The following is a 56729-nucleotide window of genomic DNA, read 5'->3' as shown; positions in this document are numbered from 1 at the left end:
GGCAACCGGCTCTACGCGGGGGAGACCCTCGTCGCCGAGGGCGTCGAGCAGACCCAGGAGACGGTCGACGCGGCGATGGCCGAGGCCCGGGCGGGGCTGTCCACCCAGCTCGAGGCGTTCGCCGCCAACACCATGGAGTACATGAAGCGCGAGCGCGCGCTGCTGCTCGACGGCGTGGGTGTGCCCGACGTCCGCACCCGCATCGAGGGCCGGCACGCCCTCGTCGTCGTCCGCGGGTACGACTACAAGGAGGACCTGGCGGCGCTGCGGTCCTACATCCGCGACTACCGGCCGGTGCTCATCGGGGTCGACGGCGGCGCCGACGCCATCCGCGAGGCCGGCTACCAGCCGGACATGATCATCGGTGACATGGACTCGGTCAGCGACGACGTCCTGCGCTGCGGTGCCGAGGTCGTGGTGCACGCCTACGCCGACGGGCGCGCGCCCGGGCTGCAGCGGGTGCTGGACCTCGGGGTCGAGGCGATCACCTTCCCGGCGTCGGCCACCAGCGAGGACATCGCGATGCTGCTGGCCGACGAGAAGGGTGCCTCGCTCATCGTCGCCGTCGGCACGCACGCCACGCTGGTGGAGTTCCTGGACAAGGGCCGCGGCGGCATGGCCTCCACCTTCCTCACCCGGTTGCGCCTGGGCGGCAAGCTCGTCGACGCGAAGGGGGTGAGCCGGCTCTACCGCAGCCGGATCTCCACCCTCGCCCTCACCCTGCTGGTCCTCGCCGCCCTGGCGTCGATCGCGGCGGCGCTGGCCGTCTCGACGGCCGGTCGGGTGTACCTGGACCTGCTCATCGACCAATGGAACAGCTTCACGTTCTGGCTGGAGAACCTCTTTTCGTGATCGACTTCCGCTACCACCTGGTCTCGCTGATCGCGGTCTTCCTGGCCGTGGCGCTGGGCATCGTCATCGGCACCACCCAGCTCAACGGGCCGGTGCTGACGAACCTGCAGAACCAGGTCAGCCAGCTGCAGGAGGACAAGCGGGCCCTGGAGGACCAGACCCGGGAGCTGCAGGCCCAGCTCGACGAGGACGGCGGCTTCGACGAGGCCGTCGGCCCGGTCCTGGTGGCCGACCGGCTCGCCGGGCGCAGCGTGCTGCTGGTGGCCGCCGACGGCGAGGTCGACCCCGAGGTCGTCGAGGGCGTCACCGCGTTGCTGGGCAGCGCCGGCGCCACGGTCACCGGCACGATCCGGCTCACCGACGCGTACGCCGACCCGGCCACCGCCAGCAGCCTTCAGAGCTACGTCACCGGCCCCGGGCTGCCGGCCGGGGTCGTGCCCGCCGAGACCGGCGACACCGGCGAGCTCGTCGCCTCGGTGCTGGCCCAGGTCCTGATGGTGCCCAGCTCGGGCGCCGAGGGCCCCGGGGAGGCGCCGGACACCGCCGCCACGTCGCAGCTCCTCGCCGGCCTGGAGGAGCTCGACGTGCTCAGCCGGGAGACCAGTTCGGTGAGCCCGGCCGACTACGCGGTGGTCCTCACCTCCGGGGCCGTCGAGGGCGAGGACGCCGAGGCGCGCACCGCCGCGCTGGTGGACCTGGCGACCGCACTGGACGCCCAGGGGTCCGGTGCCGTCGTCGCCGGGGACGCGGCCGCCGCCCAGGACGGTGGGCTGGTCGCCGCCGTCCGGGCCGACGCCGGGGCCAGCGACAACGTCTCCACCGTCGACAACGTCACCGCGCCGGCCGGCCGGATCAGCACCGTGCTCGCCCTGGTCGCCGAGGGCACGGGCACCTCGGGGCAGTACGGGTCCGGCGAGGGCGCCCAGCCGGTGCCGGCGCCGATCTCGTGAGCCCTCGTGGTCGGCACCGCCGGACCCTGGCCCTGACGGCCGCCGGTGCGCTCGCCGCCCGGGCCGGGCTGGCCGGCGCCGCGGCGGTCACCGCCCACCCGGCCGGGGACCGCTGGCGGCGCACCAACTACGCGGGGCGGCCGGTGACGCTGCTCGGCGGCCCGGTGCTGGCCGCCGCGGCGACCGCCACCAGCGCGGCCGGTGCCCCTCCCGGGCAGCGGGCCGCCGCGCTCGTCGTCGGTGCGGCGGCGGGGCTCGTCGGCGGCTACGACGACCTCGCCGGCGCCCGCCCGGAACAGGCGCGGGACAAGGGCCTGACCGGTCACCTCGCGGCGCTGCGCGCCGGCCGGGTCTCGGCGGGTGCGGTGAAGGTCGCCGGGATCGGCGCGGCCGCCGCGGTGGCGGCGGTGCTGACCCGCCGCGGCACCGGCGCCGGTGCCCTCGTCGACGGCGTCCTCACCACCGGTCTGGTCGCCGGGACGGCGAACCTGGTCAACCTGCTCGACCTGCGCCCCGGCCGGGCCGGCAAGGCAGCCGTGCTGCTCGCCTCGGCCACCGCCGGTGGGCCCGCCGGGGGGCTCGTCGCCGGCCCGCTGGGGGCCACCCTCGGGGTGCTGCCGGCCGACCTCGGCGAGCGGGTCATGCTCGGTGACTGCGGCGCCAACGCCGTCGGTGCGCTGCTCGGGCTGCGCCTGGCCGCACTGCCCGGTCGTCCGGCGCGCGCCGGTCTGCTCACCGGGGTCGCCGCGCTGACCCTGGCCAGCGAGCGGATCAGCTTCACCCGCGTCATCGAGGCGACTCCGGGGCTGCGCGAGCTGGACCGGCTCGGCCGCCGGCGGGCGTGAACGCCCGGCGGGTCGCCTCGGGCGTGGCGGGGGCGGCGCTGCTGATCTCGGCGCTGACCCTGCTGGCGCGGATGGCGGGGTTCGGCCGCACCGTGGTGTTCACCAACGCGGTGGGCGCGAACAGCACCGCCGACACCTACGTCGCGGCCAACAACGTGCCGAACATCGTCTTCGAGGTGGTCGCCGGCGGCGCCTTGGCCAGCCTGGTGGTGCCGATGCTGGCCGGTGGCATCGCCGCCGGTGACCGGGAGCAGGTCCGTCGCACCGCCGGGGCGCTGCTGGGCTGGTCGCTGCTGGTGCTCGTGCCGCTGGCCGGCCTGCTCGCCCTGCTGGCCCGGCCCGTCGCGGCGGTGCTGCTGGGCGGGGACGCCGGGGACCCGGCCAAGGTCGACCTGGCCGCCCGCTTCCTGCTGGTCTTCGCCCCCCAGGTGGTGCTGTACGGCGTCGCGGTCGTGCTGACCGGTGTGCTGCAGGCCCATCGTCGGTTCGCCGGGCCGGCGGTCGCCCCGCTGCTGTCCACCCTGGTCGTCGCCTGCACGTACCTGCTGTTCGCCGGACTCGGTGGCAGCCGCACGGTCGAGGGGCTGTCCACGACCGCCGAGCTGGTGCTGGGCGTCGGGACGACGCTGGGTGTCGCCGCGCTGGCCGGGTGCCTGCTGGTGCCCCTGCGCGGACTGGGCCTCCGGCTGCGGCCCTCGTTGCGCTTCCCGGTCGGTGCCGCGCCGCGGGTGCGCCGGCTGGCCCTCGCCGGGGTGCTGACCCTGGCCGGGCAGCAGCTGGTGGCGGTGGTGGCGATCCGGCTGGCCAACGCGGGCGCGCCGGACGGCACCCAGGTGGCCTACTTCGCCGGCATGACCGTCTTCCTGCTGCCGTGGGCCGCGCTGGCCGTGCCGGTGGCCACCTCGGTGTACCCGGGGCTGACCGAGCGGGCCGCGGCCGGTGACGAGGAGGGGTACCGGCGCACGCTGGCTCCGGCGGTCGTGCTGACGGTGGTGGCGAGCGCGGTGGCCGCGGCCGGACTGGTCGCCGTCTCCGGGCCGGTCGCCCGGGTGTTCCTCGCCGTTCCGGACGACGAGGGGACCGCCGCCGCGCTGCAGTCGGCGATCGTCGCCTTCGCCCCGGGCCTGGTCGGCTACGGACTGGTCGCGCTGCTGTCCCGGGCGCTGTACGCCCGTGGCCTCTGGCGTGCGCCGACCGTCTGCGTGGCCGGCGGGTGGCTGGTCGCCGTCGTCGCCGACCTGGTGCTGTCGGCCGCACTGCCGTCGGGTGACCGGGCGCTCGCGCTGGCCGCCGGGCACACCGTCGGGGTGACCGTCGCCGGCCTGGCGCTGCTGGTGGTGATCGGCCGGCTGGCCGGAGCCGGTGCGCTGGAGGGCGTGGTGCACGCCGGAGGAGCCGCCGTCGCCGCCGCCGTCCTGGGCGGCGCGGCGGGTCTGGCGACCGCCCGCCTGCTCGGCGCCGACCCGGTCCCCGACGGCGTCCCCGCGGCCCTCGGCAGCGGCGTGGTCGCCGGTGCGGTCGTGCTGCTGGTCGCGGGTGCGGTCATGATGGGCACCGCCCGGCGGCCGCTGCTCGCGGCCGTGGCCGGGCTGCGCGGACCGGTACGGCAGGAGGTGCCCCATGGCTGACCCGCAGGAGCCCCCGCTGGCCGACCGGCGGATCGCCGAGGTCCTCGCCACCAGCACCGGTGGCGTCGGCACCCACCTGCGCTCCCTGCTGGGCCCGCTGGGGCGGGCCGGTGCCTCCGTGCGGGTGTGCGGCCCGCGGGCCACCGAGGAGCTGTTCGGCTTCACCGCCGCCGGCGCCGACTTCCGCCCGGTCGGCATCTCCGCCGGTCTGGACCCGGCCGCCGACCTGCGCGCGGTGCTGGCGCTGCGGGGCGCGGCCGCCGGCGCAGACCTGGTGCACGCCCACGGCCTGCGGGCCGGCCTGGTCGCCGCGGCGGCCCGCCGGCTGGCCGGGCAGCGGCGTCGCCCGCTCGTGGTCACCCTGCACAACGCCCTGCCCGAGGGGGGTGGGCTCCGCCGGCGGGTGCTCCAGGTCGCCGAGCGGGCGACCATCCGCGGCGCCGACGTCGTGCTGGCCGCCTCCGGCGACCTCGCCGAGAACGCCCGCCGCCTCGGTGCCCGTGACGTCCGGGTCGCCCCGGTGGCCGCGCCGCCGTTGCCACCGCCGCAGCGCCCCCGGCCGGAGGTCCGCCGGGAGGTGGGCCTGGACGACGACAGCCGGCCGCTGGTGGTCGCCGTCGGCCGGCTGCACCCGCAGAAGGGCTACGACGTCCTGCTGGACGCGGTGGCCCGCTGGGTCGCCGACCCGCGGCTGCGGCCGGCCCCCCTGGTGGTCATCGCCGGTGACGGCCCGCTGCACGACGAGCTCGCCGCCCGGATCCGCGCCGAGCAGCTGCCGGTGACCCTGCTGGGCCGCCGCACCGACGTCGCCGACCTGCTGGGCGCCGCGGACGTCTGCGTGCTGCCCTCGGTCTGGGAGGCCCGCTCGCTGACCGCGCAGGAGGCGCTGCGGGCCGGCACCCCGCTGGTCGCCTCCCGCGTGGGCGGCATCCCCGAGCTGGTGGGGAGCGCCGCCGAGCTGGTGCCGGTGGGTGACGCCGGTGCGCTGGCCGAGGCCGTCACCCTCGTGCTGACCGACCCGGCGCGGACCGCCCGGCTGGGCGCCGCGGGCCCACGCCAGGCGGCGACCTGGCCCGACGAGGCGGCGACCGCGGCCCAGCTGGTCGCGCTCTACCGGGAGCTGCTCGGCCCGCCCGCCGGGTTGCGCCGGTGAGCCGGGTGGCCCGGGCGGTTCCCGTCCTGCCGCTGCTGCTCGCGGTGCTGGCGGGTCTGCTCGCCGGCACCACCGGGACGGCGGCCGCCGCGGACGGTCCGGCCGCCGACCAGTGGCGGGCCGACCGGGTCCTGGTGGTCGGGGTGGCCGGCCTGCTGTGGTCCGACCTGGACCCCGAGACGACGCCGCAGCTGTGGTCGCTGGCCGAGGAGTCCGGGATCTCGGCGGTCTCGGTCCGCGCCGCCCGGTCCACCACCTGCCTGCTCGACGGCTGGGCGACCCTGGGCGCGGGCAACCGTGCGCGGTACCCCGGTCCGGTCGAGCCGATCCCGCCGGTGCCGCTGCCCAGTGCCCCGGTGCCCGAGGAGGAGGACGGGGACGGCGTCGAGCCGGGCACCCCGGCGGCCCAGCCGGTCGACACCTCCCTGTCCTTCTGCGGTCTGGAGGAGCAGGTCGCCGAGGTCGGCCTGGAGGAGCCCCGCCGCACCGTCGAGCGGGTCACCCAGGACGCGGCCACGGCCCGCTTCGGTGCCCGGCCCGGGGCCCTGGGTGACGCGGTCGGGTGCAGCACCGCGGTCGGGCGTGCCGCGTCCCTGGCGGTGGCCGGACCCGACAGCCGGTTCACCGTCGTCGACCGGCTGCCCGACGACCCGGCCGAACTGGCCGCGCTGCTCGACGACTGCCCGCTGACGCTGGTGGCCCTGGACAACCTCACCGACGCGGGCAGCTCCAGCCAGCAGGAGACCGAGACCGGCACCCGGGCCGACGCCCGGCCGTGGGCGGTCCGCCAGGCCGACGCCGCCGTCGGCGCCCTGCGCGACGCCGTGGCCGGGCTGCCGGGGGAGACCCTGCTGGTCCTGCAGGGGGTCTCGGAGGTCAACGACGGCCGGCCGCAGCTGCACGTCGGCATCGTCTCCGGGCCCGGGTTCGAGCCCGGCTGGCTCAGCTCGGCGAGCACCGGCCGGGCGCCGTTCACCCAGCTGATCGACGTCGCCCCCACGGTGCTGCGGGCGCTGGGTGCCGAGCGGCCGTCGACGATGAACGGGCAGCCGATGCGGGTGGCCGGTGCGCGCCCGCCGCTGGCCGAGGCGGTCACCGCGCTGGAGCACGCCAACACCCGCGCGGTGGTGCACCACCGCAGCACCAGCACCTTCTTCTGGTCCCTGGTGGCGCTCAACGGCGCGCTGCTGGCGGCCGCGCTGCTGGTGCTGGGGCTGCGCCACCCCCGCCGGGACGTGCGCGGCCGGGCCCGGGGTGCGCTGCGGGTCGCCGCGCTGGTCGTCGCGTCGGTGCCGGTGGCCACCTACCTGGCCGGCGTCGTCCCCTGGGAGCGGACGGCCCAGCCGCGGGTCACCCTCGCGCTGGCCGTCGCCGTCGCCGCGCTCGCCGTGGGCGGGGTCGCGGCCGCCGGGCCGTGGCGGCGCCGGCGCCTGGGACCGCCCGCCGTGGTCCTCGCCGTCACCCTGGTCACGCTGGTCGCCGACGTGCTGGCCGGCTCGCCGCTGGAGCTCAACGGGCTGCTCGGGTACGACGCGATCGTCGCCGGCCGGTTCACCGGGTACGGCAACCTGACCTTCGCCCTGCTGGCGGTCAGCGCCCTGCTGGTCACCGCCTGGGTGGCGGCGTGGTGGGCCGGGCGGGCACCCACGCCGTCCCGGTGGCGGTGGACGCTGCCGGTGCTGGCCGCCGGGGTCGTCTGCGTGGTGCTGGTCGGCGCGCCGGGGCTGGGCCGCGACTTCGGCGGGGTGCTGGCCGCGGTGCCCGGCTTCGTCGTGCTGGGGATGCTGCTGGCACGGATCCGGGTGACCGTCGCCCGGATGGTGCTGGTGATCGCCGCGGCCGTGGTCGTGGTCGGGTCGGTGGCGGTGCTGGACTGGATGGGCCCGCCCGACGACCGCAGCCACCTGGGCCGGTTCGTCGGGCAGCTGATCGAGGGCGAGGCGTGGACGGTGGTCAGCCGCAAGGCCTCGGCCAACCTGGCGATCCTCACCGGCAGCACGCTGTCCTGGATGCTGCTGGTCGCCGCGGCCGCCGCAGGGTGGCTGCTGCGCCCCGGAGGCCTGCTGCGCAGCGCACCCGGACGCCGGCCCGGGGGGCTCTCCGGCGCCCAGCTGCGGGTGCTGCGGGCCGGGCTGACCGCGGTGGCGCTGAGCCTGGCCGTCGGGGCCCTGGCCAACGACAGCGGCGTCGCCATGCCGGCCACCGCGGCCGCCGTTCTGGTGCCGCTGCTGATCTGGCTGGCCGCCGGCACCCCGGTGGCCAGCGGTGCCGACGGCGACCCGGGGGGCGGTTCCCCGGGAGGGGAGCCGGAGGACGGGGACCAGAGTGTTAGCGTGGGCGTCCGTGGGTCGACTGGCTGAGCACGGCAACTCTCCCGACAACCGGCGGGGGCCTCTTCTCCCCAACTCGCAGCCGACGAAGTTCATCTTCGTCACCGGCGGTGTGGTCTCCTCGCTGGGCAAGGGCCTCACGGCCAGCTCGCTGGGTGCACTGCTGTCCGCCCGCGGCCTGCGGGTGACGATGCAGAAGCTGGACCCCTACCTCAACGTGGACCCGGGGACGATGAACCCCTTCCAGCACGGCGAGGTGTTCGTCACCGAGGACGGCGCCGAGACCGACCTGGACATCGGCCACTACGAGCGCTTCCTGGACACCGACCTCACCGGGCGGGCCAACGTGACCACCGGGCAGGTCTACTCCGACGTCATCGCCAAGGAGCGGCGCGGGGAGTACCTGGGCGACACCGTGCAGGTCATCCCGCACATCACCAACGAGATCAAGTCGCGCATCATGGCCGTGGCGGACACCTCCGAGCGGGTAGACGTGGTCATCACCGAGGTCGGGGGCACGGTCGGTGACATCGAGTCGCTGCCCTTCCTCGAGGCCGCCCGCCAGGTGCGGCACGAGATCGGCCGGGACAACTGCTTCTTCCTGCACATCTCCCTGGTGCCCTACATCGCGCCCTCGGGGGAGCAGAAGACCAAGCCCACCCAGCACTCGGTGGCCTCGCTGCGCAGCATCGGCATCCAGCCCGACGCGCTGGTCTGCCGGTCCGACCGGGAGGTCGGGGAGGGCATCAAGCGGAAGATCAGCCTGATGTGCGACGTCGAGGCCGAGGGCGTCATCTCCTGCCCCGACGCCCCGTCCATCTACGACATCCCGAAGGTGCTGCACCGGGAGGGGCTGGACGCCTACGTCGTCCGCCGGCTCGGGCTGCCGTTCCGGGACGTCGACTGGACCGTCTGGGGCGACCTGCTCGACCGCGTGCACCAGCCGAAGCAGACGGTGACGATCGCCCTGGTCGGCAAGTACATCGACCTGCCCGACGCCTACCTGTCGGTCACCGAGGCGTTGCGGGCCGGCGGCTTCGCCCACCGGTCGCGGGTGGAGATCCGCTGGGTGCCCTCCGACGACTGCGAGACCGAGGAGGGCGCGGCGGCGGCGCTCGCCGGCGTCGACGGCGTGTGCATCCCCGGCGGCTTCGGGGTCCGCGGCATCGAGGGCAAGCTCGGCGCCATCCGGCACGCCCGGGTCAACGGCATCCCGACGCTGGGGCTGTGCCTCGGCCTGCAGTGCATGGTGATCGAGACCGCCCGCAACCTGGCCGGGATCACCGGCGCGAACTCCACCGAGTTCGACCCGGGCACCCCCGACCCCGTCATCTCCACGATGGCCACCCAGCTCGACGTCGTCGCCGGGCGCGGGGACATGGGCGGCACGATGCGGCTGGGCAGCTACCCGGCCGCGCTGCAGAAGGGCTCGGTGGTGGCCGCCGCCTACGGGTCGACCGAGATCACCGAGCGGCACCGCCACCGCTACGAGGTGGCCAACGCCTACCGCGACCGGCTGACCGAGGCCGGCCTGGTGTTCTCCGGCACCTCGCCGGACGGGACGCTGGTGGAGTTCGCCGAGCTGCCCGCCGACGTGCACCCCTTCTTCGTCGGCACCCAGGCCCACCCGGAGCTGAAGAGCCGCCCCACCCGCCCGCACCCGCTGTTCGCCGCGTTCGTGCAGGCGTCGGCGAGCTACCAGGACGCCGCCCGGCTGCCGGTGCCCGACGAGGAGCCGGTGGGCATCTGATGGGTGAGCCGCACCAGTACGAGGTGCTCGCCAGCGAGGAGGTCTACGCCGGCCGGGTGATCTCGCTGCGCAAGGACACCGTGGCGATGCCCGGCGGCGGGGACAGCGTCCGCGAGGTCGTCCGGCACCCGGGTGCGGTGGCGGTCGTCGCGGTCGACGACGACGACCGGGTGGTGCTGCTGCGCCAGTACCGGCACCCGGTGGGGCAGCACCTGTGGGAGCTGCCGGCGGGGCTGCGCGACGTCGACGGCGAGCCGCCGGTGGAGACCGCCCGCCGGGAGCTGGCCGAGGAGGTGCAGCTGGCCGCCGAGCGCTGGTCGCTGCTCACCACCCACTTCTCCTCACCGGGCTTCTGCGACGAGCAGGTGGTCGTCTACCTGGCCGAGGGCCTGTCCGAGGTCAACCGGCCCGAGGGCTTCGTCGTCGAGCACGAGGAGGCGGACATGACCGTCGAGCGGGTGCCGCTGACCGAGGCCGTGCAGCAGGTGTTCGACGGGACGATCCGCAACGCGGCCGCCGTCGTCGGCCTGCTGGCCGCGGCGCAGGCCCGGGCGACCCGGCCCCGGCTGCGCCCGCTCGACGGCGCCTGAGGAAGGACCCCCTCCTCCTCACCCCTCGCAGGCTCGGCGCGGTGCCCTGGAGGGCTGCCGACGTGGCGCCCGGGCTTGTCGCCGGGGCGCCTGGCGGGACAGGCTGGAGCCGTGCTGACCTTGGACCAGGCCCTGGAACTGCTCGCCGCCGCCCGGGCGGAGGCCGAGGGCATCGGCGTGCCGATGTCGTTCGCGGTGACCGATCCCGGCGGCCACCTGGTGGCCGTGGCCCGGATGGACGGCGCGCCGTGGATCACCCCGGAGGTGGCGCAGGGCAAGGCCTGGACCTCGGTCGCCTTCCGGGTGCCCAGTGACGTGCAGAAGACCCGGATGCAGACGATGCCGAACTTCGTCTCGGCGCTGACCGCCATGACCGGTGGCCGGTACACCCCGCAGACCGGCGCGGTCCCGGTGCACGCCGACGGCGCCCTGGTCGGCGCGATCGGCGCGGCCGGCGGCAGCGGCGCGCAGGACGAGGCGGTCTGCGCCGCCGCGGTCGCCGCGTGCGGCTACGCGGTGGGCTGATCCACCGGGGGGTCGGCGGGCAGCTGCAGGCCCAGCCGGCGCAGCTCGAGCGCGGCCAGGTCGCGCACCGCGGCCGGGTCACCCGTCCGCCAGCGGGCGCCGGTGCCCACCGGCAGGCGTGCCAGGTCCGGCAGCGGCGCGGTCGCCATCGCGCGGGCGGCGAGCAGCTCCAGGTCGGCCGGCTCCACCCCGCCGGCCGCCAGCAACCGGTCGGCCGCGCCGGCCTCCCGCGCCCAGCGCAGCCGCGCCGGCAGCCGGCGGGCCAGCAGCCAGCCCACCGGGAGCACCACGAGGACCACCGCCAGCACCGCGCCCAGGGTGTGCACGGCGTCGGAGGTGGCCTGTCCGGCGCCGGTCACCGATGCGCCGGCCCGGCCGAGCGCCTCGAACGGCCCGGACAGCTCGTCGCCGACCACCGGGACGTCGTCGGCCGCGCCGGCGGCGGACTCCATCGTCCTGGACAGCTCACGGCCCAGGCCGGCCACCGCCTTCCCCGGCTCGGCCAGGGTCAGCACGGCGCCGTGCACCGTCCGGGCGACCACCACCCACAGCACCGCCCAGAGCAGCAGGCCGAGGTCGCCGACCACCTGGCGGGCCCGGCGGTCGGCGCGGTCGGCGTACAGGCGCATCGGTCAGCTCCGGGGGAGGGGTGCGACGTGGGTCCGGTGGAACGGGGTCCGGTGGAACGTGGGTCCTGGGCATCGTGCGGCACGCGGCTGCGCGCGGCGATCCAGGACCGAGCAAGAACGGTCGGGCCGGCGAGCCCGCCCGCTCGGGAGACTGCGGGCATGACCGAGGACGTGCGGGCCGGGCGTGATCGGCTGCGCGAGCTGCTGGACGCGGTGCTGGACGAGGGCAACCGCACGCTCACCGAGATGGCCGAGGACGCCTTCGCCTCCCCGTGGCACTTCAGCCGCCAGGTGGCCCGGGGTGCCGGGGAGTCGCCGGTGGCGCTGCGCCGGCGGGTGGAGCTGGAGCGGGCGGCCTGGCAGCTGCAGCAGGGGCGGCGGGTCACCGACGTCGCGTTCGCCGCCGGGTACGAGTCGGTGGAGGGGTTCAGCCGCGCGTTCGCCCGGGCCTACGGCCGCTCCCCGGGGCAGCAGGCACCGGCGCCCACCCGCGACCACCACTGGCTCCCCGCGCCCAACGGCATCCACTTCCACCCGCCGACCTCGCTGTGGGTGGCCGGTGAGCCCGGTGCCCGCGGCGGGGACGAGGTCACCGCCCTGCTGGTGCACCACGCCCTGGACGACACCCGGTCGCTGCTGGAGATCGCCCGGGAGCTCACCGACGACGAGTACCGGCGTCCGCGCGCCGCCGATCTGCAGGTGCTGCCCTGGGACGGCCCGGAGGAGTCTCTCGCCGCCGTCCTCGAGCACCTGGTGCGGACGACGGAGGTCTGGCTCGCCTCGGTCGAGGGAGCCGATCACCCGGCCCGCGGCAGCGACGGCCCCGCCGCCCTGCTCGCCCGGCACGACGCCGCCGCGCCCCGCTGGCTGGCCTTCGTGCGCGACGTCTCCCGCCGCGGCGCCTGGGGCGACCGGCTGGTCGACGCGCTCTGCGACCCGCCCGAGACGTTCGTGCTGGGCAGCGTCGTCGCCCACGTGCTGACCTTCGGCGCGCACCGGCGGCTGCTGGCGCGCCACTGGCTCCGCGCGGCCGGTGTGCCGGTCGACGCGGGCGACCCGATCGACTGGCTGAGCAGGAGGGCGACATGAGCAAGGAGGAACGGGTGACCCGCACCGTGTACTACACCGCCACCTCCCTGGACGGCTTCATCGCCACCGCCGACCACTCGCTGGACTGGCTGCTGAGCCGGGAGAGCGACGAGGACGGGCCGATGGGCTACCCCGCGTTCATCGCCGGGGTCGGTGCCCTCGCCATGGGCGCGACGACGTGGGAGTGGGTGCGCCGCCACGACCCCGACTGGCTGCCGGAGCGGCCCGCCTGGGTGTTCACCCACCGCGACCTGGCCGCCCCACCCGGCGCCGACGTGCGGTTCACCGCCGACGACCCGGCGCGGGTGCACGCGGCGATGGTGGCGGCCGCGGCCGGGCGCGACGTGTGGATCGTCGGCGGCGGGGACCTGGCCGGTCAGTTCGCCGACCGAGGCCTGCTCGACGAGGTCGTGGTCTCCATCGCCCCGGTGACCCTGGGCGCCGGGGCGACGCTGCTCCCGCGCCGGGTCGAGCTCGAGGTGCGCGAGTGCGCCCGCAACGGCGAGTTCGTCTGCGTGCGGTACGCGGTGGTCCCGGGCCCGGCCGGGAGCTGACGGACGGGTCCGGGGGCCACGCACGTCGCCGTACCGGCCGGGGCCGGCCGAGGGGTTCCTCCGACGCTGGTGCTCTGCTCACTCGTGGTGAGCAGAGCACCAGCGTCCCGGTGCCGGCCCTCGGACGGCGGTCATCCCCGCCCGGGACGTCCGCTCGTGCCGTGCGGGCCCCGGTCCGGGCGGTCAGCGGCCGATCGCGTCCAGCTCGGCCAGGTTCTGGGCGCCGAGCCGGAGCCCGGCGCCGGTGACGTTCTCCCGCAGGGGCACATGGACGAGGTGCTCGCCGCCCGCGCCGCCTACGACGCGCAGGTCGGCTGAGCCGGGGCGACGGACCCGCCGGGGTGGCGGTCGACACACACCCGGCGCACCGGCCCTGCCTAGACTCCGCCGGGAGGCGCGCCCCGATCGGGCGCCCACGATGCGGTGGCGCCACCGGCACCCCGGGACGCCCGCCGAGACGGGGAGTGGGGACCATGCGGGTCGGAGTCGCCCGAGAGGTCAAGAACCGTGAGTACCGGGTCGCGCTGACGCCGTCGGGCGTCACCGAGCTGGTCGCCGCCGGGCACGAGGTGCTCGTCGAGCACGACGCCGGGGCCGGGTCGTCGATCCCGGACGCCGACTTCACCGCCGCCGGCGCCCGGATCGTGCCCACCGCCGACGACGTCTGGGCCGACGCCGACCTGCTGCTGAAGGTGAAGGAGCCGGTCGCGGAGGAGTACGGCCGGATGCGCGCCGAGCAGACCCTCTTCACCTACCTGCACCTGGCCGCCTCCCGCGCCTGCACCGACGCGCTGCTGGCCGCGGGCACCACCGCCATCGCCTACGAGACGGTGCAGACCGACGGCGGGGCGCTGCCGCTGCTCGCCCCGATGTCGGAGGTCGCCGGCCGGATGGCGCCGCAGGTCGGGGCGCACACGCTGGAGCGCGCGCAGGGCGGGCGCGGGGTGCTCCTGGGCGGCGCGTCCGGGGTGCACGCGGCGAAGGTCGTCGTCCTCGGCGCCGGGGTCTCCGGGATGAACGCGGCCACGATCGCACTCGGCCTGCAGGCCCAGGTCACCGTGCTCGACCGCGACCTGGAGAAGCTCCGCGCCGCCGACCGGCTCTACCGCGGGCACCTGCAGACGGTCGCGTCCAACGCGCTGGAGGTCGAGCGGGCGGTGCTGGAGGCCGACCTCGTCATCGGGGCCGTCCTGGTGCCCGGCGCCAAGGCCCCCACGCTGGTCACCGACGAGCTGGTCGGCCGGATGAAGCCGGGGTCGGTGCTGGTGGACATCGCCGTCGACCAGGGCGGATGCTTCGAGTCGACCCGGCCGACCACGCACGACGACCCGACGTTCGGCGTGGCCGACTCGGTCTTCTACTGCGTGGCCAACATGCCCGGCGCGGTGCCGCACACCTCCACCTACGCCCTGACCAACGTCACGCTGCCCTACGTGCTCGCCCTCGCCTCCCGGGGCACCGACGGCGCGGTGACGGCGGACCCGGCGCTGGCCCGGGGGGTCAACGTCGCCGCCGGCCGGCTGGTGCACGAGGGGGTGGCCGCGGCACACGGGCTGCCGTGGGAGCCGCTGGCGGAGGTGCTGTCCTGACGGCCGCGCGGACCGGAGCCGGCCCCGACGTGCAGCGGGTGGTCACCGGGTACCTCGACCACCTGACGGTCGAGCGCGGCCTGGCCGCCAACACCATCGCCTCCTACCGCCGCGACCTGCGCCGGTACGCCGAGTTCCTGCAGGCCACCGGCGTGCGCGGCCTCGGGGAGGTCGGCGAGTCCGACGTCGCGGCGTTCCTGGTGGCGCTGCGCACCGGCGACGAGGACCACCCGCCGCTGTCGGCGACGTCGGCTGCGCGCGCGGTGGTCGCCGTCCGGGGGCTACACCGCTTCGCGCTGCTCGACGGGCTGGTGCCCGACGACGTCGCGGCGGAGGTGCGTCCGCCGGCCCCGGCCCGCCGGCTGCCCAAGGCGATCCCGGTCGAGGAGATCGAGGCGCTGCTGACCGCCGCCGGGTCCGTGGAGGGCCCCCGAGGGCTGCGCGACCGGGCGCTGCTGGAGCTGCTCTACGGCACCGGCGCCCGCATCTCCGAGGCGGTCGGGCTCGCCGTCGACGACCTCGACCTCGGCTCGGCGGCGGTGCGGCTGGCCGGCAAGGGCGGCAAGGAACGGGTGGTGCCGGTCGGCACCTACGCCGTCCGCGCCGCCGAGGAGTACCTGGTGCGCGCGCGGCCGGCGCTCGCCGAGAAGGGCCGGGCGGGGGTGCGCGGGGGAGCGCTGTTCCTCAACGCCCGCGGCGGGGCGCTGTCCCGGCAGAGCGCCTGGTCGATCCTGCGCGACGCCGCCGAGCGGGCGGGGATCTCCGCCGAGCTGTCCCCGCACACGCTGCGGCACTCCTTCGCCACCCACCTGCTCGACGGCGGCGCCGACGTCCGGGTCGTGCAGGAGCTGCTCGGGCACGCCTCGGTGACCACCACGCAGGTGTACACGCTGGTCACCGTCGACCGGTTGCGCGAGGTCTACGCCACCAGCCACCCCCGCGCGCTGCGCTGACCAGCCGCGCAGCCCGCGGCAGATTTGTCGACAACTCGACCGCCAGCCGGTCACGTCCGCCTCCCGGGCTGCCGAGATCACCGGTGGGAGATCGGTGCGGAGGCTTCCCCCCGCCGTGCCGCGACATCTCCCGGCGCGGCCGCCGTCCGGTGGTCGCGGGTCCGGGGCCGGCGCACGCCGCCGGCCGGCACCAGCGAGGGAAGAGGGCGCACACCATGTCGACACGAGCCGAGGCGGCGGGGCGCGCGGTCGCGCTCCCGTACGGCGGGGCCCCGGCCGGCGATGCCGAGATGGGGGCGCCGGCCAGCCGGATCGACCCGGCGAAGGCGCGGCAGCGCAAGCTGCCAGACCCCAAGCCGCTCACGCAGCACGGGCCCGCACGGATCATCGCGATGTGCAACCAGAAGGGCGGCGTCGGCAAGACGACGTCGACCATCAACCTCGGTGCCGCTCTCACCGAGGCCGGGCGCAAGGTGCTGCTGGTCGACCTGGACCCGCAGGGCGCGCTGTCGGTCGGCCTGGGCATCCCCGCGCAGCAGCTGGACCGCACGATCTACAACGCCCTGATGGAGCCGGCCACGACGCTGGCCGACGTGCGGGTGGCCACCGGCGTGCCGGGCCTGGACCTGGTGCCCAGCAACATCGACCTGTCCGCCGCCGAGGTGCAGCTGGTCAGCGAGGTCGCCCGCGAGCAGACCCTGATGCGGGTGCTCGCCCCCATCCGCGCGGAGTACGACTACGTGCTCATCGACTGCCAGCCCTCGCTGGGCCTGCTGACGGTCAACGCGCTGACCGCCGCGCACGGCGTGATCATCCCGCTGGAGTGCGAGTTCTTCTCCCTGCGCGGCGTCGCCCTGCTGGTCGACACCATCGACAAGGTCAAGGAGCGCCTCAACCCGGCGCTGGAGGTCTCCGGGATCCTCGCCACCATGTACGACACCCGGACGGTGCACTGCCGCGAGGTGTTCAGCCGCGTGGTCGAGGCCTTCGGTGACACCGTGTTCCAGACCGTCATCGGCCGCACCGTCCGGTTCCCGGAGACGACCGTCGCCGGGCAGCCGATCACGACCTGGGCGCCCACGTCCTCCGGCGCCGCCGCCTACCGCGACCTGGCCAAGGAGGTCATCGCACTGTGACGCGCCGTCCTGTGCTGCCCGGAGCCAACGAGCTGTTCCGGCGCACCGACGCACCGGCCGCGCCGTCGGCGCCGGTCACCGAGCTGCCGACCCTCGCCGCCGCGCAGTCGTCCCCGGCCCTGCGCGGCGCCAAGGCCGAGCCCGCCCGGCCGGCCGCCGAGCCGCAGACCGCGCCGCCGCCGCCCGGCGCGGCACCGCTGACCCTGGTGCCCGACGTGGCGGGGGGTGCGCCGCGGATCGTCGTCGACGAGCTCGCCGGCCACCGCGCCGCGCTGCCCGCGCCGGCCCCGAAGGCCGCGAGCCGGCAGCGCGCCGACCGCGGGCGCACCCGGCACGAGGAGAAGATCACCGTCTACTGCTCGGCCGACGAGCTGCTGGCGCTGGAGTCGGCCCGGCTCACGCTGCGCGGCCAGCACGGCGTCGTGGCCGACCGGGGGCGGATCGTCCGTGAGGCGATCGCCGTCCTGCTGTCGGACTACGAGCTGCACGGCGAGGACTCCGTCCTCGTCCGCCGCCTCCGGAAGTGACATGCCCCCTCCTCCCGCGTTGATCATCGGCAGATGGCTGTGCGGCGCGCCGACGCAGGGCGCCGGACGCCGATGATCAACGCGGGTAGGGGGCGCTGGGGCTGGAGTGGCCACGGTGGCCGCGTGGCTGACCAGCGCCTCCGGGCGATCTAGGCTCGGAGCGTGACGACGACGGTGGCGGAGGTGGTCCCCGACGGGCGGTTCACCGTCCGGCTGACCAACTTCGAGGGGCCGTTCGACCTGCTGCTGCAGCTGATCGGCAAGCACAAGCTCGACGTCACCGAGATCGCGCTGTCGAAGGTCACCGACGAGTTCATCGCCCACCTGCGCGCCCTCGGCGACGAGCTGGACCTGGACCAGGCCAGCGAGTTCCTCGTCGTGGCCGCCACCCTGCTGGACCTCAAGGCCGCCCGGCTGCTGCCGGCCGCCGACGTCGAGGACGAGGACGACCTGGAGCTGCTGGAGGCGCGCGACCTGCTGTTCGCCCGGCTGCTGCAGTACCGGGCGTACAAGCAGGCCGCCGAGTTCCTGCGCGAGCGGGAGGCGCAGGCGACCCGACGGTTCCCCCGGGACGCCGCCCTGGAGCCCCGGTTCGCCGACCTGCTGCCCGAGGTGCTGCTGGGGGTGGGCCCGGAGGAGTTCGCCGCGCTCGCCGCGCAGGCGCTGACCCCCAAGCCCCCGCCCACGGTCAGCGTCTCCCACCTGCACGCGCCGGCGGTGAGCCTGACCGAGCAGCTGGTCCTGGTGCGCGCCCGGCTGGCCGAGGCCGGGACGGCGACCTTCCGGGGCCTGAGCCGGGACTGCGCGCACACCCTGGAGGTGGTGGCCCGCTTCCTCGCCCTGCTGGAGCTGTACCGCCAGCAGCTGGTCACCTTCGACCAGGTGGTCCCCCTGGGGGAGCTGCACGTGCGGTGGACCGGACCGCAGCTGGTCGACGGCCGGCTGCCGGGGCTCGACGACGACGCCGACGAGCGGGTGGAGGAGTACGCGTGACCGGGCCCGAACCGCCCGAGGACCAGCAGCCCGGGGACCAGCCGCCCGAGGAGCGCCCCGCCTTCTCCTGGGACGTGCTCGCCGCCGAGTTCGCCGCCGCCGGGCAGGACGACGACGACCCGCCGGTCGCGGCCTGGGACGCCATCGCCGCCGAGCTCGCCGCCGGCCTGGGCGCCCCCGAGGACGCCGACGGCCCGCCGGAGGGCTCCCTCCCGGACAGCGCCCCGGCCGCCGACGGACCCGCCGCGCCCCCGCTCGGGCGCGCTCCGGCCGCCCCGCCGGTGGAGCTGGTCGTCGTCCCCGAGCCGGAGGCGCCGGTGGAGGAACCGGCGGCCGCGGCCGCGGAGGAACCGGACGGCCCGCCGCTGGACGCCGTCGCGCTGCGCGGCGGGCTGGAGGCGCTGCTGTTCGTCGCGGACGCGCCGCTCGACGAGGGGACCATGGCCGCCGCGCTGCGCTGCTCGGTGCTGCGGCTGCGCCAGGAGCTGGCCGACCTGGCCGCCGAGTACGACGCCCGGCGCGCCGGAACGGTGCTGCGGCGGGTGGGGGAGGGCTGGCGGCTCTACACCCGGGACGAGCACGCCCCCGTCGTCGAGCGGCACCTGCTCGGCGGCCAGCGCAGCCGGCTGACCCAGGCGGCGCTGGAGACGCTCGCGGTGATCGCCTACCGCCAGCCGGTCACCCGGGCGCGCGTCTCGGCGATCCGCGGGGTGGGCGTCGACGCCGTCGTCCGGACCCTGGTGACACGGGGGCTGATCCGGGAGGCCGGCTCGGACCCCGACACCGGGGGAGGGCTGTACGTGACGACGCCGCTGTTCCTGGAGCGGCTCGGCCTCACGGGCCTCGACGAGCTGCCGCCGCTGGCGCCGCTGGTGCCGGACACCCGCGCCCTGCTCGACGAGCACCCCGAGCGCTAGCCGGTCGCCGTCGCCCTGGTGAGCCGTTGGGGCAGCCGGCGCGGAGTGGGAGACTGGCGGGGATGAACACGCACGCAGACGACGAGTTCCAGACCGCGGGCGGCGAGGGCTGGTCGGAGGAGATGGAGCTCGCGCCGGCCCACCCGGGTGACCGGGAGACCGCCGAGCCCGACGACGACCGCCCCGGTGAGCGCCTGCAGAAGGTGCTCGCCCGCGCCGGCATCGGCTCCCGCCGGGTGTGCGAGGAGATGATCGACGCCGGCCGGATCAGCGTGAACGGCGCGGTCGTGATGGCCCAGGGCATGCGGATCGACCCCGACACCGCCGTGATCGCGGTCGACGGGCGGCGGATCGACATCCGCAACGACAAGGTCACCTACGCGATGAACAAGCCCGCCGGGATCATCACCTCGATGAGCGATGACCGCGGCCGCCCGACCGTGGGCGACATGATGGGCGACCTGGCCGCGGGCCTGGTGCACGTCGGCCGGCTGGACCAGGACACCGAGGGCCTGCTGCTGCTCACCACCGACGGTGAGCTGGCCCACCGGCTCGCCCACCCCTCGTACGAGGTGAAGAAGACCTACCTGGCACAGGTCAGCGGCTCGGTGCCGCGCGACATGGCCCGCCGGCTGCGCAAGGGCATCGAGCTGGAGGACGGCCCGGTGAAGGTCGACTCCTTCTCCGTCGTCGACACCCACGCCGGCCAGTCCGTGGTCGAGGTGGTGCTGCACGAAGGACGGAAGCACATCGTGCGACGGCTGCTGGCCGAGGTGGGCCTGCCGGTGAACCGGCTCACCCGCACCGCTGTCGGCCCGGTCGACCTGGCCCGGATGCGGGTCGGCACGATCCGGAAGCTGACCCGCCAGGAGGTCGGCGCCCTGCACGAGCTCGTCGGCATGTGAGCAAGGACCCTCCTGACCCCACCGCTCGCACGCTCGCGGCGGGCCCCTGCAGGAGGGCCGCGAGAACGCCAGGAGGGGCGGCCGTCGCACCGACAGCCGCCCCTCCGGCCGTCACAGGGGGCGGATCTCCACCGGCGTGCTCAGCACCCGGTCGGTGCCGACGACGCGGGTCGCGCCGGTCAGCTGCACGGGGAGCTGGAACCGCAGGTCCTCGCTGGAGGCGCCCAGCTGGAACACCAGGTCGCCGGGCTCGACGATCCGCTGCATGTCCCGGCCGGTGAACGACGTCCGGTCCGCGTGCACGGTGAACGTCACCTGCGCGGCGGCGCCGGCGGCGAGCTCGACGCGGGCGAAGCCGACGAGCTGGCGCACCGGGCGCACCACGCTGGCCACCGGGTCGTGCAGGTAGAGCTGCACGATCTCCGCGCCGTCCCGGTCACCGGTGTTGCGCACCGTCACCGACACGGTCACCTCGCCGTCGCTGGGCAGCTCGGCCGCCCCGACCGCGGCGTCGGACCACGCGAAGGACGTGTAGGACAGGCCGTGCCCGAACGGGAAGACCGGGGTGGGGTCCGCGGCGCTGATCCCGCTCTTGGCCCCCAGCGCCGCGTGCAGGTAGGTGTTCGGCGCCCCACCCGGCGTGCTGGACACCTGGACCGGCAGCTTGCCCGAGGGGTTGACCCGGCCGCTGAGCACACCGGCGACCGCGCCGGCGCCCTCCTCGCCGGGGAAGAACGCCTGCACGATGGCGGCGGCCCGGTCGACCACGCCACCGAGGGCGTAGGGCCGGCCGGTGAGCAGCACCACGACGACGGGCTTGCCGGTCTCCAGCAGGGCGTCCAGCAGCTCGCCCTGGGCGCCGGGCAGCCGCAGGTCGTCGGCGTCGCATCCCTCGCCGGAGGTACCGCGGCCGAACAGGCCCGCGACGTCGCCCAGCACGGCCAGCACCACGTCGGCGTCCTCGGCCACCCGGACCGCGTCGGCGATGCCGCTGCGGTCGACCTCCTGCACCGGGCAACCCTGCGCCGTGGTGACCTCGGCGCCGGGGAACTCGGTGCGGACGGCGTCGAGCAGGGTCGGCAGCTCGATGCCCAGGTCCATGTCCGGGTGCTGCACCCCGACGTGGTTGGGGAAGGCGTAGCAGCCCATCAGCGACAGCACCTCGTCCGCGGCGGGGCCGACGACGGCGACCTTGCCCGGGGCGCTGAGCGGCAGCGTGCCGGCCCGGTTGTCCAGCAGCACCACCGAGCGCTCCGCCATGGTGCGGGCCAGCGCCCGCATGTGCGGCGGGTCGAAGTCGATGGTCGTGCCCTGGCGCAGCATCTCCGGCTCGGGGTCCCAGCCGGCGTCGAGCAGGCCGAGCTCGCCCTTCTGCCGGAGGACCCGCTCCAGCGCGGTGTCCACGACCGACATCGGCACCTCACCGGAGCGGATTCGCTCCAGCAGCGGCTCCCCGTAGCAGCGCACGGTGGGCAGCTCGACGTCGATGCCGGCGGTCAGCGCCAGCGCCGCGGCCTCGCCGGGGCCGCCGGCCACGCCCTGGGTGGTCTCCAGGAACGAGACGGCGAAGTAGTCGGCGACCACCACTCCGTCGAAGCCCAGCGTGCCGCGCAGCAGGTCGGTCATCAGCGCGGGGTCGGCCGCCGGCGGCAGGCCGTCGACGGCGGCGTAGGAGTTCATCACCGAGCGGGCGCCGCCCTCGCGCAGGGCGGTCTCGAACGGCGGCAGCACGACGTCGCGGAACTCCCGCTGCCCCATCCGCACCGGGGCGTGGTTGCGGCCGGCACCGGAACCGGAGTAGCCGGCGAAGTGCTTGAGGGTGGAGACGATCCCGGCGTCCTCCAGGCCCCGCACGTAGGCGGTGCCCAGCGCCGCGACCAGGTACGGGTCCTCGCCGATGGTCTCCTCGGTGCGCCCCCACCGGTGGTCGAAGCTCACGTCGAGGACGGGGGAGAGTCCCTGGTGGACGCCGACCGACCGCATCAGGTCACCGATGCCACGGGCCATGGTGTGCACCGACTCGGCGTCGAAGGACGCGCCCCAGGCCAGGGGGATCGGGAACACGGTCGCCTGCCAGGCGGTGAAGCCGGTGAGGCACTCCTCGTGCGCGATCGCCGGGATGCCCAGCCGCGACCCCTCGACGATGCCCCGCTGGGTCTGCGCCAGAACCCGGGCGCCGGTCTCGGGCTCGACCGGCCCGGTGCCGAACATGCGGGTCAGCTGACCGAGGCCGGGCTTGGTCAGCTCCTCCCACGGCGGGAGCGGCTCGGCGAACTCGTGCTGGTTGGGGGCGACCTCCTCGCCCTCGGAGATCGCCGTCCAGACGCCGTACAGCTGCGCGACCTTCTCCTCCAGCGTCATGGCGGCCATGAGCTCGCGCACCCGCTCGTCCAGCGGGCGGGCGGGGTCACGCCACGCGGCGGTGGCCTCCGCGGCGTCCTCGGCGGTGTGCTGGTCGTTCGGGTTCGTCACGGTGGTGCTCCTGGTCGTCAGGGTTCAGCAGGGTGGTCCGGGTTCAGCGGCGGCGAGCTCAGGTCGCCGTGGTCAGGTACGGGGAGGTGCGGTGGAGGCACGGGTGACCAGGTGGGTGGCGAGCTCGACCCGCTGCGTGGCCAGCTCCCCGCCGGTGATCAGGTCGGTCAGCACCCGACCCGCCATCCGGCCCATGTCGGCCAGCGGCTGGCGGACGGTGGTCAGCGGCGGTGAGGACCAGCGCGCCATCGGCAGGTCGTCGAAGCCGACGACGCTCAGGTCGCGGGGCACGGAGAGGCGGGCCTGCCGGGCGGCCTCCATCACGCCGAAGGCCTGCTCGTCGCTGCCGGCGAAGATCGCCGTCGGCGGGTCGGGCAGCTCCAGCAGCCGGCGGGCCTGCTCGTAGCCGCCCTCGTGGTGGAAGGTGCCGTGGCGCAGCAGCTGCGGGTCCATGGCGATGCCGGCCCGGTCCAGGGCGGCCCGATAGCCGTCCAGGCGGGCACGGCTGCACAGGTAGGGCTCCGGCCCGCCGATGGCGGCGATCCGCCGGTGCCCCAGCTCGATGAGGTGCTCGGTCGCGGCCAGCCCACCGGCCCAGTTGGTCGCACCCACGCTCGGCACGTCCTGCCCCGGCGTGTCGACCGGGTCGATGACGACGACGGGCAGCCGGGACCGGCCGAGCCGGCGCTGGTCGGCGGGGGTCAGCCGGGAGGTGACGACGATGGCCCCGCGGCGACCGCCGGCGATCAGCTGCTGGGCCCAGTCGTTGCCGGGGGACTGGCTCAGCGCGTTCACCACGACCTCCAGGCCGCTCTCGGTGATGCCACGCAGGATCTCGATCGCCCAGGGGCTGTCCAGGGCCGTGAAGACGACGTCGACCAGCAGGCTCTCGGGGGCCTTGCGGTTCAGCGGGACGTAGTTGTGCTGCTCGAGCACCTTCTGCACGTGCGCTCGGGTGGCGGGGGCGACGTCCTGCTTGCCGTTGACCACCTTGGAGACGGTCGGCAGCGAGACGCCGGCCGCTGCGGCGATGCTCGCCAGCGTGGGTCGGCCCACCGGTGGGGCAGCCACTGTCGGTCCTCCCGGGTTCGGCATGCGGGCGCCGGCTGCATGCGGAGCCGCGCACGGGCAGGGAGCACCGGCGGGCCGGCGTCGCTGTCGGCGTGGAGTCGGATGCTAGCCACTGCTCGGCAATTATCGAAACTCCCCAGCCGCAGCGGGTCGTCCGAGGGGGTGCAGACTGACCCCGATCGAGGCGAATGTCACGGCTTGGACACCGTTCCGTCGTGCCGCGGCCCCGTCGTTGACACGCATCGTGGCGTGTCTTACGTTCTCGCAACTGCCCGAAACTTTCGGTTTTCAACGACGAAACAGGAAGGTGCGTGGGATGACATCCCGGCGTCTGACCCGTGTGGCCGTCTCGGCCACGTCCCTCGTTCTCATCGGCTCCATGGCCGCCTGCGGGTCCTCCGGCCCCGGCGGCGGTGATGGTGGCGGTGGTGGTGGCACCACCCAGATCTGGGCGCTGCAGGATGCTGCGCTCCAGCCCATCCTCGAGGGCTCCATCGAGCGCTTCAACGAGCAGTCCGAGAGCGGCGAGGCCGACCTCACGACGTTCGGCAACGACCCGTACAAGCAGCGGCTCCGCATCGCGATCGGCAGCCCGACCGCGCCGGACCTCTTCTTCAACTGGGGCGGCGGGAACCTCAAGGAGTACGTCGACGCCGGTGAGGTCGAGGACCTGACCGGGCTGCTCGACGAGAACCCCGACCTGCGCGAGGCCTTCCTGCCCAGCGTCCTCGCCGGCGCGGAGCTGGACGGAGCGAACTACGGCCTGCCGATGCGCGGCATGCAGCCGGTGTTCCTCTACTACAACCAGGCGGTCCTCGACGAGGCCGGCGCCACCGTCCCGACCACCTGGGACGAGATGCTGACCGCGGTCGACCAGCTGAAGGCCGCGGGCAAGACCCCGGTCGCCCTGGCCGGCAACCAGGCGTGGACCGAGCTGATGTGGGCCGAGTACCTGCTCGACCGCGTCGGTGGGCCGGAGGTCTTCCAGAACATCCGCGACGACCAGGCCGGCGGCTGGGAGCAGCCCGAGGTCCTCGAGGCCATGACGCTGCTGCAGGAGTTCATCGAGCGCGGTGCCTTCGGCACCGACTTCGCCTCCGTCGGCTACGACGTCGGCGGCGCCTCGACGATCCTCGCCCAGGGCGACGCGGGCTTCCACCTGATGGGCTCGTGGGAGTACACCAACCAGCTGGACCAGAGCCCGGACTTCGTCGCCGCCGGTGACCTCGGCTGGACGGAGTTCCCGGCGATCGAGGGCGGCGCGGGTGACCCGTCGAACCTGGTCGGCAACGTGTCGAACTTCTACTCGCTGACTTCCAACTCCGACAACAAGGAGACGGCCCGCGAGTACCTCGAGACGCAGCTGACCAGCGACGAGTACATCACCGACCTCATCGAGGCCGGGGACGTCCCGCCGGTCCAGGGCATCCGCGACCAGCTCGAGGCCACCGAGAACGGCGAGCACGCGACGTTCGTGTACGACTCCACCGTCGAGGCGGACAACTTCCAGCTCTCCTGGGACCAGGACCTCACCTCGGACGAGGCGAACGAGATGCTGGAGCAGCTGTCGCGGTTCTTCCTCGGCGAGATCGACGCGCAGGGCTTCGTCGACGCGCTGGCCGGCTGAGAGAACGAACGAGAACGGTAGATCATGAGTTCACGAGGGTCATCGGTGCAGACGGGTCTGCAACGACCGTCTGCCTGGTACGCCACACCGGCACTGCTCTTCTTCGGGCTGTTCGCACTGGTGCCCATGGTGCTGGTCGTGTACCTCAGTTTCACCGACTGGAGGGGCTTCGGCTTTCCGGGCCTGTCCGGGACGGAGAACTGGACGCGGCTGGCGCAGGACGGCGAGGCGCTCGCCTCGCTGCGGCTGACCCTCGTGTTCATGGTCCTGTCCTGGCTCGTCCAGACCCCGATCGCGCTGGTGATCGGGGTCTGGGCGGCCGGCAGGCAGCGGAACCGGGCGGTGCTGAGCACGCTGTTCTTCCTGCCGCTGCTGCTGTCCACCGCCGCCATCGCCCTGCTGTGGCGGTCGGTGCTCGACACCAACTTCGGCGTCACCCAGGCGTTGCCGTTCCTGGACCGGTTCAACTTCCTCGGTGACACCTCGATCGTCGTCTACACCGTGGTGTTCGTGGTGAGCTGGCAGTACATCCCGTTCCACACGCTGCTGTACCAAGCCGCCACCCGCGGTATCCCGGCCAGCCTCTACGAGGCCGCCACGATCGACGGTGCCGGCCGGTTCAAGCAGTTCTTCTCGATCACGCTGCCGCTGCTGCGCTACACCGTCATCACCTCGTCCGTGCTGATGCTGGTGGGCTCGTTCACCACGTTCGACACGATCCTGATCCTGACCGGCGGCGGTCCCGGCACGGCGACCCGCGTGGCGCCGCTGTACATGTACATCACCGGGTTCAGCGCCTACGAGCTCGGTTACGCGAGCGCCATCGCCGTGCTCCTGCTCGTGCTGGGTGGTGTGCTGTCCCTGGTCGTGACCAGGGCGACCGGCTTCCGCAACATGCAGAGCGAGCAGGAAGGCGCGTGACCGTGGCCCAGACCGCCATCGACCCGGAGACCATCAGCGCGGGCTCGTCGGCCTCCCGGCCGCCCCGCCGCAGCGGCAGCGCGGGCGGCCGCCGGGAGAAGCCCAACTACCTCGCCGGCGTCCTGGCCACCCTGTGGCTGGCCATCGTCGCCGTCCCGCTGTACTACCTGGTGGCGGCGAGCTTCCGGACCCGGACGGACTACCTGTCGACCAACCCGCTGAACCCACCGGCGGACCCGACCGCGGAGAACTACTCGACGGTCCTCCAGGGCGGCTTCCCGACCTACCTGGTCAACACCGCCATCGTCACCATCGCCACGGTCGCGATCGTGGTCGGGCTGTGCGTGCCGGCGGCCTACGCCATCGCCCGCAACACCGGACGCCTGGTGCAGCGCGGCTTCTCGCTCATGCTGATCGGCCTGGCCATCCCGGCCCAGGCGACGATCATCCCGGTGTACCTGCTCATCACCCAGATGCAGCTGTACGACACCCTGCTGGCCGTCATCCTGCCGACGGCGGCCTACGCCATGCCGGTGGCGCTGCTGGTGATGACCAACAGCCTGCGGGACATCCCGAAGGAGCTCTACGAGGCGCAGACCCTCGACGGCGCCGGGCCCTTCGCCGTGCTGCGCAGCCTGGTGCTCCCGCTGGCCAAGCCGGCGATCACCACCATCTCGGTGTTCACCGCGCTGAACGCCTGGAACGGCTTCCTGTTCCCCCTGGTGCTCACCCAGTCCAAGGACACCCGCGTGCTCACCCTGGGCCTGTGGGACTTCCAGGGCCAGTTCGGCACGAACGTGCCCGGCCTGCTGGCGGCTGTCACGCTGTCGGTCGTCCCGATCTTCCTGCTGTACCTGTTCGGTCGGCGCTACCTGCTGGGTGGTCTGACGGCCGGCTTCGGCAAGTGACCCGGTACACCTCCTGATCCACCTGCTCTCGAGAGGAACTTCCTGATGACCGACCTGAAGCCCACGCGCGAGGACAAGTTCACCTTCGGTCTCTGGACCGTGGGCTGGCCGGCGGCCGACCCGTTCGGCACCGCGACCCGTGAGCCGGTGGACGTCGTCGAGTCGGTGCACCGCCTGGCCGAGATGGGCGCCTACGGCGTCACCTTCCACGACGACGACGTGATCCCGTTCGGCAGCGACACCGCCGCCCGGGACGCGCACATCAAGCGCTTCCGGGCCGCGATCGACGAGACCGGCCTGGTCGTGCCGATGGTGACGACGAACCTGTTCACCCACCCGGTGTTCAAGGAGGGCGGTCTCACCGCCAACGACCGCGAGGTGCGTCGCTACGCGATGCGCAAGGTCATGCGGAACATGGACCTGGCCGCCGAGCTGGGCGCCCAGACCTACGTGCTGTGGGGTGGCCGCGAGGGCGCCGAGGTCGACGTGGCCAAGGACCTCATCGCCGCGCTGGACCGCTACGCCGAGGCGATCGACACCCTGGCCGCCTACTCCGAGGCCCGCGGCTACGGCCTGCGCTTCGCCCTGGAGCCCAAGCCCAACGAGCCGCGCGGTGACATCTTCCTGCCCACCATCGGGCACGCGCTGGGCTTCATCGCCAAGCTCGAGCACTCGCACCTGGTGGGGCTCAACCCGGAGACCGGGCACGAGCAGATGGCGAACCTGAACTTCACCCACGGGATCGCCGAGGCGCTGTGGGCGGGCAAGCTGTTCCACATCGACCTCAACGGCCAGCACGGTCCGAAGTTCGACCAGGACCTGGTGTTCGGCCACGGCGACCTGCTGCAGGCCTTCTCCACCGTCGACCTGCTGGAGAACGGCGGCGTCGACGGGGCCCCGGCCTACGACGGCCCGCGGCACTTCGACTACAAGCCGCTGCGCACCGAGGACATGGACGGCGTGTGGCGTTCGGCCGCGGCGAACATGCGCACCTACCTGATGCTCAAGGAGCGGGCTGCCGCCTTCCGGGCCGACCCCGAGGTGCAGGAGGCGCTGGCCGCCGCTCGGGTGCCCGAGCTGCGGCAGCCCACCCTCGGCGCGGGCGAGAGTTTCGAGGACCTGCTGGCCGACCGCTCGGCGTTCGAGGACTTCGACGCCGAGGCCGTCGCCAAGCGGGGTGCCGGGGTCGTCCGGGTCGACCAGCTGATGATCGAGCACCTGCTCGGCGCCCGCTGACCTGACGCCCGGATCCACAGAGCAGCAGAGGTAGGTCATGACGCTGGTGGCGGGGGTCGACTCGTCGACCCAGTCGTGCAAGGTCGTGGTGCGGGACGCCGAGAGCGGCGCCCTGGTCCGTGAGGGCCGGGCGTCGCACCCCGACGGCACCGAGGTCGACCCCGCCGCCTGGGAGGCGGCGCTGCGGCAGGCGATCGACTCGGCCGGTGGCCTGGGCGACGTCGCCGCGGTCGCCGTCGGGGGACAGCAGCACGGCATGGTCTGCCTCGACGAGGCGGGCCAGGTCGTCCGCCCCGCGCTGCTGTGGAACGACACCCGATCGGCCGGCGCCGCCACCGACCTCATCGCCGAGCTCGGCAGTGAGGTCGGTGGGGACGGCGACGCCGGCCGCCGGGCCTGGGCCGAGGCGGTCGGTCTGGTGCCGGTCGCCTCGTTCACCGTCACCAAGCTGCGCTGGCTCGCCGAGCACGAGCCGGCCAACGCCCAGCGGACGGCGGCGGTCGCCCTCCCGCACGACTGGCTGACCTGGCGGCTGGCCGGGCGTCGCGGGGGTGGTGGGGCGGGTGACCAGCACGGCCTCGACGCCCTCGTCACCGACCGGGGCGACGCCAGCGGCACCGGTTACTGGTCGCCGTTCACCGGGGAGTACCGGACCGACCTGCTGGCGCGGGCACTGGGGCACGTCCCGGCGCTGCCGCGGGTGCTCGGCCCGGCCGAGCGCGCCGGGCAGGTCGCCGCGGGCGCGCTGGCGGCCGACGGCGGGGCCGTGCTCGGCCCGGGCAGCGGTGACAACGCCGCCGCGGCGCTGGGCATCAACGCCGAGCCGGGGGACGTCGTCCTCTCCATCGGCACGTCGGGGGTGGTCTCCACCGTCTCCACGACCCCCTCGGCGGACCCCTCGGGGACCGTCGCCGGCTTCGCCGACGCGACCGGCAACTTCCTGCCGCTGGTCGTGACGCTCAACGCCGCCCGGGTGCTGGACGCCACCGCCCGGCTGCTGGGGGTCGACCACGACGAGCTCTCCCGGTTGGCGCTCACCGCGCCGGCCGGGTCCGGCGGGCTGGTGATGGTGCCCTACCTCGAGGGGGAGCGGACGCCGGACCGCCCGCACGCCACCGGGGCGTTGCACGGTCTGACCCTCGCCACCAGCGACCCGGCGCACCTGGCGCGGGCCGCGGTCGAGGGGCTGCTGTGCGGGCTCGCCGACGGACTGGAGGCGATCGCCGCCCTGGGCAACCCGGTCCGCCGGGTTCTCCTGGTCGGGGGCGGCGCCCGGTCCGAGGCGGTCCGCCGGCTCGCCCCGGCGGTCCTCGGCGTCCCGGTGCTCGTGCCCCCGCCGGGGGAGTACGTCGCCGACGGCGCCGCGCGTCAGGCGGCCTGGACCCTCGCCGGCGGCGACACCCCTCCGGTGTGGCCCACCACCAGCACCGAGACCTACGAGGCCGACCCGGTCCCGCACGTGCGGGAGCGCTACGCCGAGGTGCGGGAGCTGACCGCCACGCGGGTGTGACCGCTGCACGCGGGCCCCGTGCCCGGCGTGCATGATCAGCACAGCACGACCGTGACCCACCCCACTCGGATCGTCCGGCACGTTCCTGCCGGTAGGAGGACCACACCATGGCGTCTGTCACCTACGACCACGCGACCCGCCTGTACGCCGGGGCCGAGCGCCCCGCGGTGGACGCGATCAACCTGGAGATCGAGGACGGGGAGTTCCTCGTGCTCGTCGGCCCGTCGGGCTGCGGGAAGTCCACCTCGCTGCGCATGCTCGCCGGGCTGGAGGAGGTCGACGGCGGGCGCATCCTGATCGGCGGGCGCGACGTCACCGATGTCCCCGCCAAGGACCGCGACATCGCGATGGTGTTCCAGAACTACGCGCTGTACCCGCACATGAGCGTCGCGGACAACATGGGCTTCGCGCTCAAGATGGCCGGGGTCGGCAAGGAGGAGCGCCGCAGCCGCGTGGAGGAGGCGGCCAAGCTGCTGGACCTCGAGCCCTACCTGGACCGCAAGCCGCGCGCCCTCTCCGGTGGCCAGCGCCAGCGCGTCGCCATGGGCCGCGCGATCGTCCGCAGCCCGCAGGTCTTCCTCATGGACGAGCCGCTGTCGAACCTGGACGCCAAGCTCCGGGTGCAGACCCGCACGCAGATCGCCTCGCTGCAGCGCCGCCTGGGCGTCACCACCGTCTACGTCACCCACGACCAGACCGAGGCCATGACCATGGGCGACCGGGTCGCGGTGCTCAAGGACGGCCTGCTCATGCAGGTCGGCAAGCCCCGCGAGCTCTACGACCAGCCGAAGAACGTCTTCGTCGCCGGCTTCATCGGCTCCCCGGCGATGAACCTGTTCGACCTGGACGTCGTCGACGGCGGGGTGTCCTTCGGCGACACCGTCTACCCGGTCCCGCGCGACGTGCTGGGCCAGTCGGCCGGCAGCGGCAAGGTCACCGTCGGCATCCGGCCCGAGGACGTCGAGTTCTCCGACCACGGCCTGCCCGTCGAGGTCGACGTCGTCGAGGTCCTCGGTGCCGACGCCTACGTCTACGGGCGCACCAAGCTGGGCGACGGGGAGCACGACATCATCGCCCGCGCCGACGGCCGCACGCCGCCGGAGAAGGGCGACCTGCTGCACGTCAGCCCGCGGCGTGGCCACGTGCACCTGTTCGACTCCACGAGCGGCGAGCGCATCGGATGACGGTGCTCCCCACGGGGCAGCAGTACCTGCTGTCCTGCGCCGGGGCGGAGGCGACCGTCGTCGAGGTGGGCGGGGGGCTGCGCACCTACCGCTCCGGCGGCCGGGACGTCGTCGACGGGTTCGCCGAGCACGAGCTGGCCGAGTACGGCCGTGGGCACGTGCTCGCCCCGTGGCCGAACCGGCTGCGCGACGGCCGCTACACCTGGGACGGCCAGGAGCAGCAGCTGCCGCTCACCGAGCCCGAGGTGGCCAACGCCATCCACGGGCTGGTCCGGTTCGTCAGCTGGTCGGTGGTCGAGCGCGCGAGCGACGCGATCACCCTGGAGCACCTGCTGCACCCGCAGCCGGGCTACCCGTTCGCCCTGCGGCTGCGGGTCGGCTACGAGCTGTCGCCCGGAGGGCTCACGGTCACCACCACCGCGACCAACGAGGGCGACACCGCGCTGCCCTACGGCGAGGGGCACCACCCCTACCTAGCGGCGGGGCCCGGGCTGCGGGTCGACGACTGCACGGTGGTCGCCCCCGGCGCCACCCGGCTGGAGACCGACGAGCGCGGCATCCCGACCGGTTCGGCTCCGGTCGAGGGCACCGAGTACGACCTGCGCGCGGGCCGGCTCATCGGTGACCTGCGGATCGACCACGCCTTCACCGACCTCGAGCGCGGCCCGGGCGGGCTCGCCGAGGTGCGGCTGACCGGGCCGGACGGCCGGGGCGCGGCGGTCTGGATGGACGGCTCCTACGACCACGTGCAGGTGTTCACCGGCGACGTCGTCCCCGGACCGCGCCGCCGCGGCGGCCTGGCGGTGGAGCCGATGACCTGCCCGCCCAACGCGCTGCAGAGCGGCGAGGGGGTCCGCCGGCTGGAGCCGGGGGAGGCCACCACCGGCCGCTGGGGCATCCGCCCGATCGGCTGAGCAGCGCACCGGGACGGCCGTCGACGGCGGCCGTCCCGGTGCGGTGGCGCGACCTCCCTAGACTCGACCGAGGTGCGTGGCGACCCGCGTGCCGAAGCGATCGAGGAGAGTGCCGTGGCCGTCCGAGCCATCCGGGGTGCGACGCAGGTGGCCGCCGACGACCGGGACGAGGTCCTGGAGGCCACCCGCGAGCTGGTGGCGACAGTGCTGGAGCGCAACCAGCTGGAGTCGCCCGACCTGATCAGCATCCTGTTCACCGCCACCCCCGACCTCGTCTCGGAGTTCCCCGCGCTGGCCGCCCGCGAGCTGGGACTGGGGGACGTGCCGTTGATGTGCGCCACCGAGATCGCCGTGCCGCACGCGCTGCCGCGGGTGCTCCGGCTCATGGCGCACGTCGACACCCCGCTGAGCCGGGCGGAGATCCAGCACGTCTACCTGCGGGGCGCCGTCGCGCTGCGCAGGGACATCGCGCAGTGAGCGAGCAGCGCAGCGAGGAACGGGTGAGCAGCGCGGTGAGCGAGCCGGGCGCAGTGGACGAGGAGCGAGCAGTGGGCGAGTTGCGGTTCCGTGGGCAGGTGACCCTGGACGGGCCGTCCGGCACCGGGAAGTCCAGCGTCGCCCGGGCGGTCGCGACCCGGCTGGGTGCGGACTACCTCGACACCGGCGCCATGTACCGGGCGGCGACGGTGGCGGTGCTGGACGCCGGGGTCGACCTGGACGACGCCGACGGCATCGCCCGCGCCGTCGCGGCGGCCGACATCCACATCGGCACCTCGGCGGCGTCGGAGCTGGTGCAGGTGGACGGCGTCGACGTGGCCGAGCGCATCCGGGGTGCGGAGGTGACCCGGGCGGTGTCGCCGGTGTCCGCCGTCCCGGCGGTGCGGCGGCTGCTGGTGGAGCGGCAGCGTGCGCTCGTCGCCGCGGCCGACGCCGTGGTGGTCGAGGGCCGGGACATCGGCACCGTCGTGCTGCCCCGGGCCACCTGCAAGATCTACCTGACCGCCGCCCCCGAGGTGCGCGCCGAGCGCCGCGCCGGGCAGCTGGGCGTGGTCGACCCCGCCCGCATCGCCCAGATCGCGGCCGACCTCCGGCGCCGCGACGAGTACGACAGCAGCCGGGCCGACAGCCCGCTGCGCCCGGCCGAGGACGCGATCGTCGTCGACAGCACCGGGCTGGACCGCGAGGCCGTCGTCGAGCGCGTGCTCGACCTGGCCAGCACAGCAGTGGGAGACCCCGCATGAGCACCACCGACCCCGCCGGCACCGAGCCCGCCGGCAACGACCCCGCCGGCACCGACGTCGAGCACACCGGACCGCTCCCCGTGGTGGCGGTCGTCGGCCGGCCGAACGTGGGCAAGTCCACGCTGGTCAACCGGTTCCTGGGCCGCCGCGCCGCGGTGGTGCAGGACGTCCCCGGCGTCACCCGCGACCGCATCTCCTACCAGGCGCTGTGGAACGGCCGGTCGTTCATGGTCATGGACACCGGCGGCTGGGAGCCGAAGGCCAGCGGCATGGCCGCCTCCATCGCCCGCCAGGCCGAGTACGCGATGAAGACCGCCGACGTGATCGTGCTGGTCGTCGACTCCTCCGTCGGGGTCACCGACACCGACCTCGCCGCGGCACGGGTGCTCCGGCGCAGCGACCGGCCGGTCATCCTGGTGGCCAACAAGGTCGACGACGAGCGCGGTGAGGCCAACGCCGCCGAGCTGTGGTCGCTGGGCCTGGGCGAGCCGTTCTCGGTGAGCGCGCTGCACGGCCGGGGCAGCGGCGACCTGCTCGACCTGGTCCTCGACGCGCTGCCGGAGGCCCCGCGCGAGCAGGAGGAGACCGGTGGTCCGCGGCGGGTGGCCCTCGTCGGGCGACCCAACGTCGGCAAGTCCAGCCTGATCAACCGCCTGTCCAAGGAGGAGCGCTCGGTCGTCGACTCGGTGGCCGGCACCACCGTCGACCCGGTGGACTCCATCGTGACCCTGGGTGGGGAGGAGTGGCGCTTCGTCGACACCGCCGGGCTGCGCCGCCGGGTGAACACCGCCAGCGGCACGGAGTACTACGCCAGCCTGCGCACCGAGGCCGCGATCGAGGCCGCCGAGGTCGCCGTCGTGCTGCTCGCCGCCGACGAGGTGATCAGCGAGCAGGACCAGCGGGTGATCACCCAGGTGATCGAGGCCGGTCGGGCGCTGGTGATCGCCTTCAACAAGTGGGACACCCTCGACGAGGACCGGCACGCCCAGCTGGAGCGGGAGATCGACCGCGATCTCGCCCGGGTCCAGTGGGCCAGCCGGGTCAACATCTCCGCGGTGACCGGCCGGGGCGTGAACAAGCTGGCCGGCCACCTGAAGACCGCGCTCGCCGGCTGGGAGACCCGGGTGCCCACGGCGGAGCTGAACACCTTCATCCGGGCGCTGGTGCAGGAGACGCCGCCGCCGGCCCGCGGCGGCCGGGCCCCGAAGATCAAGTACGTCACCCAGGCCGACATCCGGCCGCCCCGGTTCGTGGTCTTCTCCACGGGTTTCCTGGAGCCCGGCTACCGGCGTTTCCTGGAGCGGAAGCTGCGCGAGCAGTTCGGCTTCCACGGCACGCCGATCGACGTGTCGGTCAAGGTGCGCGAGAGCAAGGCGCGGGACCGGAAGGGCTGACCCGGCACGCAGGGCGGGGGACCGGGTGCGGTAACCTTCTCCGGCAGCGATCGGGGCCGGAAGGCGCCGTAGCTCGGGCTGTAGCGCAGCTTGGTAGCGCACTTGACTGGGGGTCAAGGGGTCGCAGGTTCAAATCCTGTCAGCCCGACAGAAGAACTCGCAGGTGCAGGGGCCGTTCCCGAAGACCGGGAACGGCCTCTGCTGCTGTTCCGGGTGGTGTGACCACCCTGTTGACCACCATGAGCCGACCCTGAGTCGTTGAGGACGGTGCCCAGGGTGGCCACGGCCTGACTCCGCCGCCGAGCGGCGGGGTGGTCGATCGTCGGATCCGGGACCGCGTCGACGGCGGCACACGCAGGAGACCGACATCGGCGACGCCACGCCGTCGTCGGGGGCTCAGACCGGGCCGACGGTGACGGCGCCGTCCGCGCGCGACACGCACGGCAGCGTGATCCGTTCCTGTCCCGCGGACGTCACCAGCACGTCCCGGTGCAGGACGGTGCCCTGCTCGACCCGGAGCTGGCAGGCGCCACACGTGCCGGAGCGGGAGGAGCTGTCCACTGCGATGCCCGGCGTGACCGTGCACGACGGCCGGGCAGCCGTCGGATCCGACGTCCCCGGCCCCACCGCGCCGGCGACCAGGACCACCCCGCACCGGCCGGTGGGTGGTGGTGGACAGTGGAGCGGACCCGCCCCGATGGCGGGGCGCCGCCGAGGGGGCAGGGAGCAGGGATGGGCGAGCACGCCGGCCGGGAGACCGACGTCGCGGTGGGGGAGCGGCTGTACGCCGGCTGCGATCCACTGGACTACGAGGCGTTGCTGACCGCGGAGGAGCGCGGCCAGCTGTGGCGGCTGCGCCGGTTCCTCGACGCCGAGGTGCGACCGCTGCTGGCGGAGTACTGGGAGCGCGCGGAGTTCCCGGCCCAGCTCGTGGCACCGCTGGCCGCCCTCGACCTCATCGCCCCACCCGCGCTGACCTCCGGGGGAACGGCGCCCCGGTCGCTGTTCACCGGGTTCCGGAACTTCGAGCTCGCGCGCATCGACGCCTCCCTGGCCACGTTCTTCAACGGCCAGTCGGGGCTGTTCCGCACCACCATCGAGCGCGGCGGCAGCGCCGAGCAGGTCCGCCGGTGGCTGCCCCGGGTCGACTCCTTCGCCACCGTGGGCGCCTTCGCCCTCACCGAGCCCGACCACGGGTCCGACGTGGCCGGCGGGCTGGAGACGACCGCCCGGAGGGACGGGGACAGCTGGGTGCTCGACGGCCGCAAGCGCTGGATCGGCAGCGCCGTCCTCGCCGACGTGCTCGCCGTCGTGGCCCGCGACGTGGCCGACGGCCAGGTCAAGGCCTTCCTCGTGCCACGGGACGCGCCCGGGGTCGAGCTGTCCACCATCACCGGCAAGACGGCGCTGCGGATGGTGCAGAACTCCGACATCACGCTGCGCGCGGTGCGGGTGCCCGAGGACGACCGGCTGGCCCGGATCACCTCCTTCCGCGACGTCGCCGACCTGCTGCGGTCCATGCGCTCGGGCGTCGCCTGGTTCACCGCCGGCGTGCAGGCCGGGGCCTACGAGGCCGCGCTGCGGTACGCCGGCTCCCGGGTGCAGTTCGGGCGGCCGATCGCCGGGTTCCAGCTGGTGCAGGAGAAGCTCGCCACGATGCTGGGCAACCTCACGGGCTCGCTGGGCATGGCGGTGCGCGTGGCCCAGCAGCAGGACGCCGGCGTCTACCGGGACCAGGACTCGGCGATGGCGAAGTCGTGGACGTCGGTGCGCATGCGGGAGACGGTGGCGCTAGCGCGGGAGGTCGTCGGCGGCAACGGCGTGCTGCTCGACCACGACGTCGCCCGGTTCTTCGCCGACGCCGAGGCCATCTACACCTACGAGGGCACCTACGACGTGAACACCCTCGTCGTCGGCCGGGCCATCACCGGCGTCAGCGCCTTCACCTGAGCTGCCCACCGCGACCGGGCAGCCCGGGGGGACGCGCAGGCCCCGGCTCGGGCGCCGTCCTCACGGGGTCGTGTAGGCGGTCGGCCGGACCTCCAGGCTGCCGCTGCCCGGGTCCACGGAGAACAGCAGCGCACCGGACTGCCGGCTGTGCGGTGCGACGTAGTCGATCGTGGCCGTCGCCTGCTGGACCTCCTCGCCGTCGCGGGTGAGCACGCCGGTCACCTGCACCTGCTCGGCCGTCGTCCCACCGTCGTTGACCACCTCGAACGGCACCGCCCAGCCGTCCCCGACCTGCTCGGCCACCGACGTGGTGACCGACAGGCGCGGGCCGCTGTCCCGGACGAAGACCGCCTGGTGCACGAGGAACCCCAGCACCAGCAGGACGACGAGCGCGCCGAGCGCGCCGAGGGCGTACTCGCCCCGGCTGGTCTCGTCCTCGGCGGCGGCCCCGGGGGCCTCCTCGTCGCTCACGGCCACCACCTCCTCACAGGATCAGCCGGGCCGCGGCAGCGCCCAGGCTCGCCGGCAGTGCGAGCACCACCGCCTCGGTCACGGCCATCACCACGCCCACCCCGTCGAACCGGCCGAAGGTCCACAGCAGGTACGCCGACAACGTCAGGGCGATCACGTAGCCGACGACGGTCAGGGTCAGGAACGAGCGCAGGACCCCGCCGGGGGCCTGCTCCTGACCGCGGAACCCGACCCAGTAGACGAAGCCGTGCATCAGCAGCAGGCACAGCACGACGAGGGCGACCGGGTGCCAGGGACCGGCCTTCGCGGCCAGGAGGACGACCTCCTCGGTGGGGGCGATGTTGGCCGCGAAGACGACCGCGCCGGCCGCCATCAGCAGCAGCTCCCCGCCGTAGGTCGTCGTCGGCACCCGCCGGCTGCCCGCGCCGAGCTGGCTGCGGGCGAACGAGGCACCGACGGCCGCTGGGAGCATCTCGATCGCGATGACGGACAGGGCATCGCGCCCGCCCTGCAACGGCTCGATGACGGCCAGCACCCCGAGCACCAGGGCGGCGGCGAGCGCGGCCATCACGAACGCCACCCCCGCGTCGGCCAGCGACCCGCGCCAGCCGACCCCCGGGGAGCCGGCGCCGAAGTGCTGGGACAGGAAGACGACGAGCAGGACGGTGGCGGCCAGGAGCAGGGCGAGGCGGTACCGCGGGATGGCCAGCCCCAGCCGCCAGATCTCCATCGTCATCAGCAGCGGCAGGGCGAACAGCAACGCGCCGCCGAACGCCCGCCCGCTGCTCTGGGCGAGCTGGTGTCCACCGGTCATCCAGGATCCCGCCCGGCTCAGCTCGCGTCGCCGGGCGGTGCGGCGCGGTCGGTGATCATGGTCACCGCCCTACCCGCACCGGCACGGTCCACCCCTCCCGGTGCGCCCCGGCACGACCCACCCGGGGCCCGGGGGTCGTGCCCCGGGGGGAGCAGCCGGGCCGGTCGCGGCCGGGAGCGCCGCTGGCGAGCACTAACCTGATCCGCGAGGTGGAGGGGGAGCGGGGATGACGAGGGCGGACGACCAGGCGGCCGAGGTCCCGGCGCGGCCGGCGGCGGTGGCCGGTCGGGCGGCGCAGTGGGACCGGGACCAGCTCGGCGACCGGGTGTTCACGCTGCCCAACGCGCTCTCGGTCGTGCGCCTGCTGGGCGTCCCGGTGTTCCTCTGGCTGCTGCTGGGCCCCGAGGCCGACGGCTGGGCCGTGCTCGTGCTGATGGTTGCCGGGTTCACCGACTGGGCCGACGGGAAGCTGGCGCGCCGGCTGGGGCAGGCCAGCCGGCTCGGCGCGCTGCTCGACCCGGCCGCCGACCGGCTGTACATCGTCGCCACCCTGGTGGCCTTCGCGCTGCGCGACGTCGTCCCGCTCTGGGCCGTCCTCGTCCTGCTGGGCCGGGAGGTGGTGCTCGGGGTGACCCTGCTGGTGCTGCGCCGGGCCGGATGGCCGCCGCTGCAGGTGCACTACCTCGGCAAGGCCGCCACGTTCCTGCTGCTGTACGCCTTCCCCCTGCTGCTGCTGGCCGACGGTGCGGGGGCGTTGGCCTCGGTGGCCAGCCCGGTCGCCTACGCGCTCACGATCTGGGGTGGCGTGCTCTACGTGCTGGCCGGGGTCTTCTACGTCGTGCAGGCCGTCGGCCTGCTGCGCGGCGACCGGCGCGCCGGAGTCCGGGGATGAGCGCCCCACCGCGCGGGGCGCGGTCACTGGGGTCCTCGTTGCTGGACCAGGTGCTCGCCGAGACGCTCGACCCCTCCTACGCGGAGGCCGCTGCCACGCGCGCGGCCCGCGAGGCGTCCCACCCCCGGTCCGGCGGCTCGTGGCTGCGCCGCCGGAAGGGGCAGGTGCTGGTCGCCGCCACCTTGGCCGTCGCCGGCTTCCTCGCCGCGGTCACCTACCGCGAGGCGGCGGCCGGCGCCCAGGGACGCGAGGTGGTGCGGCAGGCGCTGCGGGAGGACATCCTGGAGCAGTCGGACACCACCGACGAGCTGGCCGCCCAGCTGGAGAGGCTGACCGCGGAGGTCACCGCTGCCCGCGAGGACGCGCTGGCGGCGAGCGTGGTCGGTCAGCGGGCGCTGGACCGGCTCGCCGTCGCCGAGCAGCAGGCGGGGACGGTGGCGGTCGAGGGGCCCGGGGTCGTGGTGACCCTGGGCAACGCGCCACCGCCGTCGGACAGCGACCCGGTCGGCGGGTCCGCGGAGGTGCAGCTCGGCGGCATCGTCCAGGACCGCGACCTCCAGCAGCTGGTGAACGCGCTGTGGTCGGTCGGCGCCGAGGCGATCAGCATCAACGGGCAGCGCCTCGGGCCGACCTCGGCCATCCGGCAGGCCGGTGATGCCATCCTCGTCGACTTCCGGCCGGTGGCCAGCCCGTACGAGGTCTCGGCGATCGGGGACCCGGACACGCTGGCGCGGGACCTGCTCAGCACCCCGGAGGCCAGCCTGCTGGGGCAGTACACACTCGACTTCGGCCTGGTGTTCGAGTACGTCCGGGAGGACTCCCTCGACCTGCCGGCCGGCACCGGTGCCGAACTGCGGCACGCCACGGTGCTCGACCCCGCCACCGGCCCGGGCCCGTCCGCGCCATCGACCCCCACCGACGGAGGCTGACGCGTGATCCCGATCATCGGACTGGCGATCGGTGTGGTGCTGGGTCTGGTGCTGGACCCGAGCGTCCCGCTCTGGCTGCAGCCCTACCTGCCGATCGCCGTCGTCGCCGCACTGGACGCGGTCTTCGGTGGCGTGCGCGCCCGGTTCGACGGCATCTTCGACGCCAAGGTCTTCGTCGTCTCCTTCGTCTCCAACGTCGTCGTCGCCGCGCTGATCGTCTTCCTCGGTGACCAGTTGGGCGTCGGCGCGCAGCTGTCCACCGCGGTGGTCGTCGTCCTCGGCATCCGGATCTTCGGCAACGCGGCGGCGATCCGCCGGCACCTGTTCCGGGCATGACCGGGGGCACCACGGGGGACCGGCCGGCCGGCGACGACCCGGTCCCGGGCAGCGCCCCCGCCGGGAGCGGGCCACCGGCCGCCGACCCGCTCCCCGCCCCGTGGCGGGGGAGGGGCGTCCGCGGGCGCCGGGGCCTGGTCGCCGCGGTCCTGATCAGCGTCCTCACCCTCCTGCTGGGCTTCGCCTTCGCGGTGCAGGTCCGCAGCGCCGACACCGCGGCCGCGCTGGCCGGCCAGCGGGAGGAGGACCTGGTCCGGATCCTCGACGACCTCACCGCGCGCGAGCAGCGGTTGCGCCAGCAGCTCGACGACCAGCGGGACGTGCAGGAGCAGCTGGGGAACGCCGACAGCGCCTCGGCCGCCGCCCTGGCCGAGGCCCGCGAGCGGGCCCGGACCCTCGGGCTGCTCAACGGCACGCTGCCGGCGCAGGGCCCGGGGCTGGAGATGGCCGTCTCCGACCCGGGGGGACGGATCGGGTCCACCGAGCTGATCACCGTGATCCACGAGCTGCGCGCTGCCGGCGCGGAGACCATGCAGATCGACGGGGTCCGGATCGGCCCGGACAGCGACGTCACCGGCGACGCGGGGGAGCTGTCCATCGACGGGACGCCGGTGGAGCAGCCCTACACCGTGCTGGTCATCGGCCCTCCGCAGTCGATGGAGACCGCGCTGAACATCCCCAACGGAGCGGTCGACCGGTTGACACGACGCCTGGGCGCCGTGGTGATCCGGCAGGTGGAGCTGCTCGTGGTCGATGCGCTGCGGCCGGTGGTCACGCCTCGATACGCCGAGCCGTCCGAGCCGGACTGACCCGCACTGCGGTCGCCGCGCGAGGGCGACACCCCGGAGACGGCCCACGTGGCCCCCTGCGGAACGGGCTGGCTGGTGGGGGGTGACCGTTCCCGGCGGGGCGGTGACCCGGCCGCCGGCCGGCTCGACGCCGCGGCCCACCAGGCCCCGGTGGCGGCCTCCTGAGCGATCCGGGCCGGGCCGGACGCCACCCCGGCCCCTCCCGTCCCGCCACCGTCGGACACGATCACTATGATCAGCGCAGAGGTCGACCGCTCCACCCGAGCGGTCGCACTCTCACCCTGTACGTGCGGTTGACCCCCGGGTCGGCCGCTGGTTCCATGACCCCCGGCCCGACCGCGACCCCGCGGTGGCCGACCAGCGACGGGCCATCCGGCTCGTCGTCCGCCGGCCGACCGCGGCCCCAGGCTGCGGCGGTGCCACCTGCACCGGAGGAGACCGACGTGCTCTGCACTCGATGTGGCCACCAGAACCCCGAGGGCAGCCGTTTCTGCGCCCAGTGCGGGGCGGCGCTGAGCCAGGAGCGCGTCGGTGAGTCGACCAGCATCATCCCGAAGGTCGGCGGTGACGACTCCGGCGAGCAGGCCGAGGCGGTCGACACCACCGCCGACGCCCACGCCGGCGCCGTCGAGTCGCTGCCAGCCGGGTCGGCCCTGCTGGTGGTCAAGCGCGGGCCGAACGCCGGCAGCCGGTTCCTCCTCGACCAGGAGGTCACCACCGCGGGCCGGCACCCGGACTCCGACATCTTCCTCGACGACGTGACCGTCAGCCGGCGGCACGTGGAGTTCCACCGCGAGGGTGGCGGCTTCACCGTGCACGACGTCGGCAGCCTGAACGGCACCTACGTCAACCGCGAGCCGGTCGACGTGGCCTCGCTGGCCGGCGGTGACGAGGTCCAGATCGGCAAGTTCCGGCTGGTCTACCTGACCGGCCCGCGCACCGGCGAGACCGCCGGCGCCTGACCCGGCCGCGTCGCCCGGCGCCCTCCGGCGCCGGGCGGCCGCGTCCGCCGAACGAGCGAACGAGGGGCGGGTCGGGACGATGAGCGCGGTGCCCCGGCGGGACACCGGGGGCAACGGTGCCCTGCTGACGATCGGGGAGGTGCTCACCGCTCTGCGCGGTGACTTCCCGGACGTCACGATCAGCAAGATCCGGTACCTGGAGTCCGAGCAGTTGGTGCACCCGCAGCGCACCCCGTCCGGCTACCGGAAGTTCTCCGCCGCCGACGTGGCCCGGTTGCGCTACGTGCTCGCCGCCCAGCGCGACCAGTACCTGCCGCTGCGGGTGATCAAGGAGCACCTGGAGGCGCTGGACCGGGGCGAGCCGTTGCCCGGGCAGCCCGAGACCGGTGGCGGCGCCACCGACAGGGCCCTGGCGGCCGCCGGGCCGATGCCGGCGGCCGAGTTCGCCGAGGCCGCCGGCGTGGACGAGGTGCAGCTCGCCGACTTCGTGCAGTTCGGTCTGGTCGGCACCGACCGCCGCGGCCGGCTGCAGGCCAGCGACCTGCCGGTCGCGCGCGCCGCGGCGGCGCTGGCCCGGCACGGTCTGGAGGCCCGGCACCTGCGCGCCTGGCGCACCGGGGCAGACCGGGAGGCGTCCCTGCTGGAGCAGTTGGTGGCACCGGTGCTGCGGGCACGCTCCGACGAGGCCCGCGGCCGCGCCGCCGAGCAGGTGCAGGAGCTGGCCGGGCTGTCCGCCCAGTTGCACTCCGCCCTGCTGGAGGCACGACTGCGCGAGGTCCTCGGGGGCTGAGGCGGCGGGCGTCCTGGCGTACCGTTGGCCGCAGCGGAGCGCCGCGGACACCGGCCCGGGCGGGCCGTCGTCGGTGCGGTCCCGGAGGGTCAGCGGAGCGGGAGGGGAGCCAACCGTGCAGGAGCTCAGAGTCGTCGGCGTCCGGGTCGAGCTGCCCGGCAACCAGCCGATCCTGCTGCTGAAGGAGACCCAGGGGGAGCGGTACCTCCCGATCTGGATCGGCGCGGTCGAGGCAGCCGCGATCGCCTACGAGCAGCAGGGGGTGCGCCCGGCCCGGCCGATGACGCACGACCTGCTCAAGGACGTCGTCACCGCCCTGGGGGCCGCCGTCGAGGCGGTGCACATCACCGAGATGCGGGACGGCATCTACATCGCCGAGCTGCAGCTGGGGGAGGGGCGGACCGTCAGCGCCCGGCCGTCCGACGCCGTCGCGCTGGCCGTTCGCACCGGGGCGCCGATCTTCGGCGCCGAGACGCTGCTCGACGAGGTCGGCATCGAGATCCCCGACGAGCAGGAGGACGAGGTGGAGAAGTTCCGCGAGTTCCTCGACAACATCAGCCCGGAGGACTTCGGCGCCGGGTCGGGTTCCGGTGGGGGCCCCGCCTGAGCCGGTTGCGGTGGGGACCGGTCCCGTTCCCGGTGACGACTGCCGAGGACGACAGGGGCACCCCCTCCCGGGTGAGCGGGACGACACGCCGCCCGCCGCGGTTGACCGGTGTCCTGCCCCGGCCTACCGTCAGGCGAAATCACCCAGCTGTGACTCCACGGTCGCGCCCGGGTGGCCGTCCCGGCACGAGCAGGCGACGTCCCCCGTGCTGGGTGCTGATCTGGAGGAGGCGCTGACGTGAGCGACCTGGACAACGGTTCCGGCCGCCGGCCGTTCAGCGGGGGTCAGCAGGGGCAGCTGTTCAGCGACTCCGCGGTCGGCGCGCCGGCCTACGACGAGGTCGACACCGACGAGGTCGGCTACCGCGGCCCGACCGCGTGCGCCGCGGCCGGCATCACCTACCGCCAGCTCGACTACTGGGCCCGCACCGGCCTGGTCGCCCCCTCGGTGCGCACCGCCACCGGTTCGGGCACCCAGCGGCTCTACTCCTTCCGCGACATCCTGGTGCTCAAGGTGGTCAAGCGGCTGCTGGACACCGGCGTCTCGCTGCAGAACATCCGCAAGGCCGTCGACCACCTGCGCACCCGCGGGGTCAAGGACCTCGCCAACATCACGCTGCTCTCCGACGGTGCGACCGTGTACGAGTGCACCTCCGCCGAGGAGGTCGTCGACCTGCTCGCCGGCGGCCAGGGGGTCTTCGGCATCGCCGTCTCCGGCGCCCTGCGCGAGCTCTCCGGTGAGCTGGCCGAGCTGCCGGCCGAGCGGCTCGACGCCCACGGCCAGCAGGTGGACGACGAGCTGTCCGCCCGCCGCCGGCGCCGCGCCGCCTCCGCCTGACCGCGGGGCCGCCGTCCCAGTGCGGGCGGGACGGCTGCCCGCTGCCCGTGACGAGGAAGACCCGGCCTGGTGACGTGCGCGCCTGCCCGACCGACCGGCGGCGGGGCCCGACGGTGCCGCGCACCCGCCGCTGAGCGGCTGCCTCCCGCCTCGCCCGGCTGCCGTCGCCGTGCGGGCGCGGCGGTCAGATCTTGCGCAGCAGCACCCGGCGCACCGAGTGGTCGGCCGCCTTCTGCAGCACCAGCCGTGCCCGGGAGCGGGTGGGGGCGATGTTCAGCCGCAGGTTGGGTTCGTTGACCGCCGACCAGATGCCGCGCGCGGTGGACCGGGCCTCGTCGTCGGTGAGGTCGGCGAAGCGGTGGAAGTAGGCGGCGCTGTCGGCGAACGCGGTCCGGCGCAGTGCGAGGAAGCGCTCCACGTACCACTGCTGGATGTCGGCCTCGGTCGCGTCGACGTAGACCGAGAAGTCGAAGAAGTCCGACAGGAAGACCTCCGGCACCCGGCCGTCGCCCCGGCCGCCGCCGGCCTGCAGCACGTTGAGACCTTCCAGCACCAGGACGTCGGGCCGGTCGACCACCTGCCGGCTGCCGGGGAGCACGTCGTAGGCGTGGTGGGAGTACGTCGGCGCGCTCACCGCCGGCTTGCCCGACTTCACGTCGGCCAGGAACCGCAGCAGCGCCCGGCGGTCGTAGCTCTCCGGGAACCCCTTCCGGCCCAGCAGCCCGCGCGCCTCGAGCTCGGCGTTGGGCAGCAGGAACCCGTCGGTGGTCACCAGGTCGACCCGCGGGGTGTCCGGTGCCGCCGCGAGGAGCGCCTGCAGCAGCCGGGCGGTGGTGCTCTTGCCGACGGCGACGCTGCCGGCCACCGCGATCACGAACGGCACCTTCTCGGTCGGGGTGCCGAGGAAGGCCGTCTGCGCGGCCCACAGCCGGCGGCTGGCGGTGACGTGCAGGTGCAGCAGCCGGGCCAGCGGCAGGTAGACCGTGGCCACCTCGTCGCGGTCGATGCGGTCGCCGAGGGTGGCCAGCGCGCGCACGTCGGCGTCGTCCAGCGGCAGCTCGCCGCCGGCCGCCAGCGCCCGCCAGGAGCCGCGGTCGAAGGCGGTGAAGGGCGAGACCTGGGCTCGCGTTCCGGCCGTCACGCCGCCCATCGTGCCGTCCGTCCCGCCCTGGCCCCCGACGGGGTGGTCTCCGAACGGCTGCCCGCCCACCCGCGGCACCGTGGCGTCTAGGGTCCAGGGCGTGTCGTCCACCGGGCTCCTCGACCGGATCGAGCGCTACTTCTCCCTCGCGCCGGAGGCCGACGGCCTGACGCGGATCGAGTCCGTCGGCGGGCTCGTCGTGCCGATCGGCCCGCCCGAGTGGCCCTACCCGGCGCGCCCTCGCCCGGGGCAGGAGGACGCCGTCGCCGTCGAGGACGTGCGCGCCGCGGTGGCACTGCAGGAGGCCGCGGGGCTGCCGGCGTCGGTCGAGTGGCTGGGCGACCGCTGCCGCGGCCTGGCCGGGGTGGCCCGGGCCGCCGGCCTGCACGTCGAGGAGCTGCCGCTGCTGGTCGTCGACGACCCGGTCGAGATCCTGCTGCCGGACGAGGTGCGGCTCTACCTCGTCGGTGCCGACGACCCGCGGCTGGGGCTCTACCAGCGGCTGGCCGCGCTCGCCTTCGCCACGCCGGCGGACCGGCTGGACGTCGGCGAACGCGCACCGGGCGTGCCCGAGGTCGCCGCGGCCGACCCCGGTCCGGCCGAGGTGCCGCCCACGGAGCTGCTGCGCGAGCGGGTCGCGTCCGGCCGCACCGTCATGATGGTCGCCGTCGACGGCGGGGAGCCGGTGGCGATCGGCTCGCACCAGCCGGTCGACGTCGACGGCACGGAGGTCAGCGAGGTGGTCGGGGTGGCGACCCTGCCCCGCTTCCGCGGCCGCGGGCTGGGGGCGGGGCTCACGTCCGCGCTGGTCGACCACGCCCGGCAGACCGCCGACCTGGTCTTCCTCTCCGCCGGCGACGACGACGTCGCCCGGGTGTACGAGCGGGCCGGCTTCGCCCGGGTGGGCACCACCTGCGTGGCGGAGCGGCCGTCCCGCTGAGACCGTCCGCGGGCCGGACCCAGCGGGACGGCGCGGGTCACTCGACGTCGTAGGTGGCGACGATCGCGCCGCGGGCGAGGGTGTGGCTGAAGAGGGTGAAGCCGAGGAACGCCGGTGTCGCGTCGGCCGGGACGCCGAGGTCGTCGGTGTCGACAGCGTGCACGACCACGTGGTAATGGTGCGTGCCGTGCCCGGCCGGCGGGGCCGCTCCGACGAACCGGGCGAGGCCGGCGTCGTTGCGCAGCTGCACCGCGCCCTCGGGCAGGCCGGAGCCGGCCTCGTCGCCGGCGCCGCGGGGCAGGTCGGTCACCGTGGCGGGGATGCCGAAGACGGCCCAGTGCCAGAACCCGCTGCCGGTGGGTGCGTCGGGGTCGAGGACGGTGACCGCAAAGCCCTTGGTCTCGACGGGAAAGCCCGACCAGGACAGCTGCGGGGAGACGTCCTCGCCGCCGGCGCCCATCAGCCCGCTCACGTGCGGCCGGGCCAGCCGCTCGCCGGAGGCGATGTCGGAGCTGGTGACGCTGAACGAGGGGACCTGGGGGAGGAAGTCGTACGGGCTCGGCGGTGACGGGCGGTCGGCCATGCGGTCTCTCCTGGGGGTGGGGCTGCCCGGCCGGTGCCGGGGGAGCGGCCGGGTGCCGCGCCGGCCCCGACCCTAGGCAGCCCGGGGACGCGGTGCCCGACAAAGGCGCCAGGCTTCTGCCTCGACCGTTATCCCCAACAGGGCACCCCACAACGTGGTGGTCCCGTCACCCAGCGCCCTACGGGCGGAGAACAGCTGCCGCCAGGAGGTACCGCGCCCGATCTCCCCGTAGCGTGATCACCGTGCTGGGACTCCCCGACGACATCCAGGCCTGCCTCTTTGACCTCGACGGTGTGCTGACCCGGACCGCGACGGTGCACCAGGCCGCGTGGAAGCGCACCTTCGACGAGTTCCTGCGCCGCCGGGACCCGGTGGCGGGGGAGTTCTCCCTCGACGACTACAACCGCTACGTCGACGGCAAACCCAGGGAGGACGGCGTCCGCGACTTCCTGGCCAGCCGGGGCATCACCCTGCCGCAGGGGGCGGTCGGCGACCCGGCCGACGCCGCGACCGTCGTCGCGCTCGCCACCCGCAAGAACGAGCTGCTGCTGCGCGAGCTCGAGGAGCACGGCGTCGAGGTCTACGAGGGCTCCATGCGCTACCTGCGGGCAGCGCGGGACGCCGGCCTGGCGACGGCGGTGGTCACCGCGTCGGCCAACGGCGGGCACGTCGTCTCCGCCGGTGGGTTCGCCGACCTGATCGACGCGCGGGTCGACGGGCTGGTGGCCAAGCGTGAGGGGCTGCGCGGGAAGCCGGCGCCGGACACCTTCCTCGCCGGCGCGCGTCTGCTCGGCGTCGAGCCGGCGCGGGCGGCCGTCTTCGAGGACGCGCAGGCCGGCGTCGCCGCGGGGCGGGCGGGGGAGTTCGGGTTCGTCGTCGGCGTCGACCGGGTCGGCCAGACCGAGGAGCTGCGCGAGCGCGGCGCGGACGTCGTCGTCACCGATCTGGCGCAACTGCTGGAGGAGCAGCCGTGACGGAGGGGCGCGCGCACTTCCTGGTCGAGCCCTGGTCGCTGACCGAGGTCGGCCTGGACATGGCCTCCCTGGCGGTCAATGAGTCGGTCTTCGCCCTGGCCAACGGGCACATCGGCATGCGCGGCACGCTCGACGAGGGCGAGCCGATCATGGTGCCCGGCACCTATCTGAACGGCTTCTTCGAGGAGCGGCCGATGCCCTACGCCGAGGCCGGCTACGGCTTCCCGGAGATGGGCCAGACCGTGGTGAACGTGACCGACGGCAAGCTCGTCCGGCTGCTGGTCGGCGATTCCCCGCTGGACCTGCAGTACGGCGACGTCATCGCCCACCGGCGCACCCTGGACCTGCGGGCCGGGGTGCTGCGCCGGGTCACCGACTGGCGCTCCCCGGCGGGCCGGGAGGTGCGGGTCACCAGCACCCGGCTGGTCTCCCTGGTCCGCCGCTCCATCGCGGCCGTCGAGTTCCAGGTGGAGTGCACCGACGACCAGGGCGACCTGTACATCGCCCTGCAGTCGGACCTGCTGGCCAACGAGGACGTCATGACCACCTCGACCGACGACCCGCGCTCGGCTGCCGCGCTGGACCGGCCGCTGGTCGGGGAGCTCCACGTGGGGCGCGGCCGGCACGCCGTCCTGGTGCACCGCACCCGGCGCAGCTGGCTCCGGATGGCCGCCGGCATGGAACACGACGTCGACGTCCCGGACACCGCGACCGAGGACCTGCTCGTCTCCCCGGACCTGGCCCGCTACACCCTCGCCGCACGGCTCAGCAACGGCTCCCCCGTGCGGTTGCGCAAGTACCTGGCCTACGGCTGGTCCAGCCGCCGTTCCGCGGCGGCGGTCCGCGACCAGGTGGAGGGCGCGCTGGCAACGGCCAAGCTGGTCGGCTGGGACCGGCTGGTCAGCGAGCAGCGCGAACTGCTGGACCGCCACTGGGACGAGGCCGACGTGGAGATCGAGGGTGACGACGAGCTCCAGCAGGCCGTCCGGGTGGGCATGTTCCACGTCCTGCAGGCCGGGCTGCGCGCCGAGCGGCAGCCGATCCCGGCCAAGGGCCTCACCGGCGACGGGTACGACGGGCACACGTTCTGGGACACCGAGACCTACGTGCTGCCGGTGCTCACCTACACCGCGCCGGGCGCGGTGCGCGACGCGCTGCTGTGGCGCCACTCGATCCTGGACATGGCCCGGGAGCGCGCCCGGGTGCTCGGCCACGACGGCGCGGCGTTCGCCTGGCGCACCATCCGCGGGGAGGAGACGTCGGGGTACTGGCCGGCGGGGACGGCGGCGTTCCACATCAACGCCGACATCGCCGACGCCGTCGCCCGGTACTGGTGGGCCACGCTGGACGAGGACTTCGACCGGGACTACGGCACGGAGCTGCTGGTCGAGACCGCCCGGCTGTGGGCGTCGCTGGGGCACATGAACGGCGACGGCGAGTTCCGCATCGACGGGGTGACCGGGCCCGACGAGTACACCGCGGTCGTCGACAACAACGTCTACACCAACCTCATGGCGCAGCGGAACCTGCGCGAGGCGGTGGCCGCGGTGCAGCGGCAGCCGGAGACCGCCGGTCGGCTGCAGGTCGACCCCGAGGAGGTCGACATGTGGACCCGGGCGGCCGACGACATGCGGGTGCCGTTCAACGAGAAGCTCGGCGTGCACGAGCAGAGCGAGGGGTTCACCCACCACGAGGAGTGGGACTTCGAGGGCACCACACCCGACCAGTACCCGCTGCTGCTGAACTTCCCCTACTTCGACATCTACCGGAAGCAGGTCGTCAAGCAGGCCGACCTGGTGATGGCGCTCCACCTGCGGGGGGACGCGTTCACCCTCGAGCAGAAGATCGCCGACTTCGCCTACTACGAGGCGCGCACCGTCCGGGACTCCTCGCTGTCCGCGGCCCAGCAGGCGGTGGTGGCGGCGGAGACCGGGCACCTGCAGCTGGCCCACGACTACTGGGGCGAGGCGGCGCTGACCGACCTGCAGAACCTGCACGGCAACAGCGGGCACGGGCTGCACATCGCCTCGCTGGCCGGGGGGTGGACGGTGGCGGTGGCCGGCTTCGGGGGCATGCGCGACCACGACGGGAAGCTGACCTTCGCCCCCCGGCTGCCGCCTCGGCTGCGCCGGCTGGCCTTCCGGGTGGTCTTCCAGGGCCGGTGCCTGGCGGTCTCGGTCACCGAGCGGCAGGCCACCTACCGGCTAGTGTACGGCGGCGAGCCGCTGCAGGTCGCCCACCATGGTGAGCCGCTCACCGTCACCGCCGAGCCGGTCACCCGCGACGTCCCGCCGCCGCCGGACGTCGAGCCGGTGCACCAGCCGCCGCACGCCTCCCCGCGCCGGCGGCACCGCGCCACCAGCGACTGATCGGACGGCCGGCGAACGGCTGGTGAACCCTGCGCACGGGGTGTCGGACTCCGGACATCGGCCGTCATCCTGCCTGCATGACGCCGCATGCCGATGGACAGCTCAGCCGACGGCGCTTCCTGGCAACGGGGGCGGTGACCGGGACGGCGGTCGTCCTCTCCGCGGCGGCGGGCGTGCCGGCTGCGCGCGCGGCCGCCGGCGGACCACGGGTGTACGTGCTCGTCATCGACGGCTGCCGGCCGGACGAGATCACGCCCGTGCTCACCCCGCGGCTGCACGCGTTGCGCTCCGGGGGCACCTGGTTCAGCCAGGCCCGGTCGCTGCCGGTGATGGAGACGATCCCCAACCACACGATGATGATGACCGGGGTGCGGCCGGACCGGACCGGGGTGCCGGCCAACGCGATCTACGACCGGGTGGAGGGAGTGGTCCGGGACCTGGACCGGCCGACCGACCTCCGTTTCCCGACCGTGCTCGAGCGGCTGCAGCAGCAGGGCCGGACCACCGGGACCGTGCTGTCCAAGGACTACCTGTACGGCATCTTCGGGGAGCGGGCCACCTACCGCTGGGAGCCGTTCCCGCTGCTGCCCGTGACCGGACACGCGCCCGACGCGGCGACGATGGACGCGGCGGTGGCCATGGTCGACGGACCGGACCCGGACCTCGTCTTCGTCAATCTGGGCGACGTCGACCGGGTCGGGCACTCCGACGTCACCGGGACGTCGCTGCAGGTGGCCCGGCAGCTGGCGCTGCTGTCCACCGACCTCCAGGTGGGCCGGTTCGTCGACCACCTGCAGTGGACCGGCCGCTGGGAGCGCAGCGTCCTGCTGGTGCTGGCCGACCACTCGATGGACTGGTCACTGCCCACGGCCCTGATCTCCGTCGCCGAGATCCTGAGCGCTCGGCCGGACCTGCGGGAGAACGTGCAGATCGCCCAGAACGGCGGCGCCGACCTGCTCTACTGGACCGGAGAACCGCGGCGACGCAACGTCGCCCTGGCCGAGGTCCGGCGCCTCGTGCAAGCCCATCCCGGCGTTCTCTCCGTGCACGTGCCGGGGTCGCTCCGGCTGGGCAGGGAGGCCGGCGACCTGGTGGCCTACGCCAGGCCTGGGTGGCGCTTCACCGACCCCAAGCCGTTCTCCAACCCGATCCCGGGCAACCACGGCCACCCGGTGACCGAGCCCATCCCGTTCCTCGTCTCCGGCGGGCACTCCGCCGTCCGGCGCGGTGCGAGCAGCGGCGCGCAGGCGCGCACCATCGACGTTGCCCCGACGGTCGGTGCATGCTTCGGCCTGGCCCAGCCCACCAGCGGGTACGACGGCGCTCGCCGGCGGGAGGCGTTCACCCTGCTCCCACTGCGCTGAGCACCCCTGCGTCACCGAGCACCCCGGCGCTGCGCACCAGCCACCAGGTGCCCAGGACGAGGGCACCGACGTCGACCAGCAGGAAGATCGCCACCCACACCAGCCCGGGCAGTCGGGTGAGGCGGGCGAGCTGGTCGGCGTCGGAGTCCCGGGCAGTTCCCCGGCGTCGCTTGGCCTGCAGCTCCCACACGGTCACCGGCGCGGCCAGCAGCAGGAACCAGGTGACGCCGTGGGCGAAGACCGCCTGCCACTGCGCCGGCAGCCACCAGGTCGCGGCGAACACCAGCGCGCCGGTGACCAGCACCGACCACAGCCCGTACCAGTTGCGGATCTGCACCAGCAGCAGCGCCAGCAGCCCCAGGAGCGCCCACAGCAGGCCGACGGCGTACCCGGCGGCCAGCAGCGCGGCCGCGCCCAGCCCGAAGAGCGCGGGCCCGGTGTAGCCGGCCGCGGCGGTGAGCACCATGCCGGCCCCGGTCGGCCGGCCGGCGGAGACGGTGACCCCCGACGTGTCCGAGTGCAGGCGGATGCCGGCCAGCCGGCGTCCGGTGGCCAGCGCCGCCAGGCCGTGGGCGCCCTCGTGCGCGATCGTCACCGCGTGACGGGCGTGCCGCCACAGGCCCGGCACCCGGACCAGCAGCAACGCCGCGGCTGCGCTCAGCGCCAGCAGGCCGGCCGTCAGCGGGGGAGAGGTGGCGCTGACCTGGCGCCAGAGCTCCTCGACGACGGTCACGCGGGGCATCATCACCGCTGCGGCTGTGCGCGGGCCGTGCGCCGCGCGGGACCCGCGTCACGCGGACGTCACAGTCGGCGGTGATGCTGGGGGCATGACGAGCACGCAGCAGGCGGTGACCGCGGACGATCTCCCGGTCACCGTCTCCTTCACCCGGCGCGCCGACCCGGCGCACGCGGTGCAGATGAGCGCCTGGATCCGGGCGGGGCTGTCCCTGGCCGAGGGGTTCCCCGGTTTCCTCGGCGGAGGCTGGGTCCAGCCCCGGCACGGCGCGGACGAGTGGCACATGCTGTGCCGGTTCGACTCCCCGGCCACCCTCGCCACCTGGGAGGCGAGCCCGGAACGACGCTGGTGGCTGGGTTCGGCGCAGGGGCTCGCCGAGATGACCCGCACCGAGCGGCGCACCGGCATCGAGGGCTGGTTCGACGCCCCGGTGGCCGCCGCCGCGGAGGTGACGCCGCCGCCGGCCCCACCCCGCTGGAAGCAGGCGACGACGATCTGGCTGGTCTTCTTCCCGCTCAACCTGCTCGCCACCGTGACGCTCGGGACGCTGCTGGCCGACGTGCACGTGGTCGCCCGGGTCGCGGCCATGACGCTGGCGCTGACCCCGGTGATGACCTACCTGCTGCTGCCGTGGGTCACCCGACGGCTGTCCTGGTGGCTGGCCGGGCGCCGCTGGCGCGACCGCTAGCCGTACCGACCACGGACGTCGGTCCTGCCTCGGTCGCGGTCGTCACCGGACCGGCGTCGCCACCAGGTCGCGACCACCGCGACGAGCACGCCGAGGCCCAGGACGATCACGGTCGCCCACACCGGGTCGGACACCAGCAGGCCGAGCAGCGCGGACAGCCCGCCCCCGGCGCCGGCGGCGACCGGCGTCACACCAGGTCCGCGTCGTGGATGAGCAGCGCGACCTGCACCCGGTTGGTCAGCTCGAGCTTCACCAGCAGCCGGGACACGTGCGCCTTGACCGTGGCCACGCTGAGGTACAGCTGGGCGCCGATCTCGGCGTTGGACAGCCCCCGGCCGACGGCGAGCGCCACGTCCCGCTCGCGGTCGCTGAGCACCGTCAGCTGCGCGCGGGCGCGTTCCCGGCGGTCGTCGACCGCGGGTGCCGTGGCGGTAGTGGTGGCGGTGGCGACGTGGGACATCAGCCGCCGGGTGACGGTGGGGGAGAGCATCGGCTCACCCGCCGCCACCCGGCGCACGGCGTCCACGATCGCCGCCGGCGGGGTGTCCTTGAGCAGGAAGCCGCTGGCGCCCGCCCGCAGGGCGCGCAGCACCTGGTCGTCGGCGTCGAAGGTGGTCAGCACGATCACCTCGGGGGCGTCCTGCTGGTGCTGGATCCGCTCGGTGGCGGTGAGCCCGTCGACGCCGGGCATCCGGATGTCCATCAGGACGACGTCGGGGGAGGTGCGGGCCACCGCGGCCGGCACCTCCGCGCCGTCGCCCGCCTCGCCGACGAGCGCCAGTCCGTCGGCACCGCCGAGCACCATCGCCAGGGCGGCGCGCACGAGCGGGTCGTCGTCCACGACGAGCACCCGGACCGGCGCGGTCACGCCGGCTGGTCCGCCGGCTGGTCCACCGGCCAGGGCAGCTCGGCGCGCAGCCGGAACTCCCCGTCGGGCGTCCAGCCGTGCTCCAGGTGCCCGCCGCCCAGGCTGACCCGCTCCAGCAGCCCGACCAGACCGGTGCCGCCACCGGGCAGCGGGGTGCCGGTCTCCCCGCCGGTGGGTGCGGGGTTGCTCAGCTCCACCACCAACCCGGCGCCCGGACCGCCCTCGACCAGGACGGTGGCGACCGTGCCGGGCGCGTGCTTGCGCACGTTGGTCAGCCCTTCCTGCAGCACCCGGTAGGCGCTGCGGCCGGCGCCGCTGGGAGCGGTGGACAGCTCGGGCACCCGGTACCGGACGCGCACCCGCACGCCGGCGCGGCGGCTCTCCTCGACCAGCGTCGGCACGTCGGCGAGGGTCGGCTGCGGCCGGGTGCCCGGGTCGCCGTCTGCGCTGCTGCGGAGCACGCCGATCACCTCGCGCAGGTCCTCCAGCGCCTGGCGGGCGCTGGCCCGCACCACCCCCGCGGCCTGAGCGACCTCGGTCGGCGGGGCATCGGGGCGGAACTCGAGCGCGCCGGCGTGCATGCTCAGCAGCGACAGCCGGTGGGCGAGGACGTCGTGCATCTCCCGGGCGATCCGGGTGCGCTCGGTGTGCCGGGCCTGCTCGATCCGCAGCAGCTGCTCGTTCTCGGCCCGCACCGCCCGGTCGTGCAGGGACAGCACCAGCTGCCGGCGGGCCCGCTCGAACATGCCCCAGGCGACGACGGCGGCGGTGAGCACGACACCGAGGACGGCGAACACCCAGGCCGGCAGTTCGGGGTCGGGGCGGACGACGACGTACACGGCGAAGGAGGCGAGGCTGACCGCGGTGACCGCGGTGACGGTCGGCCACCGGCGGTGCACGGCCACGGTGAAGAGGCTGAACAGGCAGGCGACCGCGACCATGTCGGAGAACGACGCGACCAGGGAGAGGCCGATCGCGACGCCGACCGGCCAGCGCCGCCGCAGCCACAGGGCGGCGCAGCCCAGCGAGCCCAGCACCAGGTCGGCGACCAGCAGGCCGTCCGGCGGCGGGACGGGCTGGCTGAGCGCGCTGCCCACGAGCACCAGCCCGATCAGCACCGAGGCGGTGAAGGCGGTGACGTCGACCGTCCAGTCGCGCAGCGAACGGTGCACCCGGCGACGGCCGGCGGTCGTGCCACCGGTGTCCGGTCCGCGCTCGGGGGGCGCCTCGGGATCGGCCAGCAGCTGGGCCGGCACCAGCGAGGGGTGCTCGACGCCCTCGTTTGTGGCCGACGCCGGGTGGGTGGACACGCTCACCTCCCGGAGGCTACGGACGGAGGAGCGCCGCCGGAACCGACCAAGGTCTACCTCGCTCCCGCCGCCGGCCGGAGCCGACCGGCGATCACCTACTTCCGGCCGATGCGGGGGACAGGCCGGCCGGAGCAGGCTCTGCCCATGATCACGATCGAGCACCTGACGAAGAGGTACGGCGCCCAGGTCGCCGTCTCCGACGTCTCGTTCACCTGCCAGCCGGGCACGGTCACCGGCTTCCTCGGCCCCAACGGTGCCGGTAAGTCGACCACCATGCGGGCGCTGGTCGGCCTGGCCCAGCCGACCAGCGGTACGGCGACGTTCGCCGGCAAGCACTACCGCGAGCTGCCGAACGCCGGCCGCGAGGTGGGGGTGCTGCTCGACGCCGGTGCCCAGCACGCCGGCCGCACCGGCCGCGAGGTCCTCACCCTGTCGGCGATGGTCCTGGGCGTCGGCCGGGAGCGGGTCGACGAGGTGCTCGGCCGGGTGGGCCTCGCCGGCCGCCCGGCGGGCAAGCGGCTGGGCAACTACTCCCTCGGCATGCGCCAGCGGCTCGGGCTGGCGACGGCGCTGCTCGGCGACCCCCAGGTGCTGGTCCTCGACGAGCCGGCCAACGGGCTGGACCCCGAGGGCATCTTCTGGATGCGCGGCCTGCTGCGCGGCTTCGCCGACCGCGGCGGCACGGTGCTGCTCTCCTCGCACCTGTTGCACGAGGTCGAGGCGGTCGCCGACCAGCTGGTGGTGATCTCCGGCGGCCGGATCGTGGCGCAGGGCAGCAAGTCCGAGCTGCTCGCCGGCACCGGCGGCACCCTGGTGCGCGGACCGGACCGGGCACTGCTGGCCAAGGCGCTGGAGGCGGCCGGCATCGGCATCTCGCCCGGCCCGGACGACGCGCTGGTGGCCGACGCCGAGGCGCTCGCCGTCGGGCAGGCGGTGGCGGCGGCGGGCGTCGTCCTCACCGAGCTGCGGCCGGCCGGGGGAGCGGGGCTGGAGGACCTCTTCCGCTCCCTCACGGGCTCCGGCAGCGGCCAGCAGGTCCAGGAGGTGCTGGCATGAGCGCCGCGACGCTGGACGCCGAGCGTCCCCGCACCGGGGCCGCGCCCAGCGCGCCGTCCCTGCTCACGCTGCTCCGGGTGGAGCTGCGCAAGTCCTACGACACCCGCGCCGGGCGCTGGCTGCTGATCGTCATCGGGCTGGCCGTGCTCGCCGTCGTCGCGCTGTCGTTGTTCGTCGAGGACACGCCCAAGACGTTCACCGACCACTTCGGCTTCACCCAGCTGCCGATCAGCCTGCTGCTGCCGGTGCTCGGCATCCTGCTGGTCACCAGTGAGTGGTCGCAGCGCACCGCGATGACGACGTTCACCCTGGTGCCGCGTCGGTCCCGGGTGCTCGTCGCGAAGGTGCTCGCCGCCGCCGTGCTGGCCGTGCTGGGCGTGGTCGCCGCGGCGGCCGCCTCCGCGCTCGCGACGGTGCTCACCCCGGTGTTCACCGACCGGGAGATGGACTGGGGCATCAGCGCGGCGCTGGTGGGCCAGGTGCTCGTCGTCCAGGTGGTGACCGTGCTGGCCGGTGTGGCGTTCGGCATGCTGCTGCTCAGCTCTCCGCTGGCGATCGTGCTGTTCTTCGTGCTGCCGACGGTCTTCACCATCCTGGTGAGCCTGGTGTCCGCGCTGGACTGGGTGCGCGACTGGCTGGACCTGTCGACCACCTCGATGCCGCTGTTCGAGGACGGGCTGGACGGGCAGGGCTGGTTGCAGTTCGGCACGTCGGCGGCGCTGTGGGTCGCGCTGCCGATGCTCCTCGGCTGGATCCGCATCGAGCGGAGCGAGATCGCCTGACCCGACGGGGGGGGGGGGGGGGGGGGGGGGGGGGGGGGGGGGGGGGGGGGGGGGGGGGGGGGGGGGGGGGGGGCGCGGCGGGCGCGGCCCACCGGGGGGACCCGGCGCCCGGCGACCCGGCGCGCCAC

56 protein-coding genes and 1 tRNA gene (1 of these 57 running past the window's edge) are annotated in these 56729 nt (G+C 74.7%); 46 read left to right on the top strand and 11 right to left on the bottom strand.

Going from position 1 to position 56729, the window contains the following annotated elements:
- From steA to ACI79A_RS14020, 9 genes are all read left to right on the top strand, one after another.
- Positions 1-852 carry the 3' portion of a putative cytokinetic ring protein SteA gene (gene steA / locus ACI79A_RS14060; RefSeq protein ID WP_457084157.1) on the top strand. 333 nt of this gene lie to the left of the window's left edge, so 852 of the gene's 1185 nt are visible here — the last part of the coding sequence; the start codon falls outside the window, past its left edge; its stop codon occupies positions 850-852.
- Complete coding sequence (locus ACI79A_RS14055) at positions 849-1802, top strand: copper transporter (RefSeq protein ID WP_457084155.1); 954 nt, start codon at positions 849-851, stop codon at positions 1800-1802. The genes steA and ACI79A_RS14055 overlap by 4 nt, the downstream gene beginning before the upstream one ends.
- Positions 1799-2647: a hypothetical protein gene (locus tag ACI79A_RS14050; protein WP_457084153.1), complete on the top strand. Its 849-nt coding sequence runs from the start codon at positions 1799-1801 to the stop codon at positions 2645-2647. Before ACI79A_RS14055 ends, ACI79A_RS14050 begins: the two co-directional genes overlap by 4 nt.
- The gene (gene murJ, locus ACI79A_RS14045) at positions 2644-4275 is read left to right on the top strand and encodes a murein biosynthesis integral membrane protein MurJ (protein ID WP_457084151.1); all 1632 of its coding nucleotides are present in this window, start codon (positions 2644-2646) and stop codon (positions 4273-4275) included. Before ACI79A_RS14050 ends, murJ begins: the two co-directional genes overlap by 4 nt.
- Positions 4268-5428: a glycosyltransferase family 4 protein gene (locus ACI79A_RS14040; protein ID WP_457084149.1), complete on the top strand. Its 1161-nt coding sequence runs from the start codon at positions 4268-4270 to the stop codon at positions 5426-5428. Before murJ ends, ACI79A_RS14040 begins: the two co-directional genes overlap by 8 nt.
- Positions 5425-7788, top strand: a complete 2364-nt coding sequence (locus tag ACI79A_RS14035) for a hypothetical protein (RefSeq protein WP_457084147.1) — start codon at positions 5425-5427, stop codon at positions 7786-7788. Before ACI79A_RS14040 ends, ACI79A_RS14035 begins: the two co-directional genes overlap by 4 nt.
- Positions 7772-9508: a CTP synthase gene (locus ACI79A_RS14030; RefSeq protein WP_457084145.1), complete on the top strand. Its 1737-nt coding sequence runs from the start codon at positions 7772-7774 to the stop codon at positions 9506-9508. Before ACI79A_RS14035 ends, ACI79A_RS14030 begins: the two co-directional genes overlap by 17 nt.
- Positions 9508-10098: an NUDIX domain-containing protein gene (locus ACI79A_RS14025; protein ID WP_457084143.1), complete on the top strand. Its 591-nt coding sequence runs from the start codon at positions 9508-9510 to the stop codon at positions 10096-10098. The genes ACI79A_RS14030 and ACI79A_RS14025 overlap by 1 nt, the downstream gene beginning before the upstream one ends.
- A gap of 111 nt (positions 10099-10209) precedes the next feature.
- Positions 10210-10623: a GlcG/HbpS family heme-binding protein gene (locus tag ACI79A_RS14020; protein WP_457084141.1), complete on the top strand. Its 414-nt coding sequence runs from the start codon at positions 10210-10212 to the stop codon at positions 10621-10623.
- Here the strand turns inward: ACI79A_RS14020 and ACI79A_RS14015 are convergent.
- Complete coding sequence (locus ACI79A_RS14015) at positions 10608-11252, bottom strand: hypothetical protein (protein ID WP_457084139.1); 645 nt, start codon at positions 11250-11252, stop codon at positions 10608-10610. The genes ACI79A_RS14020 and ACI79A_RS14015 overlap by 16 nt on opposite strands.
- 159 nt (positions 11253-11411) lie before the next feature.
- Between ACI79A_RS14015 and ACI79A_RS14010 the strand changes: the two genes are divergently transcribed.
- The 10 genes from ACI79A_RS14010 to ACI79A_RS13965 all read left to right on the top strand — a co-directional run bounded on the left by ACI79A_RS14010 (position 11412) and on the right by ACI79A_RS13965 (position 19915).
- Positions 11412-12341, top strand: coding sequence for a helix-turn-helix domain-containing protein (locus ACI79A_RS14010; RefSeq protein ID WP_457084137.1), 930 nt, complete (start codon positions 11412-11414; stop codon positions 12339-12341).
- The gene (locus tag ACI79A_RS14005) at positions 12338-12895 is read left to right on the top strand and encodes a dihydrofolate reductase family protein (RefSeq protein WP_457084135.1); all 558 of its coding nucleotides are present in this window, start codon (positions 12338-12340) and stop codon (positions 12893-12895) included. Before ACI79A_RS14010 ends, ACI79A_RS14005 begins: the two co-directional genes overlap by 4 nt.
- 156 nt (positions 12896-13051) lie before the next feature.
- The gene (locus tag ACI79A_RS14000) at positions 13052-13213 is read left to right on the top strand and encodes a hypothetical protein (RefSeq protein ID WP_457084133.1); all 162 of its coding nucleotides are present in this window, start codon (positions 13052-13054) and stop codon (positions 13211-13213) included.
- A gap of 155 nt (positions 13214-13368) precedes the next feature.
- Positions 13369-14484 (top strand): alanine dehydrogenase, encoded by a 1116-nt coding sequence (ald, locus tag ACI79A_RS13995; protein WP_457084131.1) that lies wholly within the window; start codon positions 13369-13371, stop codon positions 14482-14484.
- Positions 14485-14513: 29 nt separating this feature from the next.
- Positions 14514-15437: a site-specific tyrosine recombinase XerD gene (gene xerD, locus ACI79A_RS13990; RefSeq protein WP_457084130.1), complete on the top strand. Its 924-nt coding sequence runs from the start codon at positions 14514-14516 to the stop codon at positions 15435-15437.
- 215 nt (positions 15438-15652) lie between these two features.
- Positions 15653-16573, top strand: a complete 921-nt coding sequence (locus ACI79A_RS13985; RefSeq protein WP_457084128.1) for a ParA family protein — start codon at positions 15653-15655, stop codon at positions 16571-16573.
- Positions 16570-17100, top strand: coding sequence for a hypothetical protein (locus ACI79A_RS13980; RefSeq protein WP_457084126.1), 531 nt, complete (start codon positions 16570-16572; stop codon positions 17098-17100). The genes ACI79A_RS13985 and ACI79A_RS13980 overlap by 4 nt, the downstream gene beginning before the upstream one ends.
- Positions 17101-17262: 162 nt before the next feature.
- Entirely contained in the window at positions 17263-18093 is an 831-nt protein-coding gene (locus ACI79A_RS13975; RefSeq protein ID WP_457084124.1) for a segregation and condensation protein A, read from the top strand.
- Positions 18090-19010: an SMC-Scp complex subunit ScpB gene (scpB, locus tag ACI79A_RS13970; protein WP_457084122.1), complete on the top strand. Its 921-nt coding sequence runs from the start codon at positions 18090-18092 to the stop codon at positions 19008-19010. The genes ACI79A_RS13975 and scpB overlap by 4 nt, the downstream gene beginning before the upstream one ends.
- A gap of 62 nt (positions 19011-19072) precedes the next feature.
- Positions 19073-19915: a pseudouridine synthase gene (locus ACI79A_RS13965; protein ID WP_457084120.1), complete on the top strand. Its 843-nt coding sequence runs from the start codon at positions 19073-19075 to the stop codon at positions 19913-19915.
- A gap of 111 nt (positions 19916-20026) precedes the next feature.
- Here ACI79A_RS13965 and ACI79A_RS13960 read toward each other — a convergent pair whose 3' ends face one another.
- Both ACI79A_RS13960 and ACI79A_RS13955 read right to left on the bottom strand, forming a co-directional pair.
- Positions 20027-22387: a beta-xylosidase/alpha-l-arabinosidase gene (locus ACI79A_RS13960; RefSeq protein ID WP_457084118.1), complete on the bottom strand. Its 2361-nt coding sequence runs from the start codon at positions 22385-22387 to the stop codon at positions 20027-20029.
- Between the two features lie 72 nt (positions 22388-22459).
- A complete protein-coding gene (locus tag ACI79A_RS13955; protein ID WP_457084116.1) occupies positions 22460-23458 on the bottom strand; it encodes a LacI family DNA-binding transcriptional regulator in 999 nt (332 codons plus the stop codon).
- A 316-nt stretch (positions 23459-23774) separates the two neighbouring features.
- Here ACI79A_RS13955 and ACI79A_RS13950 point away from each other — a divergent pair, with 316 nt between their 5' ends.
- The 12 genes from ACI79A_RS13950 to ACI79A_RS13895 all read left to right on the top strand — a co-directional run bounded on the left by ACI79A_RS13950 (position 23775) and on the right by ACI79A_RS13895 (position 36343).
- A complete protein-coding gene (locus ACI79A_RS13950; RefSeq protein WP_457084114.1) occupies positions 23775-25085 on the top strand; it encodes an ABC transporter substrate-binding protein in 1311 nt (436 codons plus the stop codon).
- A 45-nt stretch (positions 25086-25130) separates the two neighbouring features.
- Entirely contained in the window at positions 25131-26006 is an 876-nt protein-coding gene (locus tag ACI79A_RS13945) for a carbohydrate ABC transporter permease (RefSeq protein WP_457084112.1), read from the top strand.
- A complete protein-coding gene (locus ACI79A_RS13940) occupies positions 26003-26914 on the top strand; it encodes a carbohydrate ABC transporter permease (RefSeq protein WP_457084110.1) in 912 nt (303 codons plus the stop codon). Before ACI79A_RS13945 ends, ACI79A_RS13940 begins: the two co-directional genes overlap by 4 nt.
- A 45-nt stretch (positions 26915-26959) precedes the next feature.
- Positions 26960-28150, top strand: coding sequence for a xylose isomerase (gene xylA / locus ACI79A_RS13935; RefSeq protein ID WP_457084108.1), 1191 nt, complete (start codon positions 26960-26962; stop codon positions 28148-28150).
- A gap of 37 nt (positions 28151-28187) precedes the next feature.
- Entirely contained in the window at positions 28188-29660 is a 1473-nt protein-coding gene (gene xylB, locus ACI79A_RS13930; RefSeq protein ID WP_457084106.1) for a xylulokinase, read from the top strand.
- A 107-nt stretch (positions 29661-29767) separates the two neighbouring features.
- Positions 29768-30844, top strand: coding sequence for an ABC transporter ATP-binding protein (locus ACI79A_RS13925; protein ID WP_457084104.1), 1077 nt, complete (start codon positions 29768-29770; stop codon positions 30842-30844).
- Positions 30841-31758, top strand: a complete 918-nt coding sequence (locus ACI79A_RS13920; RefSeq protein ID WP_457084102.1) for an aldose 1-epimerase family protein — start codon at positions 30841-30843, stop codon at positions 31756-31758. Before ACI79A_RS13925 ends, ACI79A_RS13920 begins: the two co-directional genes overlap by 4 nt.
- 114 nt (positions 31759-31872) lie before the next feature.
- Positions 31873-32235, top strand: coding sequence for a chorismate mutase (gene aroH, locus ACI79A_RS13915; protein ID WP_457084100.1), 363 nt, complete (start codon positions 31873-31875; stop codon positions 32233-32235).
- Positions 32232-32999 carry a (d)CMP kinase gene (gene cmk, locus ACI79A_RS13910; RefSeq protein ID WP_457084098.1) on the top strand — a complete coding sequence of 256 codons (768 nt, stop codon included), beginning with the start codon at positions 32232-32234 and terminating at the stop codon, positions 32997-32999. Before aroH ends, cmk begins: the two co-directional genes overlap by 4 nt.
- The gene (gene der / locus ACI79A_RS13905) at positions 32996-34393 is read left to right on the top strand and encodes a ribosome biogenesis GTPase Der (RefSeq protein WP_457084096.1); all 1398 of its coding nucleotides are present in this window, start codon (positions 32996-32998) and stop codon (positions 34391-34393) included. Before cmk ends, der begins: the two co-directional genes overlap by 4 nt.
- Before the next feature lie 74 nt (positions 34394-34467).
- A tRNA-Pro gene (locus ACI79A_RS13900) sits at positions 34468-34541 on the top strand.
- 584 nt (positions 34542-35125) lie between these two features.
- Positions 35126-36343 (top strand): acyl-CoA dehydrogenase family protein, encoded by a 1218-nt coding sequence (locus tag ACI79A_RS13895; protein ID WP_457084094.1) that lies wholly within the window; start codon positions 35126-35128, stop codon positions 36341-36343.
- A 60-nt stretch (positions 36344-36403) separates the two neighbouring features.
- On the opposite strand, the gene ACI79A_RS13890 is transcribed toward ACI79A_RS13895, so the two are convergent.
- Positions 36404-36814, bottom strand: a complete 411-nt coding sequence (locus ACI79A_RS13890; protein ID WP_457084092.1) for a hypothetical protein — start codon at positions 36812-36814, stop codon at positions 36404-36406.
- Positions 36815-36827: 13 nt separating this feature from the next.
- Entirely contained in the window at positions 36828-37628 is an 801-nt protein-coding gene (locus tag ACI79A_RS13885; protein WP_457084090.1) for a TIGR02587 family membrane protein, read from the bottom strand.
- A 226-nt stretch (positions 37629-37854) separates the two neighbouring features.
- On the opposite strand from ACI79A_RS13885, the gene ACI79A_RS13880 reads away from it, so the two are divergent.
- The 8 genes from ACI79A_RS13880 to ACI79A_RS13845 all read left to right on the top strand — a co-directional run bounded on the left by ACI79A_RS13880 (position 37855) and on the right by ACI79A_RS13845 (position 43790).
- Positions 37855-38520 carry a CDP-alcohol phosphatidyltransferase family protein gene (locus ACI79A_RS13880; protein ID WP_457084088.1) on the top strand — a complete coding sequence of 222 codons (666 nt, stop codon included), beginning with the start codon at positions 37855-37857 and terminating at the stop codon, positions 38518-38520.
- On the top strand, positions 38517-39449 hold the full coding sequence (locus ACI79A_RS13875; RefSeq protein WP_457084086.1) for a DUF881 domain-containing protein: 933 nt from the start codon (positions 38517-38519) through the stop codon (positions 39447-39449). Before ACI79A_RS13880 ends, ACI79A_RS13875 begins: the two co-directional genes overlap by 4 nt.
- Positions 39450-39452: 3 nt before the next feature.
- Positions 39453-39785: a small basic family protein gene (locus ACI79A_RS13870; RefSeq protein WP_457069902.1), complete on the top strand. Its 333-nt coding sequence runs from the start codon at positions 39453-39455 to the stop codon at positions 39783-39785.
- Positions 39782-40594, top strand: coding sequence for a DUF881 domain-containing protein (locus ACI79A_RS13865; RefSeq protein ID WP_457084084.1), 813 nt, complete (start codon positions 39782-39784; stop codon positions 40592-40594). Before ACI79A_RS13870 ends, ACI79A_RS13865 begins: the two co-directional genes overlap by 4 nt.
- 416 nt (positions 40595-41010) lie before the next feature.
- Positions 41011-41556, top strand: coding sequence for an oxoglutarate dehydrogenase inhibitor Odhl (odhI, locus tag ACI79A_RS13860; RefSeq protein WP_457084082.1), 546 nt, complete (start codon positions 41011-41013; stop codon positions 41554-41556).
- Positions 41557-41635: 79 nt separating this feature from the next.
- The gene (ftsR, locus tag ACI79A_RS13855) at positions 41636-42346 is read left to right on the top strand and encodes a transcriptional regulator FtsR (protein WP_457084080.1); all 711 of its coding nucleotides are present in this window, start codon (positions 41636-41638) and stop codon (positions 42344-42346) included.
- 115 nt (positions 42347-42461) lie between these two features.
- Positions 42462-42953: a bifunctional nuclease family protein gene (locus ACI79A_RS13850; protein ID WP_457084078.1), complete on the top strand. Its 492-nt coding sequence runs from the start codon at positions 42462-42464 to the stop codon at positions 42951-42953.
- Positions 42954-43190: 237 nt separating this feature from the next.
- On the top strand, positions 43191-43790 hold the full coding sequence (locus ACI79A_RS13845; RefSeq protein WP_457084076.1) for a MerR family transcriptional regulator: 600 nt from the start codon (positions 43191-43193) through the stop codon (positions 43788-43790).
- Positions 43791-43974: 184 nt separating this feature from the next.
- Here ACI79A_RS13845 and coaA read toward each other — a convergent pair whose 3' ends face one another.
- Complete coding sequence (gene coaA / locus ACI79A_RS13840) at positions 43975-44940, bottom strand: type I pantothenate kinase (RefSeq protein WP_457084074.1); 966 nt, start codon at positions 44938-44940, stop codon at positions 43975-43977.
- A 91-nt stretch (positions 44941-45031) separates the two neighbouring features.
- Between coaA and ACI79A_RS13835 the strand changes: the two genes are divergently transcribed.
- Positions 45032-45871 (top strand): GNAT family N-acetyltransferase, encoded by an 840-nt coding sequence (locus ACI79A_RS13835; protein WP_457084072.1) that lies wholly within the window; start codon positions 45032-45034, stop codon positions 45869-45871.
- A gap of 37 nt (positions 45872-45908) precedes the next feature.
- Here the strand turns inward: ACI79A_RS13835 and ACI79A_RS13830 are convergent, their stop codons facing one another.
- Complete coding sequence (locus ACI79A_RS13830) at positions 45909-46454, bottom strand: YbhB/YbcL family Raf kinase inhibitor-like protein (protein ID WP_457084070.1); 546 nt, start codon at positions 46452-46454, stop codon at positions 45909-45911.
- 242 nt (positions 46455-46696) lie between these two features.
- On the opposite strand from ACI79A_RS13830, the gene ACI79A_RS13825 reads away from it, so the two are divergent.
- The 3 genes from ACI79A_RS13825 to ACI79A_RS13815 all read left to right on the top strand — a co-directional run bounded on the left by ACI79A_RS13825 (position 46697) and on the right by ACI79A_RS13815 (position 51161).
- Entirely contained in the window at positions 46697-47428 is a 732-nt protein-coding gene (locus ACI79A_RS13825) for an HAD family hydrolase (protein ID WP_457084068.1), read from the top strand.
- The gene (locus ACI79A_RS13820; protein ID WP_457084066.1) at positions 47425-49797 is read left to right on the top strand and encodes a glycoside hydrolase family 65 protein; all 2373 of its coding nucleotides are present in this window, start codon (positions 47425-47427) and stop codon (positions 49795-49797) included. Before ACI79A_RS13825 ends, ACI79A_RS13820 begins: the two co-directional genes overlap by 4 nt.
- A gap of 77 nt (positions 49798-49874) precedes the next feature.
- The gene (locus ACI79A_RS13815; RefSeq protein ID WP_457084064.1) at positions 49875-51161 is read left to right on the top strand and encodes an alkaline phosphatase family protein; all 1287 of its coding nucleotides are present in this window, start codon (positions 49875-49877) and stop codon (positions 51159-51161) included.
- On the opposite strand, the gene ACI79A_RS13810 is transcribed toward ACI79A_RS13815, so the two are convergent.
- On the bottom strand, positions 51139-51894 hold the full coding sequence (locus ACI79A_RS13810; RefSeq protein ID WP_457084062.1) for a M50 family metallopeptidase: 756 nt from the start codon (positions 51892-51894) through the stop codon (positions 51139-51141). The genes ACI79A_RS13815 and ACI79A_RS13810 overlap by 23 nt on opposite strands.
- Positions 51895-51988: 94 nt before the next feature.
- Between ACI79A_RS13810 and ACI79A_RS13805 the strand changes: the two genes are divergently transcribed.
- Entirely contained in the window at positions 51989-52585 is a 597-nt protein-coding gene (locus ACI79A_RS13805) for an antibiotic biosynthesis monooxygenase (RefSeq protein WP_457084060.1), read from the top strand.
- Here ACI79A_RS13805 and ACI79A_RS13800 read toward each other — a convergent pair.
- From ACI79A_RS13800 to ACI79A_RS13790, 3 genes are read right to left on the bottom strand one after another with little or no spacing between them, the layout of a single operon-like run.
- Entirely contained in the window at positions 52582-52776 is a 195-nt protein-coding gene (locus ACI79A_RS13800) for a hypothetical protein (RefSeq protein WP_457084058.1), read from the bottom strand. The two genes, ACI79A_RS13805 and ACI79A_RS13800, sit on opposite strands and share 4 nt — an antisense overlap.
- Positions 52773-53453, bottom strand: coding sequence for a response regulator transcription factor (locus ACI79A_RS13795; RefSeq protein WP_457084056.1), 681 nt, complete (start codon positions 53451-53453; stop codon positions 52773-52775). Before ACI79A_RS13795 ends, ACI79A_RS13800 begins: the two co-directional genes overlap by 4 nt.
- On the bottom strand, positions 53450-54769 hold the full coding sequence (locus ACI79A_RS13790) for a sensor histidine kinase (protein ID WP_457084054.1): 1320 nt from the start codon (positions 54767-54769) through the stop codon (positions 53450-53452). The genes ACI79A_RS13795 and ACI79A_RS13790 overlap by 4 nt, the downstream gene beginning before the upstream one ends.
- Before the next feature lie 138 nt (positions 54770-54907).
- On the opposite strand from ACI79A_RS13790, the gene ACI79A_RS13785 reads away from it, so the two are divergent.
- Both ACI79A_RS13785 and ACI79A_RS13780 read left to right on the top strand, forming a co-directional pair.
- Entirely contained in the window at positions 54908-55819 is a 912-nt protein-coding gene (locus ACI79A_RS13785; RefSeq protein WP_457084052.1) for an ABC transporter ATP-binding protein, read from the top strand.
- Positions 55816-56601 carry a hypothetical protein gene (locus ACI79A_RS13780; protein ID WP_457084050.1) on the top strand — a complete coding sequence of 262 codons (786 nt, stop codon included), beginning with the start codon at positions 55816-55818 and terminating at the stop codon, positions 56599-56601. The genes ACI79A_RS13785 and ACI79A_RS13780 overlap by 4 nt, the downstream gene beginning before the upstream one ends.
- The last annotated feature ends 128 nt before the right edge of the window (positions 56602-56729 follow it).

The organism is Modestobacter sp. SYSU DS0657, from assembly GCF_054050925.1.
The sequence above is the reverse complement of the archived record's forward strand: the minus strand, read 5'-3'. Positions and strand labels throughout refer to the sequence as shown.

Excerpts from the sequence above, each read along its gene's own strand:
- ACI79A_RS14040 (WP_457084149.1), top strand. The coding sequence starts at position 4,268 with ATGGCTGACCCGCAGGAGCCCCCGCTGGCCGACCGGCGGATCGCCGAG.
- ACI79A_RS14025 (WP_457084143.1), top strand. The coding sequence starts at position 9,508 with ATGGGTGAGCCGCACCAGTACGAGGTGCTCGCCAGCGAGGAGGTCTAC.
- ACI79A_RS14015 (WP_457084139.1), bottom strand. The coding sequence starts at position 11,252 with ATGCGCCTGTACGCCGACCGCGCCGACCGCCGGGCCCGCCAGGTGGTC.
- ACI79A_RS14010 (WP_457084137.1), top strand. The coding sequence starts at position 11,412 with ATGACCGAGGACGTGCGGGCCGGGCGTGATCGGCTGCGCGAGCTGCTG.
- ACI79A_RS14005 (WP_457084135.1), top strand. The coding sequence starts at position 12,338 with ATGAGCAAGGAGGAACGGGTGACCCGCACCGTGTACTACACCGCCACC.
- ald (WP_457084131.1), top strand. The coding sequence starts at position 13,369 with ATGCGGGTCGGAGTCGCCCGAGAGGTCAAGAACCGTGAGTACCGGGTC.
- ACI79A_RS13985 (WP_457084128.1), top strand. The coding sequence starts at position 15,653 with ATGTCGACACGAGCCGAGGCGGCGGGGCGCGCGGTCGCGCTCCCGTAC.
- ACI79A_RS13965 (WP_457084120.1), top strand. The coding sequence starts at position 19,073 with ATGAACACGCACGCAGACGACGAGTTCCAGACCGCGGGCGGCGAGGGC.
- ACI79A_RS13950 (WP_457084114.1), top strand. The coding sequence starts at position 23,775 with ATGACATCCCGGCGTCTGACCCGTGTGGCCGTCTCGGCCACGTCCCTC.
- xylA (WP_457084108.1), top strand. The coding sequence starts at position 26,960 with ATGACCGACCTGAAGCCCACGCGCGAGGACAAGTTCACCTTCGGTCTC.
- xylB (WP_457084106.1), top strand. The coding sequence starts at position 28,188 with ATGACGCTGGTGGCGGGGGTCGACTCGTCGACCCAGTCGTGCAAGGTC.
- ACI79A_RS13925 (WP_457084104.1), top strand. The coding sequence starts at position 29,768 with ATGGCGTCTGTCACCTACGACCACGCGACCCGCCTGTACGCCGGGGCC.
- ACI79A_RS13920 (WP_457084102.1), top strand. The coding sequence starts at position 30,841 with ATGACGGTGCTCCCCACGGGGCAGCAGTACCTGCTGTCCTGCGCCGGG.
- der (WP_457084096.1), top strand. The coding sequence starts at position 32,996 with ATGAGCACCACCGACCCCGCCGGCACCGAGCCCGCCGGCAACGACCCC.
- ACI79A_RS13895 (WP_457084094.1), top strand. The coding sequence starts at position 35,126 with ATGGGCGAGCACGCCGGCCGGGAGACCGACGTCGCGGTGGGGGAGCGG.
- ACI79A_RS13885 (WP_457084090.1), bottom strand. The coding sequence starts at position 37,628 with ATGACCGGTGGACACCAGCTCGCCCAGAGCAGCGGGCGGGCGTTCGGC.
- ACI79A_RS13880 (WP_457084088.1), top strand. The coding sequence starts at position 37,855 with ATGACGAGGGCGGACGACCAGGCGGCCGAGGTCCCGGCGCGGCCGGCG.
- ACI79A_RS13875 (WP_457084086.1), top strand. The coding sequence starts at position 38,517 with ATGAGCGCCCCACCGCGCGGGGCGCGGTCACTGGGGTCCTCGTTGCTG.
- ACI79A_RS13865 (WP_457084084.1), top strand. The coding sequence starts at position 39,782 with ATGACCGGGGGCACCACGGGGGACCGGCCGGCCGGCGACGACCCGGTC.
- ftsR (WP_457084080.1), top strand. The coding sequence starts at position 41,636 with ATGAGCGCGGTGCCCCGGCGGGACACCGGGGGCAACGGTGCCCTGCTG.
- coaA (WP_457084074.1), bottom strand. The coding sequence starts at position 44,940 with ATGGGCGGCGTGACGGCCGGAACGCGAGCCCAGGTCTCGCCCTTCACC.
- ACI79A_RS13830 (WP_457084070.1), bottom strand. The coding sequence starts at position 46,454 with ATGGCCGACCGCCCGTCACCGCCGAGCCCGTACGACTTCCTCCCCCAG.
- ACI79A_RS13815 (WP_457084064.1), top strand. The coding sequence starts at position 49,875 with ATGACGCCGCATGCCGATGGACAGCTCAGCCGACGGCGCTTCCTGGCA.
- ACI79A_RS13805 (WP_457084060.1), top strand. The coding sequence starts at position 51,989 with ATGACGAGCACGCAGCAGGCGGTGACCGCGGACGATCTCCCGGTCACC.
- ACI79A_RS13785 (WP_457084052.1), top strand. The coding sequence starts at position 54,908 with ATGATCACGATCGAGCACCTGACGAAGAGGTACGGCGCCCAGGTCGCC.
- ACI79A_RS13780 (WP_457084050.1), top strand. The coding sequence starts at position 55,816 with ATGAGCGCCGCGACGCTGGACGCCGAGCGTCCCCGCACCGGGGCCGCG.